At 71.5% G+C, this 54,828-nt stretch carries 58 protein-coding genes and 1 riboswitch (1 of these 59 only partly in view); of the genes, 16 read left to right on the forward strand and 42 right to left on the reverse strand.

Going from position 1 to position 54,828, the window contains the following annotated elements:
* Window positions 1–131 precede the first annotated feature (131 nt).
* Together Q5425_RS43285 and Q5425_RS43290 are read right to left on the reverse strand one after the other, a co-directional pair.
* Window positions 132–422, reverse strand: coding sequence for an iron-sulfur cluster biosynthesis family protein (locus Q5425_RS43285; protein WP_308678261.1), 291 nt, complete (start codon window positions 420–422; stop codon window positions 132–134).
* Between the two features lie 76 nt (window positions 423–498).
* The gene (locus Q5425_RS43290) at window positions 499–909 is read right to left on the reverse strand and encodes a hypothetical protein (RefSeq protein WP_308678262.1); all 411 of its coding nucleotides are present in this window, start codon (window positions 907–909) and stop codon (window positions 499–501) included.
* 156 nt (window positions 910–1,065) lie between these two features.
* Here Q5425_RS43290 and Q5425_RS43295 point away from each other — a divergent pair, with 156 nt between their 5' ends.
* The 4 genes from Q5425_RS43295 to shbA all read left to right on the forward strand — a co-directional run bounded on the left by Q5425_RS43295 (window position 1,066) and on the right by shbA (window position 3,295).
* Window positions 1,066–1,551, forward strand: coding sequence for a GtrA family protein (locus Q5425_RS43295; RefSeq protein WP_308678263.1), 486 nt, complete (start codon window positions 1,066–1,068; stop codon window positions 1,549–1,551).
* A gap of 11 nt (window positions 1,552–1,562) precedes the next feature.
* Window positions 1,563–1,916 carry a DUF202 domain-containing protein gene (locus Q5425_RS43300; protein WP_308678264.1) on the forward strand — a complete coding sequence of 118 codons (354 nt, stop codon included), beginning with the start codon at window positions 1,563–1,565 and terminating at the stop codon, window positions 1,914–1,916.
* 172 nt (window positions 1,917–2,088) lie between these two features.
* Entirely contained in the window at window positions 2,089–2,385 is a 297-nt protein-coding gene (locus Q5425_RS43305; protein ID WP_308678265.1) for a DUF202 domain-containing protein, read from the forward strand.
* A gap of 322 nt (window positions 2,386–2,707) precedes the next feature.
* Complete coding sequence (shbA, locus tag Q5425_RS43310) at window positions 2,708–3,295, forward strand: RNA polymerase sigma factor ShbA (protein WP_308678266.1); 588 nt, start codon at window positions 2,708–2,710, stop codon at window positions 3,293–3,295.
* A gap of 22 nt (window positions 3,296–3,317) precedes the next feature.
* On the opposite strand, the gene Q5425_RS43315 is transcribed toward shbA, so the two are convergent.
* The 3 genes from Q5425_RS43315 to Q5425_RS43325 are packed head-to-tail and all read right to left on the reverse strand — an operon-like array spanning window position 3,318 to window position 5,478.
* Complete coding sequence (locus Q5425_RS43315) at window positions 3,318–4,169, reverse strand: amidohydrolase family protein (protein WP_308678267.1); 852 nt, start codon at window positions 4,167–4,169, stop codon at window positions 3,318–3,320.
* Window positions 4,166–5,134 carry an aldo/keto reductase gene (locus Q5425_RS43320; protein ID WP_308678268.1) on the reverse strand — a complete coding sequence of 323 codons (969 nt, stop codon included), beginning with the start codon at window positions 5,132–5,134 and terminating at the stop codon, window positions 4,166–4,168. Before Q5425_RS43320 ends, Q5425_RS43315 begins: the two co-directional genes overlap by 4 nt.
* A 5-nt stretch (window positions 5,135–5,139) precedes the next feature.
* Complete coding sequence (locus Q5425_RS43325) at window positions 5,140–5,478, reverse strand: L-rhamnose mutarotase (RefSeq protein ID WP_308678269.1); 339 nt, start codon at window positions 5,476–5,478, stop codon at window positions 5,140–5,142.
* Window positions 5,479–5,558: 80 nt separating this feature from the next.
* Between Q5425_RS43325 and Q5425_RS43330 the strand changes: the two genes are divergently transcribed.
* Entirely contained in the window at window positions 5,559–6,296 is a 738-nt protein-coding gene (locus Q5425_RS43330) for a FadR/GntR family transcriptional regulator (protein ID WP_308678270.1), read from the forward strand.
* Window positions 6,297–6,409: 113 nt separating this feature from the next.
* Here the strand turns inward: Q5425_RS43330 and Q5425_RS43335 are convergent, their stop codons facing one another.
* Genes Q5425_RS43335 through Q5425_RS43360 form a run of 6 tightly spaced genes read right to left on the reverse strand, consistent with a single transcriptional unit; the run spans window position 6,410 to window position 12,917 of the window.
* On the reverse strand, window positions 6,410–7,423 hold the full coding sequence (locus tag Q5425_RS43335) for an ABC transporter permease (RefSeq protein ID WP_308678271.1): 1,014 nt from the start codon (window positions 7,421–7,423) through the stop codon (window positions 6,410–6,412).
* Window positions 7,420–8,943, reverse strand: a complete 1,524-nt coding sequence (locus tag Q5425_RS43340) for a sugar ABC transporter ATP-binding protein (protein ID WP_308678272.1) — start codon at window positions 8,941–8,943, stop codon at window positions 7,420–7,422. Before Q5425_RS43340 ends, Q5425_RS43335 begins: the two co-directional genes overlap by 4 nt.
* Complete coding sequence (locus Q5425_RS43345) at window positions 8,940–9,971, reverse strand: sugar ABC transporter substrate-binding protein (protein WP_308678350.1); 1,032 nt, start codon at window positions 9,969–9,971, stop codon at window positions 8,940–8,942. The genes Q5425_RS43340 and Q5425_RS43345 overlap by 4 nt, the downstream gene beginning before the upstream one ends.
* Window positions 9,972–10,019: 48 nt before the next feature.
* Window positions 10,020–10,766 carry an SDR family oxidoreductase gene (locus Q5425_RS43350; protein WP_308678273.1) on the reverse strand — a complete coding sequence of 249 codons (747 nt, stop codon included), beginning with the start codon at window positions 10,764–10,766 and terminating at the stop codon, window positions 10,020–10,022.
* Window positions 10,759–12,063 (reverse strand): enolase C-terminal domain-like protein, encoded by a 1,305-nt coding sequence (locus Q5425_RS43355; protein WP_308678274.1) that lies wholly within the window; start codon window positions 12,061–12,063, stop codon window positions 10,759–10,761. Before Q5425_RS43355 ends, Q5425_RS43350 begins: the two co-directional genes overlap by 8 nt.
* Window positions 12,064–12,065: 2 nt before the next feature.
* Entirely contained in the window at window positions 12,066–12,917 is an 852-nt protein-coding gene (locus Q5425_RS43360; RefSeq protein ID WP_308678275.1) for a fumarylacetoacetate hydrolase family protein, read from the reverse strand.
* Window positions 12,918–13,135: 218 nt separating this feature from the next.
* Here Q5425_RS43360 and Q5425_RS43365 point away from each other — a divergent pair, with 218 nt between their 5' ends.
* The gene (locus Q5425_RS43365; protein WP_308678276.1) at window positions 13,136–14,338 is read left to right on the forward strand and encodes a multidrug effflux MFS transporter; all 1,203 of its coding nucleotides are present in this window, start codon (window positions 13,136–13,138) and stop codon (window positions 14,336–14,338) included.
* A 25-nt stretch (window positions 14,339–14,363) separates the two neighbouring features.
* Here Q5425_RS43365 and Q5425_RS43370 read toward each other — a convergent pair whose 3' ends face one another.
* Window positions 14,364–14,630: a hypothetical protein gene (locus Q5425_RS43370; protein WP_308678277.1), complete on the reverse strand. Its 267-nt coding sequence runs from the start codon at window positions 14,628–14,630 to the stop codon at window positions 14,364–14,366.
* 54 nt (window positions 14,631–14,684) lie between these two features.
* Here Q5425_RS43370 and Q5425_RS43375 point away from each other — a divergent pair, with 54 nt between their 5' ends.
* A complete protein-coding gene (locus Q5425_RS43375; protein ID WP_308678278.1) occupies window positions 14,685–15,476 on the forward strand; it encodes a MerR family transcriptional regulator in 792 nt (263 codons plus the stop codon).
* On the opposite strand, the gene Q5425_RS43380 is transcribed toward Q5425_RS43375, so the two are convergent.
* The gene (locus Q5425_RS43380; RefSeq protein WP_308678279.1) at window positions 15,408–15,986 is read right to left on the reverse strand and encodes a hypothetical protein; all 579 of its coding nucleotides are present in this window, start codon (window positions 15,984–15,986) and stop codon (window positions 15,408–15,410) included. The two genes, Q5425_RS43375 and Q5425_RS43380, sit on opposite strands and share 69 nt — an antisense overlap.
* Window positions 15,987–16,044: 58 nt before the next feature.
* A complete protein-coding gene (locus tag Q5425_RS43385; protein WP_308678281.1) occupies window positions 16,045–17,268 on the reverse strand; it encodes an FAD-dependent oxidoreductase in 1,224 nt (407 codons plus the stop codon).
* A 201-nt stretch (window positions 17,269–17,469) separates the two neighbouring features.
* On the opposite strand from Q5425_RS43385, the gene Q5425_RS43390 reads away from it, so the two are divergent.
* From Q5425_RS43390 to Q5425_RS43400, 3 genes are all read left to right on the forward strand, one after another.
* Window positions 17,470–17,676, forward strand: coding sequence for a hypothetical protein (locus Q5425_RS43390; protein WP_308678282.1), 207 nt, complete (start codon window positions 17,470–17,472; stop codon window positions 17,674–17,676).
* A gap of 58 nt (window positions 17,677–17,734) precedes the next feature.
* Window positions 17,735–19,714: an SDR family oxidoreductase gene (locus Q5425_RS43395; protein ID WP_308678283.1), complete on the forward strand. Its 1,980-nt coding sequence runs from the start codon at window positions 17,735–17,737 to the stop codon at window positions 19,712–19,714.
* A gap of 426 nt (window positions 19,715–20,140) precedes the next feature.
* On the forward strand, window positions 20,141–21,919 hold the full coding sequence (locus Q5425_RS43400; protein WP_308678284.1) for a hypothetical protein: 1,779 nt from the start codon (window positions 20,141–20,143) through the stop codon (window positions 21,917–21,919).
* 130 nt (window positions 21,920–22,049) lie between these two features.
* Here the strand turns inward: Q5425_RS43400 and Q5425_RS43405 are convergent, their stop codons facing one another.
* Window positions 22,050–23,372 (reverse strand): PLP-dependent aminotransferase family protein, encoded by a 1,323-nt coding sequence (locus Q5425_RS43405; protein ID WP_308678351.1) that lies wholly within the window; start codon window positions 23,370–23,372, stop codon window positions 22,050–22,052.
* Window positions 23,373–23,443: 71 nt separating this feature from the next.
* Between Q5425_RS43405 and Q5425_RS43410 the strand changes: the two genes are divergently transcribed.
* The gene (locus Q5425_RS43410) at window positions 23,444–24,100 is read left to right on the forward strand and encodes an O-methyltransferase (protein ID WP_308678285.1); all 657 of its coding nucleotides are present in this window, start codon (window positions 23,444–23,446) and stop codon (window positions 24,098–24,100) included.
* Between the two features lies 1 nt (window position 24,101).
* Here Q5425_RS43410 and Q5425_RS43415 read toward each other — a convergent pair whose 3' ends face one another.
* Both Q5425_RS43415 and Q5425_RS43420 read right to left on the reverse strand, forming a co-directional pair.
* Window positions 24,102–26,012 (reverse strand): transglycosylase domain-containing protein, encoded by a 1,911-nt coding sequence (locus Q5425_RS43415; protein ID WP_308678286.1) that lies wholly within the window; start codon window positions 26,010–26,012, stop codon window positions 24,102–24,104.
* A gap of 70 nt (window positions 26,013–26,082) precedes the next feature.
* A complete protein-coding gene (locus Q5425_RS43420; RefSeq protein WP_308678287.1) occupies window positions 26,083–26,775 on the reverse strand; it encodes an SDR family NAD(P)-dependent oxidoreductase in 693 nt (230 codons plus the stop codon).
* A 115-nt stretch (window positions 26,776–26,890) separates the two neighbouring features.
* On the opposite strand from Q5425_RS43420, the gene Q5425_RS43425 reads away from it, so the two are divergent.
* A complete protein-coding gene (locus Q5425_RS43425) occupies window positions 26,891–27,277 on the forward strand; it encodes a helix-turn-helix domain-containing protein (protein ID WP_308678288.1) in 387 nt (128 codons plus the stop codon).
* A gap of 5 nt (window positions 27,278–27,282) precedes the next feature.
* On the opposite strand, the gene Q5425_RS43430 is transcribed toward Q5425_RS43425, so the two are convergent.
* Window positions 27,283–28,002 (reverse strand): GntR family transcriptional regulator, encoded by a 720-nt coding sequence (locus Q5425_RS43430; protein ID WP_308678289.1) that lies wholly within the window; start codon window positions 28,000–28,002, stop codon window positions 27,283–27,285.
* A 114-nt stretch (window positions 28,003–28,116) separates the two neighbouring features.
* On the opposite strand from Q5425_RS43430, the gene Q5425_RS43435 reads away from it, so the two are divergent.
* A complete protein-coding gene (locus tag Q5425_RS43435; RefSeq protein ID WP_308678290.1) occupies window positions 28,117–28,347 on the forward strand; it encodes a hypothetical protein in 231 nt (76 codons plus the stop codon).
* 108 nt (window positions 28,348–28,455) lie between these two features.
* Here Q5425_RS43435 and Q5425_RS43440 read toward each other — a convergent pair whose 3' ends face one another.
* The 7 genes from Q5425_RS43440 to Q5425_RS43470 all read right to left on the reverse strand — a co-directional run bounded on the left by Q5425_RS43440 (window position 28,456) and on the right by Q5425_RS43470 (window position 38,102).
* A complete protein-coding gene (locus Q5425_RS43440) occupies window positions 28,456–29,823 on the reverse strand; it encodes an L-serine ammonia-lyase (RefSeq protein WP_308678291.1) in 1,368 nt (455 codons plus the stop codon).
* A gap of 14 nt (window positions 29,824–29,837) precedes the next feature.
* A complete protein-coding gene (lipA, locus tag Q5425_RS43445; protein WP_308678292.1) occupies window positions 29,838–30,839 on the reverse strand; it encodes a lipoyl synthase in 1,002 nt (333 codons plus the stop codon).
* Window positions 30,836–32,110: a serine hydroxymethyltransferase gene (gene glyA, locus Q5425_RS43450; RefSeq protein ID WP_308678293.1), complete on the reverse strand. Its 1,275-nt coding sequence runs from the start codon at window positions 32,108–32,110 to the stop codon at window positions 30,836–30,838. The genes lipA and glyA overlap by 4 nt, the downstream gene beginning before the upstream one ends.
* The gene (gene gcvH / locus Q5425_RS43455) at window positions 32,110–32,487 is read right to left on the reverse strand and encodes a glycine cleavage system protein GcvH (RefSeq protein WP_308678294.1); all 378 of its coding nucleotides are present in this window, start codon (window positions 32,485–32,487) and stop codon (window positions 32,110–32,112) included. Before gcvH ends, glyA begins: the two co-directional genes overlap by 1 nt.
* A 14-nt stretch (window positions 32,488–32,501) precedes the next feature.
* Window positions 32,502–33,608: a glycine cleavage system aminomethyltransferase GcvT gene (gene gcvT / locus Q5425_RS43460; protein WP_308678295.1), complete on the reverse strand. Its 1,107-nt coding sequence runs from the start codon at window positions 33,606–33,608 to the stop codon at window positions 32,502–32,504.
* A gap of 4 nt (window positions 33,609–33,612) precedes the next feature.
* Complete coding sequence (gene gcvP / locus Q5425_RS43465; RefSeq protein WP_308678352.1) at window positions 33,613–36,444, reverse strand: aminomethyl-transferring glycine dehydrogenase; 2,832 nt, start codon at window positions 36,442–36,444, stop codon at window positions 33,613–33,615.
* 44 nt (window positions 36,445–36,488) lie between these two features.
* Window positions 36,489–36,587: riboswitch (glycine riboswitch) on the reverse strand.
* 219 nt (window positions 36,588–36,806) lie between these two features.
* Entirely contained in the window at window positions 36,807–38,102 is a 1,296-nt protein-coding gene (locus Q5425_RS43470) for a helix-turn-helix transcriptional regulator (protein WP_308678296.1), read from the reverse strand.
* A 71-nt stretch (window positions 38,103–38,173) separates the two neighbouring features.
* On the opposite strand from Q5425_RS43470, the gene Q5425_RS43475 reads away from it, so the two are divergent.
* Window positions 38,174–38,371, forward strand: a complete 198-nt coding sequence (locus tag Q5425_RS43475) for a hypothetical protein (RefSeq protein WP_285989107.1) — start codon at window positions 38,174–38,176, stop codon at window positions 38,369–38,371.
* Here the strand turns inward: Q5425_RS43475 and Q5425_RS43480 are convergent.
* The 4 genes from Q5425_RS43480 to Q5425_RS43495 are packed head-to-tail and all read right to left on the reverse strand — an operon-like array spanning window position 38,368 to window position 42,560.
* Window positions 38,368–39,135: a 3-oxoacyl-ACP reductase gene (locus tag Q5425_RS43480; protein WP_308678297.1), complete on the reverse strand. Its 768-nt coding sequence runs from the start codon at window positions 39,133–39,135 to the stop codon at window positions 38,368–38,370. The genes Q5425_RS43475 and Q5425_RS43480 overlap by 4 nt on opposite strands.
* On the reverse strand, window positions 39,135–40,502 hold the full coding sequence (locus tag Q5425_RS43485; RefSeq protein ID WP_308678298.1) for an aldehyde dehydrogenase family protein: 1,368 nt from the start codon (window positions 40,500–40,502) through the stop codon (window positions 39,135–39,137). The genes Q5425_RS43480 and Q5425_RS43485 overlap by 1 nt, the downstream gene beginning before the upstream one ends.
* Entirely contained in the window at window positions 40,499–41,215 is a 717-nt protein-coding gene (locus Q5425_RS43490; RefSeq protein ID WP_308678299.1) for a gamma-glutamyl-gamma-aminobutyrate hydrolase family protein, read from the reverse strand. The genes Q5425_RS43485 and Q5425_RS43490 overlap by 4 nt, the downstream gene beginning before the upstream one ends.
* A complete protein-coding gene (locus tag Q5425_RS43495; RefSeq protein WP_396135371.1) occupies window positions 41,196–42,560 on the reverse strand; it encodes a glutamine synthetase family protein in 1,365 nt (454 codons plus the stop codon). The genes Q5425_RS43490 and Q5425_RS43495 overlap by 20 nt, the downstream gene beginning before the upstream one ends.
* 210 nt (window positions 42,561–42,770) lie before the next feature.
* On the opposite strand from Q5425_RS43495, the gene Q5425_RS43500 reads away from it, so the two are divergent.
* Complete coding sequence (locus Q5425_RS43500; protein WP_308678300.1) at window positions 42,771–43,295, forward strand: general stress protein; 525 nt, start codon at window positions 42,771–42,773, stop codon at window positions 43,293–43,295.
* An 87-nt stretch (window positions 43,296–43,382) separates the two neighbouring features.
* On the opposite strand, the gene Q5425_RS43505 is transcribed toward Q5425_RS43500, so the two are convergent.
* On the reverse strand, window positions 43,383–44,603 hold the full coding sequence (locus Q5425_RS43505) for an HAAS signaling domain-containing protein (RefSeq protein WP_308678301.1): 1,221 nt from the start codon (window positions 44,601–44,603) through the stop codon (window positions 43,383–43,385).
* Window positions 44,600–44,923: a PadR family transcriptional regulator gene (locus Q5425_RS43510; RefSeq protein ID WP_308678302.1), complete on the reverse strand. Its 324-nt coding sequence runs from the start codon at window positions 44,921–44,923 to the stop codon at window positions 44,600–44,602. The genes Q5425_RS43505 and Q5425_RS43510 overlap by 4 nt, the downstream gene beginning before the upstream one ends.
* Before the next feature lie 170 nt (window positions 44,924–45,093).
* Here Q5425_RS43510 and Q5425_RS43515 point away from each other — a divergent pair, with 170 nt between their 5' ends.
* Complete coding sequence (locus Q5425_RS43515; RefSeq protein WP_308678303.1) at window positions 45,094–45,996, forward strand: SMP-30/gluconolactonase/LRE family protein; 903 nt, start codon at window positions 45,094–45,096, stop codon at window positions 45,994–45,996.
* Between the two features lie 254 nt (window positions 45,997–46,250).
* Here the strand turns inward: Q5425_RS43515 and Q5425_RS43520 are convergent, their stop codons facing one another.
* The 11 genes from Q5425_RS43520 to Q5425_RS43570 form a co-directional block, all read right to left on the reverse strand.
* Complete coding sequence (locus Q5425_RS43520) at window positions 46,251–47,429, reverse strand: MAB_1171c family putative transporter (RefSeq protein WP_308678304.1); 1,179 nt, start codon at window positions 47,427–47,429, stop codon at window positions 46,251–46,253.
* Window positions 47,426–47,995, reverse strand: coding sequence for a hypothetical protein (locus Q5425_RS43525; RefSeq protein WP_308678305.1), 570 nt, complete (start codon window positions 47,993–47,995; stop codon window positions 47,426–47,428). Before Q5425_RS43525 ends, Q5425_RS43520 begins: the two co-directional genes overlap by 4 nt.
* 171 nt (window positions 47,996–48,166) lie before the next feature.
* Window positions 48,167–48,601, reverse strand: a complete 435-nt coding sequence (locus Q5425_RS43530; RefSeq protein WP_013223693.1) for a helix-turn-helix domain-containing protein — start codon at window positions 48,599–48,601, stop codon at window positions 48,167–48,169.
* 58 nt (window positions 48,602–48,659) lie between these two features.
* Window positions 48,660–49,529: a bifunctional DNA-formamidopyrimidine glycosylase/DNA-(apurinic or apyrimidinic site) lyase gene (gene mutM / locus Q5425_RS43535; RefSeq protein WP_308678306.1), complete on the reverse strand. Its 870-nt coding sequence runs from the start codon at window positions 49,527–49,529 to the stop codon at window positions 48,660–48,662.
* Window positions 49,530–49,573: 44 nt separating this feature from the next.
* Window positions 49,574–50,929: a polysaccharide lyase 6 family protein gene (locus Q5425_RS43540; RefSeq protein ID WP_308678307.1), complete on the reverse strand. Its 1,356-nt coding sequence runs from the start codon at window positions 50,927–50,929 to the stop codon at window positions 49,574–49,576.
* Window positions 50,930–51,017: 88 nt separating this feature from the next.
* Window positions 51,018–51,770 carry a ribonuclease III gene (rnc, locus tag Q5425_RS43545; protein WP_308678308.1) on the reverse strand — a complete coding sequence of 251 codons (753 nt, stop codon included), beginning with the start codon at window positions 51,768–51,770 and terminating at the stop codon, window positions 51,018–51,020.
* A gap of 13 nt (window positions 51,771–51,783) precedes the next feature.
* Window positions 51,784–51,966 (reverse strand): 50S ribosomal protein L32, encoded by a 183-nt coding sequence (rpmF, locus tag Q5425_RS43550; protein ID WP_013223689.1) that lies wholly within the window; start codon window positions 51,964–51,966, stop codon window positions 51,784–51,786.
* Window positions 51,967–52,053: 87 nt separating this feature from the next.
* Window positions 52,054–52,647, reverse strand: a complete 594-nt coding sequence (locus Q5425_RS43555; protein ID WP_308678309.1) for a YceD family protein — start codon at window positions 52,645–52,647, stop codon at window positions 52,054–52,056.
* Between the two features lie 349 nt (window positions 52,648–52,996).
* A complete protein-coding gene (locus tag Q5425_RS43560) occupies window positions 52,997–53,725 on the reverse strand; it encodes a DivIVA domain-containing protein (protein WP_308678310.1) in 729 nt (242 codons plus the stop codon).
* Window positions 53,726–53,837: 112 nt separating this feature from the next.
* Window positions 53,838–54,521: a hypothetical protein gene (locus Q5425_RS43565; RefSeq protein ID WP_308678311.1), complete on the reverse strand. Its 684-nt coding sequence runs from the start codon at window positions 54,519–54,521 to the stop codon at window positions 53,838–53,840.
* On the reverse strand, window positions 54,521–54,828 hold the 3' portion of the coding sequence (locus Q5425_RS43570; protein WP_308678312.1) for a SigE family RNA polymerase sigma factor. The gene runs 193 nt beyond the window's last position; only the last 308 of its 501 coding nucleotides appear in the window; its start codon lies off the right edge, out of view — the gene reads right to left on this strand; the stop codon is at window positions 54,521–54,523. The genes Q5425_RS43565 and Q5425_RS43570 overlap by 1 nt, the downstream gene beginning before the upstream one ends.

The raw sequence follows: 54,828 nt of genomic DNA on the forward strand, positions 1-54,828 counted from the left end.
GCGATACCACCCTCCATCACCACAGCCTGACCAGCACAAACCACGATGAAACAACCCCAATGTGGCGTTCGGTGCGTTGGACGCAACCAACGCCACATTGGGGCGCTTGACGCCTGGGCCATCCGAAGTGGTCAGCTTGTGTGCTGGGGCAGCACGGCGAACGCCACGCCGCCCGCTTCGTCCTCCTGGACGTCCAGGACCTTGTCCTCCAGCAGCGCCGCCGCCTGGGGCTCGAGGAACACCTTCGGGCCCTCCTCCGCTCCCAGCACGCTGTCGCCCTCGGCCGGCTCGGGGGCCACCGACAGCGCCAGCTGGGCGCTCTCGCCGTCGGCGTTCTGGACGGCCAGGCGCAACCCGGCGTCGGCTCCCTGGCTCGTCAGTGCGGTGATCGCCTCGGCGGCGGCTTCGGTCACGGTCAGCATCTTCGGCCTTCCCTTCGTCGCGGTCCGGTGCCGCCCCACGCTAGGGGCGGCCGAACGGGCGTGCAGTCTGAGCGGATCAGCCCTGCCGGGCCGCGCGAATGGCGTCCGCCACCGATTCGCCGGCGTAGTCCGTCGTCTCCCGGCGGCCCTGGTTGGAGTGGCGGCGCGGCACGGTGTCCTCCGGGACCACCGGCTCGAAGTCCGCCGGCGCGTCTTCGATCGTCTCGTCGAGCTCTACCGCCGACGTCGCCGCGAGCGGGCGCTCGGGAACCGGCTCCGGCTCCGCGTCGGGCACCTCTTCGGCCAGGCGCAGGTCCATCGGCTCGCCTTCGCGGACCTCCCGGGGCGTGGTGCCGTAGCGGTTCGCGGCACTCCAGTGCTCGGGCGGCTCGATGCCCTCCTCGAGCGAATCCACGCGCAGCTCGTCCTCGTCCAGCGCCTCGCTGGGGCTCAGGCTCTGCGATTCGGCCGAGTCACGGTCACTCACTGGCTGTCTCCTGGCGTCGGAAAGTTCGGAAAGTGTCGTCTCCGGTGACCTACCCCGGGCGACGGGGCAGCGAAACCCCGGGGTGTCGCCGGAATCACATTTCTTCAACCCGTTTAACACATTCACAAGTTTGTGAATGTCAGCTAGGTTGAGATCATGGCCACCACCAGGTGCGCACCGGAGCACCGGCTGCTCGCCGCCGATCCGGACCGCCACCACGAACTCGGCACCCACGCGGCGTGGTACGTCGTGGCCGGCGTGGTGACGACCGGCCTGCAGGCCGTCCTGTTCCTCCTGCTGCACGACCAGCTCGGCGCCCAGGTGGCGAACCTGGTCGCGATCGCCCTCACCACGGTCGGGAACACCGAGTTCCACCGCCGCGTCACCTTCGCGGGGCGACGCAGCAACGCCGGGAAGCGGCACCTGCAGGACCTGCTCACCTTCGCCTTCTACGCCGGCTACGGCTCGGCCGTGCTGGCCGTCCTCGACGCCGTCGTCGACCGGCCGACGTCGTGGGAAGAAACCGGCACGCTGCTGCTGGCCAGCCTGGTCGGCGGGTTCGTGCGGTTCGCCGTGCTGCGCTGGTGGGTCTTCGCGCACCAGACCGAAACCGGACCGGCCAGGGCCGCGCACACCGGCTAGCGTCTGCGGACGTGGCGTCGGACGACATCAAGCCCCACGCGGGCGGCACCGAACCGGACTACCGCTTCACGCTGGCCAACGAACGCACCTTCCTCGCCTGGCTCCGCACGGCACTGGGCCTGCTCGCGGGCGGCGTGGCCGTGCACCAGCTGGTGCCGTCGCCGGCCGCGGCGAGCGCGGTGCTCGCCGGGCTGTGCGTCCTGCTGGCCGCGGTCCTCGCCGCGACGGCGTACCCGCGGTGGCGGCGCGTGCAGATCGCGATGCGAGCCGGGGAGCCGCTGCCGCGGAGCTGGACGATCGTGGTGCTGACCGGCGGGCTGCTGGTGCTCATCGTCGCCGCGGCCGTGTTGCTGGCGCTCTCGTGAGTGACACCGGAGTTCAGCGGACAGTGACGGCCGGAAAAACCGCCTCGACCACGGGTCCGTCGCGGCCGGGCGGCGGATCCCACCCCCGTGGGCGACGCCTCGAGCCGCGAATACCGGCGGTTCGCGATTATCGTGTCGTCAAAATTACCGTCACACCGCTCGAGATCCGGCCGTGACCACCCCCGCCGGCGCTCAGGCCGAGCGCACGGGGCTCGCGTGGCGGCGGACCGCACTGGCGTCCGCCGCCTGCACGGTACTGCTCCTGCACTCGGCGGCCCAGCGCCATTGGGGTACCGCGCTGGTCCCCGCGGTGCTGGCCGCCGGGACATCCGCCCTGCTCGCGGCCTTCGGGATGCACCGCGAACGGGCCTTGCGGGCCGCCGAACCGCCCCCGCCCGGCCGTGCACTGCCCGCGATCGCGTCGCTGGCCGTGACGGTGACTGCCGCTTCCGTGTTCGTCTTCCACTGACGAGTGAGCTCGGCACATCCTGAAACCGATTAATCGCAATGTGCGCGGGCGGGTCGCGGGAACATCACGGTCCCTACTACTAACGGGGTATTGGTCGTTGAAATCTGGACTGACCCGCCCGGAGGTGCTTACGATTACCCTGCGTCGCACGGACCGCAGATCCGCCTCGATCAACCGGAGCATCTGCGATGGATCAGTTACGGAGTGTTGAACCCCCGGCAGCGACGGTCGAGGGTCGGCCGGGGAGACGACCATGACAGCACCGCCGAGGACCACCGAAGTAACCGCTTCCGCGCTTCGCGATTATCGCACTCCCGAGTCATTGCCCCGCCCGGGCGGACGGCTCACCAAGGAGGACCTCGACCCCCTCGTGAAGGACGCGGGCGAGGGCAACCCGGCGGCGATCCACTCGCTGCTGCAGATGATCGAGCCGGTGGTGGTCCGCTACTGCCGGGCCCGGATGGGCGGCCGCGACCTCTCCTACCTGTCGGCCGACGACGTCGCCCAGGAAGTCTGCCTCGCCGTGCTCAAGGCGCTGCCCGACTACCAGGACCGCGGCGGGTCCTTCCTGTACCTGGTGCACGCGATCGCGGCCAACAAGGTCGCCGACGCCTACCGCGCCGTCGCCCGCGACCGCTCCGAGCCCGTCCCCGAGCTGCCGGAGCGCCCGCTGGTCGCCGGCAACGAGCCCGAGTCCCACGCACTGCACCTCGACCTCGGCGCCCGCCTCGGCCGGCTGCTCGCCACCCTCCCCCGGGTGCAGCAGGAGATCCTGACCCTGCGCATCGCGGTCGGCTTCTCGGCGACCGAAACCGCCGAAGCGCTCGGGATCTCCCCGGGCAACGTCCGCGTGACGCAGCACCGCGCCCTGACCCGGCTGCGCGGCATGATCCGCGACGACGAGTTCTGACCGGCGGGCGGGGAGACCTCTTCTACCCCCGGGGAGAGGTGGCCTCGCCCGCATCCAGCCGGTAGGTCGCGCGGGCGTTGTGCTCGAAGACCGCCAGGCGTTCCGCGTCCGACAGCGAGCCGGTCAGGGCGATCGCCGCGTCCACGACCAGCTCGTAGGACGCCGCCAGTTCGCAGACCGGCCAGTCCGAGCCGAACAGCAGGCGCGCCGGGCCGAACACCTCGAGCACGTGGTCGACGTACCGGCGCAGGTGCCCGACCTCCCACCCGGACCAGTTCGCCTCGGTGACCAGCCCGGACAGCTTGCACACCACGTTCTCGCGCGCCGCCAGCGCGGCCACGCCGGACGCCCACGGCTCCCACTCCCCCGCCGCGATCGGGGGCTTCGCCGCGTGGTCGAGGACCAGGCGCAGGTGGGGCAGGCGCAACGCCACCTCGGTCGCCGCGGGCAGCTGGGCGGGACGGATCAGCAGGTCGAACGCCAAGCCCGCCGCCGCGACGGTGCTCAGCCCGGCCATCACCTCGGGACGCAGCAGCCAGTCGTCGTCCGGTTCGGTCTCCACCTGGTGCCGGATGCCCACCAACGGGCCGTCGAGCGCGGCCAGCCGGTCGGCGACGTCCGTGGCCGTGAGGTCCACCCAGCCGACCACGCCCGCGATCACCGGCTCGGCCGCAGCGGTCGCGAGGAACTCCGCCGTCTCCTCCGCCGACGAGATCGTCTGCACCAGGATCGTCGCGTGCACCCCCGCCGCCTTCGTCACCGCGCGCAGGTCGTCGACGGTGTACGGGCGGCGGATCGGGTCCAGGGCCGCTCCCGCCATCCACGGGTACTCGCGCCGGGACGGGTCCCAGAGGTGGTGGTGCGCGTCGATCATGAGTCTCCTTCGGCGATGACGACGTCGGCGCGCAGCAGTCCCGCGTCGATCAGCTCGGCCCACAGGGCGAGCGGCACGACCGCCCGCGCCCGCCGCGCGTTCACGGCGACCTGGTCCGGATCGTGCGCCCCGACGACCACCGAGACTACGGCGGGGTGCGCCATCGGCAACGCGAGCGCGGCTTCCGGCAGCTCGACGCCGTGCCGCGCGCAGATCTGCGCGATCCGCCCGGCCCGCTCGACCAGTTCCGGCGGCGCTTCGGCGTAGTCGTAGACCCGGCCCGGTTCAGCGGTCGCCAGGATGCCGCCGTTGAACGCGCCCCCGGCCACGACGCGGACGTCCCGCGAAGCGCACAGCGGGAACAGCTCGTCCAGCGCGGGCTGGTCGAGCAGCGTGTAGCGGCCGGCCACCAGCAGGACGTCCAGATCGGTGCGGCGGACGAACTCGGCCAGCATCGGCGCCTGGTTCATCCCGGCGCCGAACGCGCCGATCACGCCCTGCTCCCGCAGTTCCCGCAGCGCCGGGAAGGCGCCGCGCAGCGCGTCCTCGAAGTGGTCGTCGGGGTCGTGGACGTACACGATGTCGACGCGGTCGAGGCCCAGCCTGGTCAGGCTCTCTTCGAGCGACCGCAGGACGCCGTCTCGGCTGAAGTCCCACCGGCGCTTGTACGCGGCCGGGACGGCGAAGCCCTGGTCGTCGCGGGCGCCGGCCCCGTCCGGGTTCGGCTCCAGCACGCGGCCCACCTTGGTCGAGAGCACGTACTCCTCCCGCGGGAACGCGCGCAGCGCCGCGCCCAGCCGGGCCTCCGACAGGCCCAGGCCGTAGTGGGGCGCGGTGTCGAAGTAGCGGACGCCCTCGTCCCACGCGCGCCGGACGGTCGCTTCGGCGGTCTCGTCGCTGATCGCGTGGTAGAGGTTGCCCAGCTGCGCGCAGCCGAGCCCCAGCGGGGACAGGGAGAGTTCCAACGCCGTCACTCCTTCACCGGCAGTTCCCAGACCAGCCCGATGCCGCTGTCGTCGCCGGAGTAGTCGTCTTCGACGGCCAGCAGCCCGGCCATCCTGGCCTGCCACGGGATGTTGGCGGGGTGGTCCCGCAGCGCCGCCCGCATCGCCCGGTAGTCGTCGACTTCGAGGACGTGGAAGAGGTCGAGTCCGTTACGCCAGATCCGCCAGGAGTGGACACCGGCTTCGCGCAGCGCGGTGTCCAGTTCGGGCGGGATGACGGCGTGGACGGACTCGTACTCGGCTTCCTTGCCCGGTTTGAGCCGGGTGTGCAGAGCCACTCTTTGAGGGGTGCGTTGGTGGGTCATCACCACTCCTTCACCGGGACATGGCACGCTGGGGTGTACCACGAAACATCCGAGGTCTGTTGCAGGGAAGGGCGGACACGATGCCCGTCACCGATGTCGCGATCGACAAGATCAAGGACATGATCATCTCCGGCGAGCTGGCGCCGGGCGACCGGCTGCCGAAGGAGGCCGAGCTGGCCCAGCGGCTCGGGCTGTCGCGCAGTTCCCTGCGGGAGGCGGTCAAGGCGTTGTGCCTGATCCGGGTCCTCGACGTCCGCCAGGGCGACGGCACGTACGTCACCAGCCTCGAGCCCAACCTGCTGCTCGACGCCATGACGTTCGTGGTCGACTTCCACCGCGACGACACCGTGCTGGACTTCCTGGCCGTGCGCCGGATCCTCGAGCCCGCCGCGACCGCGCTGGCCGCGCTGCACATGAGCGACGAGGACATCGCGGAGCTGGGCACGCTGCTCAGCGAGCTGGAGGACGCCCCGACCGTCGAGGCGCTGGTCGCCAACGACCTGCAGTTCCACCGCAAGATCGCCGACGGCTCCGGCAACCCCGTGCTCTGCTCGCTGCTCGACAGCCTCTCCGGGCCGACCGCCCGCGCCCGGATCTGGCGCGGCCTCACCCAGGAGGGCGCGGTCGCGAAGACCCGCGAACAGCACACGGCGATCTACGAGGCCATCGCCGCGCGCGAGCCGGAACTGGCCCGGTCGTGGGCGACCGTGCACGTCGCGGGCGTGGAGCAGTGGCTGCGCAACGCCCTGGGCACCGCGGACGACCCGACAGTGCCCGTGCCCGACTCGGACGCCGAGCCGGCCGCGGAAGCCTCGTAGCACCACCCACCCACCTCTCCGCGGTCGTGAGTGGCAAGGCGGGTTCTAACCCGCGTTACCACTCACGACCAGCCGCGGCAGACTCGGAACGTCGGATCTTCACGGCGTGCAGGTCAGGTTTGGGGCTTTCCGCCCGCGTACCGGGCGATGATCAGCGCGACCAGGATGATGGCGCCGTAGATCGCCCCCTGCCACTCCGCGGTGACGTGCGCGTAGTTGAGCAGGCTCGACACCGACGACAGCAGCAGGACGCCGGTGAGGGCGCCGACCAGGGTGCCCTTGCCGCCGTCGAGCGAGACGCCGCCGATCACCGCCGCCGCGAAGACCTGCAGGATCATCCCGGAGCCCTGGTTCGCGCCCAGTGCACCGACGTAACCGGTGTAGGCGAGCCCGCCGATCGCGGCCAGGATCCCGGCGACGACGAACACCGCCCAGGCGATCCGGTCGACGCGCACCCCGGCCGCCCGCGCGGCTTCGCGGTTGCCGCCGATCGCGTACAGCGCGCGGCCGACGCGGTGGTAGCGCAGCACCCAGCCGGCGACCGCGAACAGCAGCGCCGCCAGCCACACCGACATCGGCAGCCCGAGGAACGTCGTCGTCGCCAGGTTGGTGAACGAGTCGGGCAGGTTGAACAGCGTCTTGCCCTTGGTCGAGCCGACCTGCACCCCGCGGAGCACGGTGAGCATGGCCAGGGTGACGATGAAGGCGTTCAGCTTCAGCTTCACGATCAGGAAGCCGTTGACGAACCCGACGAGCGCGCCGCACAGCGGGATCACCAGCAGCCCGACCGCGGCGGGCAGTTCGGCGCCGAAGCCCGCCGACGCCGCCGGGATCACGATCATCGCACCGAGCGCCGGCGCCAGGCCCATCGTGGATTCCAGCGACAGGTCGAACTTGCCGGTGATCAGCACCAGCGACTCGCCCAGCACGACCAGCGACAGCGCGGCCGACGCGGTCAGGATGCTGACGATGTTGCTCCAGCCGACGAAGGTGTCGTCGACCAGACCGCCGATGAGGAACACCACGACCAGCGCGGGCAGCAAGGCGAGTTCACGCAGCCAAACGGCTTTGCGGCGGCGCGGTGGCGCGGGGAGCTTTGTCTGCGGGGAAGTCATCACGTCGGTCACGAAAGCTCGACTCCTTCGATGTCGGCCACGAGGTCGCCGTCGGACCACCCGGCCTGGTGTTCGGCGACCACGGCCCCGGCGCGCAGCACCAGGACCCGGTCGCTCAGGCGCAGGTCGTCGAGCTCGTCGCTGACGATCAGCACCGCCTTGCCCTCGGCGCGCACCCGGTCGACGACCGCGAGCAGCGCCTCCTTCGACTTCACGTCCACCCCCGCGGTCGGGTTGATCAGCACGAGCACCCGCGGATCGCTCAGCAACGCCCGCGCCAGCACGACCTTCTGCTGGTTGCCACCGGACAGGTCCGACACCGGCTGGTCGGCACCCGCGGCCACGATGCCGTAGTCCTCGAGCGCCTGCGACGCCTTCGCGTAGCGCGTCGCCGGGGACGCGATCCCGCCGCGGCCCAGCTTGTCCAAAATGGACATCGTCGTGTTGTCGGCGATCGAGTGCGCCAGCACCAGGCCTTCGTGGTGCCGGTCGCGCGGCACGCAGCCGATGCCCGCCCGGATGGCCGCCGGGATGTCGCCGGGCCGCAGCGGCGAGCCGTCGACGTGGATCGTGCCCGCCGACGGGGTCCGCAGGCCGTAGACCGTCTCGGCGACCTGGTGCTTGCCGCTGGCGTTGCTGCCCGCGAGCCCGACCACCTCACCGCGGCGGAGGCGGAAGGAGACACCGGAGAAGCCGTCGCCGGAGAGCCCGTCGACCGCCAGGATCTCGGCGGCGGCGTCGTCGAGCGATTCCCGCGTGGCCGCGTCACGCACCGACAGGCCGCCCGGCTCGCCGGTCATCGCGTCGACCAGTTCCGCGCGGCCCACTTCGGCGACCGGTGCGGTGAGGACGTGCCTCGCGTCGCGAAGGACCGTGACGGCCTGGCAGACCTCGTACACCTCGTGCAGGTGGTGCGAGATGAACAGGAACGTCACCCCGCCCGCCTGCATCTGGCGCATCCGCTCGAAGAGCCGCTCGATGGCCTGCTTGTCCAGCTGCGCGGTCGGCTCGTCGAGGACGATGAACCGGGCGCCGTAGGACAGCGCGCGGGCGATCTCGACGAACTGCCGGTCCTCGACCGAAAGGTCCCCCGCGGGGGTGTCGACGTCGACGTGGACGTCCCACGAATCGAGCAGCTCACGGGCCTTGCGCCGCAACGACTTCCAGCCGATCGCGAAGCCGCCGCCCGCCTGCCGGTTGAGGAACAGGTTCTCGGCGACGGTGAGCTGCGGGACGACCATCGCGTGCTGGTACACGCAGGCGACGCGGGCCTTCCAGTCCTCTTGCCTGGACAAGGGCGGGGCCGGCTCGCCGGCGAACTCGACGTGCCCGGTGTCCGTGGCGGACAGGCCGGTGAGGATGGAGACGAGCGTCGACTTGCCGGCCCCGTTGCGCCCGACGAGCGCGTGCGACTCGCCGGGGTGCACGGTGAGGCTGACGTCGTGGAGCGCCACGGTCGGGCCGTAGCGCTTTCCGACACCTACGGCGCTGACCACTCCGGCGGCGGGTTCGCCGGCGGGCAGCGCGGTCACAGGTTGTTCCCCCAGAGGGCCTTGTCGTCCACGTTGTCCTTGGTGATGACGGGCGCGGGCAGCTGGTCCTCGAGGATGCCGGGGCTGATCTCCACGATGGTGCTGCCGTGGTCGGTCGGCCCGGCCTTGAACGTCTCGCCGGCCATGGCCTTCTTCAGCCAGTACAGGCCGTACTTCGCGTAGGAGTCGGCCGGCTGGGACACGGTGGCGTCGAGCTCGCCGGCGCGGATCGCGGCCAGCTCCTGCGGGATGCCGTCGTTGGAGACGAGCACGATGTGCTTCGGGTCCCCGACCGGGAAGAACAGGTTCTTGCGCTTGAGGGCCTGCTCGGTCGGGGCCAGGTAGACACCGCCGGCCTGCATGTAGACGCCCTTGATGTCCGGGTTCGCGGTCAGCATGCTGTCCAGCCCGGAGGACGCCTTGTCGGCCTTCCACTCGGCCGGGATCTCCAGCACCTGCACGCCGGGGTACTTCTGCTTCATGCAGTCGCGGAAGGCTTCCGAGCGGTCGCGGCCGTTGACCGAGGCCAGGTCGCCCATGATCTGCACGACTTTGCCCGACTTGACCTTAGCGCCGATCGCGTCGCAGGCCTTGGTGCCGTAGGCCTTGTTGTCGGCCCGCACCACCATGGCGACCTTGCCGCTTTCGGGGGCGACGTCCACGGCGACGACCGGCACGCCCTTGTTCTCCGCCTGCTTGAGCCCGGCGACGATGGCGGCCGAGTCCAGCGGCGTCACGACCAGGCCCTTGACGCCCTGGTTGAGGAAGGTGCCGATGTCGGTGATCAGCTTCGCGGGGTCGCTGTCGGCGTTGACCGTCGGGAGGACGTCGACGCCCTCTTGCTGGGCCATCTTCGGCACGTAGTTGTTGTAGGCCTGCCAGAACGGCGAGGTCAGCAGGGGCAGCGTCGCGCCGACCTTGCCGCCGGCGCCGCCACCCGCCGCGGGTGCCGCGGCATTGTCCTTGGTGGACCCGCAGGCGGCCAGGGCCAGGCCGCAGACGGCGGCCGTGGCGGCCACCTGAATCACCCTTGTACGCACAGCATCCTCCTTGATGACGGCGGGGAATCAAGTCTTCTAGTCGTGGTGCACCGGGCCGCGAGGACGCAGGCCGTACATGCCGCCGTCGACCGCGAGGGCCGTGCCGGTGGTCGAGGCGGAGAGGGGACTGGCGAGGTAGGCGATCGCGTTCGCGACCTCGCCGGCGGTGACCAGCCGGCCCATCGGCTGGCGGGCCGCGAGGGCCGCGCGTTCGGCCGCCGGGTCTTCGGCGGCGTCGAGCAGCCGGCCCACCCAGGGGGTGTCCGCCGTGCCCGGGCACACGCAGTTGACGCGGATGCGGTCGGGCAGGTGGTCGGTCGCCATGGCCAGGGTCAGCGAGAGCACCGCGCCCTTGGTGGCCGAGTAGAGCGCGCGGTTGGGCAGGCCGGCCCAGGCCGCGATGGAGCAGGTGTTCACGATCGCCGCGGACGGCGACTTCTTGAGGTGCGGCAGCGCGGCGCGCGCGAGGCGGACCATGCCGACGACGTTGACGTCGAACACGCGGTGCCACTCGTCGTCGTCGTTGGCCGTGACGTCGCCCTGCGCGCCGATCCCGGCGTTGTTGACGAGGATGTCGAGGCGTCCGAAGCGCTCCACGACGGCGTCGATCGCTTCTCGGACTTCGTCGTCGGAAGAGACGTCGCAACGGAAGCCGTCGTCCTCGGGTTTCAGGTCGAGCACGGCCACCTGCGCGCCGCGTTCGGCCAGCAAGGTCGCGACGGCCTGGCCGATGCCCGAGGCGCCTCCGGTGACGGCGGCCACCAGGCCCTCGAATTCACTCACTTGCGGTCTCCGTCCACTCGGGACCGTCCGGGAAGCGGAACCGGCGCAGCGTGGCGTCGTGCATGCGCGCGGAGAACCCGGGTGCGGTCGGGGCCAGGTACCGGCCGTGCTCGACGACGGCCGGGTCGGTGAAGTGCTCGTGCAGGTGGTCGACCCACTCGATGGACCGGTCCGCGTCGGTGCCGGACACCGCCACGAAGTCGAACATCGACAGGTGCCGGACGAGCTCGCAGAGGCCGACGCCGCCGGCGTGCGGGCACACCGGGACGCCGAACTTCGTGGCCAGCAGCAGGATCGCGAGGTTTTCGTTGAATCCGCCGACGCGGGCGGCGTCCAGCTGCAGCACCGAAATCGCGTTCGCCTGCAGCAGCTGCTTGAACACCACCCGGTTCTGGACGTGCTCGCCGGTGGCGATCTTGATCGGCGCGAGGGCCTTCGCGATCGCCGCGTGGCCGAGGATGTCGTCCGGGGAGGTCGGCTCCTCGATCCAGTACGGGTCGAACGGCGCCAGCGCGGTCATCCAGGTGACCGCGGCGGAGACGTCCCAGCGCTGGTTGGCGTCGACGGCGATCCGGATGTCGTCGCCGACGGTCTCGCGCGCCAGCTTCATCCGGCGGACGTCGTCCTCGAGGTTGCCGCCGACCTTGAGCTTGATCATCCCGAAGCCGTCGGCGACAGCCTGTTCGGCCAGCCGCACCAGCTTCGCGTCCGCGTACCCGAGCCAGCCGGGCGAGGTGCTGTAGGCGCGGTAGCCGTTCGCTTCGAGCTGCTTCGTGCGCTCCGCGCGGCCGGGTTCCGCGCGACGCAGGATGTCGAGGGCTTCGGCTTCGGTGAGGGCGTCGGAGAGGTACCGGAAGTCGACGAGGCTGACGAGCTCCTCGGGGGTCATCCGCGCCGCGAACTGCCAGACCGGCAGGCCGGCGCGGCGCGCGGCGAGGTCCCACGCGGCGTTGACCACCGCCCCGACCGCCATGTGCGCGACCCCCTTTTCCGGGCCCAGCCAGCGGAACTGCGAGTCGCCGACGAGCGTGCGGCTCAGGTCTCCGAGCCCGGCCGCGTCCTCCGGGACCTCCCGGCCGACGACGTGCGGGGCGAGCGCGCGGATCGCGGCGGCCTGGACGTCGTTGCCGCGGCCGATGGTGAACGCGAGGCCGTAGCCGTCCGGGCCGCCGTCGGCGTGCAGCACGACGTAGGCGGCGGAGTAGTCCGGGTCGGGGTTCATCGCGTCCGAGCCGTCCAGCTCCCTCGACGTCGGGAACCGGACGTCGAGGACCTCCATGCCGATGATCTTCGCCATGGTCAGGCCTGCCTCGCGGTCTGGCGCTGCCGCCCGAGACCGTCGATTTCGAGCTCGATGACATCCCCGTCGCGCAGGTACGGCTTCGGGTCGGGCTGCCCGAGCGCGACCCCTTCGGGGGTGCCGGTGTTGATCAGGTCGCCGGGCCGCAGCACCATCACCTGGCTCAGGTGGTGGACGATCTCGGCGACGCCGAAGATCATGTCCTTGGTCGACGAGTCCTGCTTCTTCTCGCCGTTGACCCACAGCCGCAGGCCGAGGTCCTGCGGGTCGGGCACCTCGCCCGCCGGGATCAGCGCGGGGCCGAGCGGGTTGAAGTTCTCGCACGACTTGCCCTTGTCCCACTGGGCGGTGCGGAACTGCAGCGCCCGCTCGGAAACGTCGTTCGAGACGACGTACCCGGCGACGTACTCCAGGGCTTCGTCGACGCTGCCGAGGTAGCGCGCGGTCTTGCCGATGACGACGCCGAGTTCGACCTCCCAGTCGGTGCTGACCGAGCCGCGCGGGATGAGGACGTCGTCGGCCGGGCCGACCACGACGTCCGGCGCCTTCATGAAGACGACGGGCTCGGTCGGCGGCGTCGCGCCGGTCTCTTCGGCGTGGCGGCGGTAGTTCATGCCGATGCAGACGACCTTGCCGGGCTGGGCGATGGGCGAACCGACGCGCAGGCCCTCGACCCCGGCCTCCGGCAGTTCCCCGGCGGCGAGCGCGGCGGCCGCGCGCGCGATCCCGTCCGCGGCGAGGAAGCCGCCGTCGACGTCGGCGGTCAGCCCGCCGAGCTCGTAGGTCGTGCCGTCGCCGGCCCGCACGAACGGACGCTCACTTCCCGGCTCCCCGAGGCGCACAAGCTGCACGGATATTCCCTTCACCCACACCGACCAGACATCCGATGTATATCGCAGTCGTGACCGCCGATCCAGAGCCGTCGCTCAATCCGTCACTGAATCGGTCGCAAAATTGGTCGGATCAGTCTCGGTTCACCACCCGGTCGACCACGGGGTGTCACCGATCACAACCGGAATAGGCCCGGCGCGTTCCCCGCTGGTCCCGTCGAGGGAACGAAAGGAAGCGGATGACCACCACGGCGGAACGTACCGCGCCGGGACGGCGGGCGCAGCTGAAGTTCGTCCTCGTCCTGGGCGGCCTGACGGCGTTCGGGCCCCTGTCGATCGACATGTACCTGCCCGCGCTGCCGCGGATGGCGGCCGACCTGCACGCGGCGGACAGCACGGTGCAGCTGACGCTCAGCGCGTTCATCGTCGGGCTCGCGCTGGGCCAGCTGGTGCTCGGCCCGCTGTCGGACGCGGTGGGCCGTCGCCGTCCGCTGCTCGCGGGGCTCGTGCTGTACATCGTGGGCTCGGTGCTGTGCGCGGTGAGCCCGGACGCGTGGCTGCTGGTCGCGGCGCGCTTCGTGCAGTCCCTCGGCGCCGCGGCGGGCATCGTGATCGCGCGCGCCACCGTGCGGGACCTGTTCTCCGGGACCGCGATGACGAAGTTCTTCTCGACGTTGATGCTGGTCAGCGGGCTGGCCCCGATCCTGGCGCCGCTCATCGGCGGCCAGCTGCTGAACTGGACGTCCTGGCGCGGGGTGTTCGTCGTGCTGACGGCGTTCGGCGCGCTGCTGCTGGCCGTGGTGGTGTTCTTCCTGCCGGAGCCCGCTGCTTCACGGTCTTCTCTGCGGCTCGGCCAGGTGATGCGGACCTACGGGCGGCTGGCGCTGGACCGTTCGTTCGCGGGGTACGCGCTGGCGTCGGGGCTGCTGTTCGCGTCCTTGTTCGCCTACATCTCGGGCTCGTCGTTCGCGCTGCAGGGGGTGTACGGGCTGAGCCCGCAGGCGTACAGCGTGGTGTTCGGGGTGAACGGCATCGGGATCGTGCTGGCGGGCCAGCTCAACGGCCGCCTGGTGGGCCGGGTGCGCGAGCGGGCGCTGCTGCGGTCCGGCCTGCTGCTCGGCGTGGCCGGCGGCGCTTCGGTGCTGGTGTCGGTGTTCTTCCGGGCTCCGCTGGCCGTGCTGCTGGTGTCGCTGTTCCTGCTGGTGTCGAGCCTCGGCCTGGTGATGCCGAACGCGAGTTCGCTGGCGCTGGCGTCGCACGCGCGCTCGGCGGGAGCGGCTTCGGCGTTGCTGGGGGTCCTGCAGTTCGTGGTCGGCGCGGTGGCGACCCCGCTGGTCGGGCTGGGCGGCCCGGGGACCGCGGTGCCGATGGCCGCGACCATGGCGGGGTTCGCGGTGCTGGCGCTGGTGGCCTACCTCGCCTTGGCGCGGGAGCCGTCGTGAGTGTCAAGGCGGGTTAGAACCCGCCTCAACACTCACGAGGGGAGGACAGGAGGCGCTCCAGCTCCTCGCCTGCCGGTTCGTGGCCGGCGTCGGCGATCCGCTGCAGCTCCAGGAGGTCGGCCGCCGCGACCGCGCGCCGGGTGAGCAGTTCGCCGGCGCGTTCGCAGCCTTCGTCCAGCAGCTCGCTCAGCTCTTCGACGTCTCCGCGGGCGTCCGCGAGGTCGGCCAGCCGGTCCAGGGCCGTTTCGTTGCCCTCGTCGGCCAGCGCGCGCAGGGTCTCGTGATCGGTCATGCGGCCAGCTTGCAACCTTGCCCCTGGGGCAAGGTCAAGTGCGAGGATGGCCGGGTGCTCACCATCGGACAGCTCGCCGGGTACGTCGGGGTGACGACCAAGACGATCCGCTTCTACCACGCGAAGGGCCTGCTGCCCGAGCCGGACCGCGACAGCTCCGGCTACCGCCGCTACCGCGCTTCCGACGCGGTCGAGCTGATCAAGATCCGCACCCTCGCCGAGGCCGGCGTCCCGCTGGCCCGCATCCGCGAACTCCGCTCCGGCGACGGGCTCGCTTCGGCGCTCCGGCAGATCGACGACGACCTCACCGCCCGGATCGCCGGGTTGCGGGCCACCCGCTCCCGGCTGCGGCGCCTGGCTTCCGGCCGGTTGTCGCCCCTGCCGGACGAGGTGGTGGCCTCCCTCGCCCGGCTGCCGGACCTCGGGTTCAGCGAACGCTGGGTGACGCTGCAGAACGACCTGTGGACCCTCGTGTTCGCCACCCACCCGGAGACGGCTCGCACCAACTTCCGCGACCAGGCGGCGATGCTCGGCACCCCGGCCCTGCTCGCCGTGGTCCTCGAGTACGACCGGATCCACGACCTCGACCCGCACGACCCCCGCGTCGACGCGCTGGCTTCGAAGCTCGTTTCGGCCACCCGGGCGCGGTACGGCGCGGAACTGCCTTCGTACGAGCGGGGTTCCGCTATCCCGGCACTGGTGCAGGGCGCGGTCAACGCGTCGTCACCCGCTTGGCGGCGGCTCGACGCCTTGCTCCGGGAACGTCTCGCGAAGGCGTCACCCGTGCGTTCCCCGCAAGCCGTCGTCGATCGATCCCAGATCGACTCGCATGGCGTTCGCCAGTGACTCGAATGCGTCCACGGTGGGATCCCACACGTCGTCGAAGTTCCTCCCCTTCAGCTGCGAGTTGGGGCGCGCCAGCCAATCCCTGCTTGCTTGGAGCCGACCACCGAAAGTACGAGCCGTCGAGGTGACTTCCTCGGAAGCGATGACGACGCATGACGTGACGAGATCCTGCAACCGGCGCAAAGCGCCGGCCAGCTCGGTAACGGTTGCCGTCTGGCCACCTGCCGGACCGGCATAAGAGGCGGAGAGAGCCGTCACGGCATCCGCGAACACCTGGGTGATCTTCAGGTAGATCTCCGACCGCAACCCGAAAAGCAGCTTTCTGCGTTCCAGTTCGCGTTGATGCTCGAGCTCCTTGACGAACCTTTCCCGCTGGAGCTCCAGCTCGTTCGCCGATCGCCGGTTCGCGCTCCTCGTCGTCAACCACGTGGTGATCGACGCCGTCAGGACGGCGACGATCGCCGTTGTCCCCGCAACTGCGATGGTCAGCCAAGCGGGCGTGTTGTTCATGCGCCGAGACTACGTCGACACTTTCGCCACCCCGGGCCGGCCGATGCCGGCGAACGCCTCAGGCCAGCGACGCCAGATCCGCCGTCTTGAGCTGCTCCGCCGTCACCTTCGCCCGGCCGTCGACGAGACGCGCGAGTGCGTCCCCGTCATCCCACTGGTTGACGTTCATCGCCGCGGCCACTTCGCCGTCGCGCAGCCAGAACGCCGTGAACTCCCGGGCCGCCAGGTCGCCGCGGACCACCAGCTCGTCCGACGCCGGGTCCGCCAAACCGCGGTACTCGCAGCCCAGGTCGTACTGGTCGGTGAAGAAGTACGGCGAGGCCAGGAAGGGCTCGTTGCCCCCCAGCAGGTTCTGCGCCACGTGCGTGCCCTGGTCCTTCGCGTTCGCCCAGTGCTCCACCCGGATCCGGCGGTCGTAGCGCGGGTGGAAGTGCGCCGCGATGTCGCCGACCGCGTACACGTCCGGGGCCGACGTGCGCAGGGCCGCGTCCACGGCCACCCCGCCGTTGTCGGAGAGCTCCAGGCCCGCCTCGTGGGCCAGCTCCACTCTCGGGGCCGCGCCGACCGCGATCAGGACCACGTCCGCCGTCAGCTCTTCGCCGCCGGCCAGGCGGACGCCGCGGACGCCGTCCGGGCCGCCCGTGATCTCCGCGACCTGCTCGCCCAGGCGGTAGTGCACGCCGTTCGAGACGTGCAGGTCCCGGAACACCCCGCCGACCGTCTCGCCGACCACGTTCGCCAGCGGCACCGGCACCGGATCGACGACCGTCACCTCCGCGTGGTGCGTCCGGGCCGCCGCGGCCGCTTCGGAGCCGATCCAGCCGGCGCCGACGATCACCACGCGCTCGGCCGCGGCGAACGCCGCACGCAGCTTGAGCGAGTCGTCGAGGGTGCGCAGCGTGTACAGCCCGGGCAGGTCGCCGCCCGGCACCGGCAGCCGGCGCGGCGTGGAGCCGGTCGCCAGCACCAGCCGGTCGTAGCCGTGTTCGCCGCCCGCGTCGTCGAGCACCAGCCGGGCGCCCAGCTCGATCCGGGTCGCCGTGACGCCGGCGCTGAAGCGGATGTCCTTTTCGGCGTAGAACTTCTCGTCGTGCACCCAGTCGGGTTCGTCGGCGTTGCCCAGCAGCACGCCCTTCGACAGCGGCGGCAGCTCGTACGGGCGGTGCGGATCCGAGCCCAGCAGCCGGATTTCGCCGGTATAACCGCGTTCTCGCACCGCCGCCGCCGCGGATGCCCCACCGAGGCCCGCACCGACGATGACGATCTTCCGCGGTTCCGGCATCCGTACCTCCCAGAGACGGCTCGTGACCCGGACGCTACTCCCGAACCGGCCGCGCCACGAGCCGTGACGTACGCCGCAAATCCGCGAAGCGCAAGAGAAAACCCGCGAGTAGGCAGATCGGGTGAACCCGCGTCATAGCACCGCCGGGACCCGCTCCCACCCTCGCACGGAGCACAACGAGGAAATCGGAAGGCGGCGACCGTGAGTCGGGGCGAATGGTCGATCGGCTGCCGGGATCTGGCCGGCAGGCGCAGGGACGTGACGGTGTTCGTCAGCCACGACAAAGTGGTGCTGGTCGCGCCACCGGGCGAAGCGGCCGTGCTCGGGCCGCTCGACGTCGGACGGCTGCGGGCCGCTCTGCGCGACGCCGTCGTGGCGACGGCGGACGACGACACCCCCGAAAGCTGACAACTACCGTTCCTACTTTCCAGTAGGTTAGAGTCGGGCCCGACGGAAGGGACCGGCCATGACGACCTACTTCGTGACGGGCGCGACGGGCTTCATCGGGAAACGCCTGGTCGCGCGGCTCCTGCGGCGGCCGGAGACGTCCGCGGTGTACGCGCTGGTGCGGGAGACCTCCCGCGAACGCCTGGCGGCACTGGCCCGGGACTGGGCGGGCGCGGACAAGCTGCACCCGGTGGTCGGCGACCTCGCCGAACCCCGCCTCGGCGCCGATCCCGCCGAGCTGCCCCACCTGGACCACGTCGTCCACCTCGGCGCGCTCTACGACCTCACCGCCGGCGAGGAGGCCAACCGGCGCGCCAACGTCGAGGGCACCCGGCACCTGCTGGCGTTCGCCGCCGCGGCGCGGGCCGGGCTGGTGCACCACGTCTCCTCGATCGCCGTCGCCGGCGACCACGCCGGGCGGTTCACCGAGGCCGACTTCGACCTCGGCCAGCGCTTCGCCTCGCCGTACCACGCGACGAAGTTCCAGGCCGAGAAGCTCGTCCGCGAGCAGTCCCTGCCCTACCGCGTCTACCGGCCCTCGGCCGTCGTCGGCGACTCGCGCACCGGCGAGATGGACAAGGTCGACGGGCCCTACTACTTCCTCCCGGCCATCTCCCGGCTGGCGGCCCTGCCCCGGCGGCTGCCGCTGGCCGCGCCCGGCCTCGGCGCGACGAACCTGGTGCCGGTCGACTACGTCGTCGAAGCGATGGATCACCTGATGCACCGGGAGGCGCCGTCGGGGACGACCTACCACCTGGCCGCCGCGCGTCCGCAGCCGCTGAACTCCGTCTACAACGCCTTCGCGCGCGCCGCGGGCGGGCCGGTGATCCGGGCCGCGCTGCCCGCCGGGCCGTCGAACGCGCTGCGTCGCGCGGGCGGCCGCCTGGCGCACGCGGCCGCGGCCGGGATCGACCGGCTGCCCGGCGGCCGGGGCGCCCGCGCGGCCGTCCTCGAGGAGCTGGGGATCCCCCTGGCGGTGCTGCCGCACCTGACCATGGACGTCGTCTTCGACACCGCCCGCACCACAACGGCGTTGATCGGCAGCGGCATCGAGCTGCCCGAGCTGCGGGACTACGCCGCGCCGCTCTACCGGTACTGGCAGGCCTGCCTCGACCCCGACCGTGCCCGCCGCGGGCGCGGGCTGGCGGGACGCACGGTGCTGATCACCGGCGCGTCGTCGGGGATCGGCCGGGCGTCGGCGCTCGCCGTGGCCGCCAAGGGCGCGAAGGTGATCCTCGTGGCCCGCCGCGCTTCGGAGCTCGAAGAGGTGCGCGAGGAGATCCTCGCGGCCGGCGGCACCGCCGCGACGTACCCGTGCGACCTCACCGACGGCGACGCCGTCGACGCGCTCGTCAAGGACGTCCTCGGCGACCACGGCGCGGTGGACGTGCTGGTGAACAACGCCGGCCGGTCGATCCGGCGCTCGGTCGCGCTGTCCACGCAGCGGTTCCACGACTTCGAGCGCACGATGGCGATCAACTACTTCGGGCCGGTGCGGCTGGTCCTCGGCTTCCTGCCGTCGATGGCCGAGCGCCGGTTCGGCCACGTCGTCAACGTGACGACCCAGGGCCTGCAGACCGACACCCCGCGCTTTTCGGCCTACCTGGCGTCGAAGGCGGCGCTGGAGGAGTTCGGGCTGACGGCCGGGCGCGAGACGCTCTCGGACGGCGTCACCTTCACGTCGGTGCGGATGCCGCTGGTCCGGACGCCGATGATCGCGCCGACCGGCTACCGCGGGATCCCGGCCAGCAGCCCGGAACGCGCCGCGGCGCTGGTGGTGAAGGCGTGCGAGGAGCGGCCGGAGGTCCTCAGCCTCCCTGAAGGCCGAGCCGCCGAGCTGGCAACGCTCGCCGCGCCGCGGCTCGCCCGCTTCGCCGCGCACCTGGCCTACCGCGCGATGCCGGAATCCGCGCCCGAAGCGCGCGACCTCCCCCGCCGGTCCGCACCGGCGTCCGTGGCGGCGGCGGTGACTCGCCTTATCTGGCGCCGTCGTGCCTAGTTCCCGCGAATTCCGCCGAAACGCTGGCACGCACGCGACGGTACTTCTACCCTCGCGCGAGTCCCGTACACCCGTACGGGCCTCTACTGGGGAGTTCGGAATGCCGGAAATCAACGCAGGGCAACGCTGCGCCGTGAGCGACCAGACGGCCGCGATCGGCACCGCGAGGCGCACCCTCGGGTGACACCGGCCGGAGCCGGGCAGGTGCCCGGCTCCGGCTTTCCGGCCCCTTCCGGCGGGTTGGCCCCGGCCGCGCTGCCGCGAATGACTCATTCGGGACCTCCCACGTCCCCAATGACTCATTCGGGACCTTCCGGCACACTCGGCGGCGGACCACCGGGCCCGGTGGTGCTCGTCATGTCCGCCTCGGTCCCGGCCGCTACCATCGCTTCCCGGGTGTGATCGGGAGCGGAAGGCGGGCGAGGCGTGGACGTGGCGAGTCCTGCGCACGTCGCCGAGACGCCCGCGCCGCGGCAGGCCACCCGGCCGCTGCTGCGGTGGAGCGTCCACGCCGGCTGGGTGCTGCTGCTCGCCCTCGCCACCGAATTCCGCGTCGGCCGCTTCGGCTTCCACCCCTCCGACCAGGGGTTCATCCTCGCCCAGGCCTGGCGCGTGCTGCACGGCGAAGTGCCGCACGCCGACATCATCTCCGCCCGGCCGCTCGGGTCCGCGGTGCTGCACGTCGCCGACTACGCGCTGCCGATGCCGCTGTTCTTCGGCTCCAGTTTCCTGTCCATGATCGAGATCATCGTGGCGACGATCGCGTTCGCCACGCTGGTCACGCGGCGCCGGGTGCTCGAGTGGGGCCCGGGGATGACGGCGATGGTCGCGGCCGCGTCGCTGATCAACCTCAACGCCTTCCCTCTGATGGCCTGGCACACCGTGGACGGCATCGCGCTCACCGCGTGCGGTGCCTGGGCGCTGGACACGGGCCTCCGCAGCGGCCGCGCGCTCGCCCGCCGCGGCGGGCTGGTGCTGCTCGGCTGCGCGGTGTTCGTCAAGCAGAGTTTTGCGCTGGCCGCGGTCATCGGGGTGCTGTGGCTGCTGCTGCACCCGGCGACGCGGGCCGGGGCGCGCCGCGCGCTGCGGCTGGTCCTCGACCTCCTCGCGCTCGGTGCGCCCGGGCTCGCGTACGTGGCCTGGGTCAGCCTCGGCGGCGGGTTCGCCGAGATGGTCGAGCAGCTCACCGGCGGCGTGCCCGCGTACGGCGAACGGCTGCTCGGGCTCTGGCTGGACGACCCGGAGGTGCTGACCCGGGCCCCCGTGCGGGAGCTGGGCTTCTTCGCCGCGATCGCCGTGGTGCTCCTGGCCGTCCGGCTGCCCGGTGACCGGCTCGGCGCGGCCGGGCGGGCGGCGTCCTGGGTGCTGGTGCTCGCCGGCGCCGCGGCGGTCGTCTGGACCGTCGTCGACGGCCGGTTCACCGGCTCCTCGCGCTGGGCCGACGTCCTGTGGTGGATCGTCGCGGTCAGTGTGCCGGTGAACGCGGCCGTGCGGCGGAAAGTGCCGTGGGCCGGGCTGCTCGTGCTCGCCACCGGGTTCATGACCAGCCTGTCCTGGGGCAACGACACGCCCACGCTGCTCACCGGCACCCTCGCGCTGACGGCGTTGCTGCTGCTGAGCCACCTGGTCCCGCCCCGGCCCCGGCTCGCGCGCCGCTGGGTCACCGCGACGGCCGGGCTGACCGCGGTGGCGGTCTGCGGCTGGGTCGTCGTCGCGCGGCACGACCAGGCGGCGTACCTGGATCTCGGGCACGACCGGCTGACGGCCGACCTCGGCGCCGTCAGCCCGGCCATGTCCGGCATCCGGACGAACCCCTCGACGTTCCGGTACGTCCGGCAGATCCGCGACTGCGTGGACCGCTTCCCGGCCCGGCGGACGGCGGTCCTGCCGGACAACGCGTTCGCCTACCCCGCGTTCGGCCTGCGCAACCCGTTCCCGCTGGAGTGGCCGCTGCCGCTGGAGATCGTCGGCGACGCCCCCGAACGGATGCTCGCGACCACCGACGCGCTCAACCGCGAAGGCGGTTACCTCGTGCTCTTCCAGACGGTGCCGACCCGGGTGCTGGCCACGGGCGGCCCGGTGCCGGCGGAGGTGCCCGCCGACACGCCGGCGTTCACCTACCTGGGGCTGGAGAAGGCGCTCCAGGCCCGGCTCACGGGCCGCGTCGTGACCTGCGGCAGCTTCGTGGGCAAGTACGCGCCCTGAGCTCGGGGAGCCTGCTCGCGGCCCGGCATCAGGTCGAACAGCTCTCGAGGAGGACCGCCTCGTCGACCGGGCGCGCGCTGCGGGTGAACACGGCGGCGCTCACGCGGCCCTCGACGTCCTGGCACGGCCGTCAGTCGGCCAGCAGGTCGTCCGGGCTGCCGCTCGCCAGCCCCGCCAGGACGTCGAGGGCCGCAGCGAGCGTTTCCACCGGCGGGGCCGAGACCGCGATCCGCACCGCGTCCGGCGCGTGGCCCGGCAGCACCGCGAACGCCGCCGCCGGGGACAGCGCGATCCCGCGCCGTGCCGCCGCCGCGACGAACGTCTCCGCCCGCCACCGCTCCGGCAGCTCCCACCAGCGGTGGTAGGACGCCGGGTCACCGCGCAGCCCCGGCAGCTTCTCCGCCACCACCGACGCCCGCACGGCGGCGTCACGGCGTTTTGCTGCCTCGATCCCGGCCAGGGTGCCCGTCACGATCCACTGCGTCGCCGCCTCGACGGCGAAGCGCGGCGCCGACCAGGCGCCCGACCGCACCGACGTCGCCAGCCGCGCGGTCCAGGACGGCGGCGACACGAGGAAGCCCGCCGTCAGCCCCGGCGCGACGCGCTTGGACAGGCTGTCGACGAACACCGTGCGCTCCGGCGCGTACGCGGCGAAGGGGCGGACGTCGTTCCGCAGGAACGTGTAGATGCCGTCCTCGATCACCGGCAGGTCCAGCCGGGCCGTCACCTCGGCGAGCGCGGCGCGCCGCTGCGGGGGCATGGTCGTGCCGAGCGGGTTGTGCAGGGTCGGCTGGACGTAGAGCGCGCGCACCGGCCCGGCCGCTTCCAGGGCCTCCGGCACCAGCCCGGATTCGTCGGTTTCGACCGGCACGAGCTCCACGCCGAGCCGCGAGGCGAGCGCCTTCACCACCGGGTACGTCAGCGATTCCACCGCGAGCCGCTCCCCCACCGGCACGAACGCGGCGATCGCCGCCGCCAGTGCCTGCCTGCCGTTGCCGGTGAACAGCACCGTCGCGGGGTCCGGCCGCCAGTCGCCGCGGGCCAGCACCCCGGCGACGGCCTCCCGGGCGACCGGGGTGCCCGCGGCGCCGATCGGGTGCAGGGCCGCGGTCAGGACGTCGTCGCGCAGCAACGGCTCCAGCGCGCGGGCCAGCCGCGCGGACTCCCCCGGCAGGACGGCGAAGTTGAGTTCCAGGTCGACACGGGCCCCGCCGGGCTCGGCGAGCGCGGGTTCGGGTGGCGGTTTTGCGGCGCGGACGAACGTGCCGCGGCCGACCTCGCCGACGGCCAGTCCGCGCCGGACGAGCTCGCCGTAGACGCGGGCGGCGGTGGAGCCGGCGATGCCGCGCTGCCGCGCGAAGCGGCGCTGGGGCGGGAGCCGGTCGCCGGGGCGGAGGCGGCCGGCCTCGATGTCGGCGGCGATGGCGTCGGCGACGACGCGGTAGTCGTCCATGGTCACCTTCCCGCCGGAAACGCCGTCGGCGAGCATGATCCCACCCGGGTTAGATTGGCGGTGGAGGTGCCATGACCGACCAGATCTGGACCGAAGTCGACGACTACCTCGCCGGCGCGTTGCTCGCCCCCGACCCGGTGCTCGACGCCGCGCTGGCCGACGCGGACGCCGCCGGGCTGCCGCACATCGCCGTCGCGCCCAACCAGGGCAAGCTGCTCCACCTGCTGGCCCGGATGGCGGGTGCGCGCACGATCCTGGAGATCGGCACGCTCGGCGGGTACAGCACCATCTGGCTCGCCCGCGCGCTGCCGGCCGGGGGCAAGCTGGTGACCTGCGAATACGAGCCCAAGCACGCCGAGGTCGCGCGGGCCAGCCTGGCGCGGGCCGGCTTCGGCGAGGACGTCGCCGACATCCGGGTCGGTGCCGCGCTCGACACGCTGAAGCAGCTGACCGGGCCGTTCGACTTCGTGTTCATCGACGCCGACAAGGTCAACCTCGCGAACTACGTGCGCGCCACGCTGGAGCTTTCCCGGCCGGGCACCACGATCGTGGTCGACAACGTCGTCCGGCAGGGCCGGGTGGCCGACCCGGGCAGCGACGACCCGGACGTCCGCGGCGCGCGCGAGCTGTTCGACCTGCTGGCGGCCGAAGACCGGATCGACGCGACCGCGGTCCAGACCGTGGGTGGCAAGGGGCACGACGGGTTCGTGCTGGCCCTGGTCCGCTGATTCACCGCTGGGGCCGCGGGCGGCCCGGCGGCGGCCGGACCGGCAGCCCTTGGTGCGCGGCCGTCATGAACGCGCGCCAGATGCCGGCCGGGACGACGTCCCCGGACAGCTTCCGGCCGCTCGCGTCCTTGAGGCGGCGCTCGTCGTCGGAGCCCACCCACACCGCCGTCACCAGCTGCGGGGTGTAGCCGACGGCCCAGGCGTCCTGGTTGTCCGGGCTGTTGCCGTGCTCGGCTTCGCCGGTGCGCAGCGCGGCCGGGCGGCCGCCGGGCAGCACCGTGTCCAGCGTGCCGGTGACGTCCTCGGCGACGCGGCGGCTCTCGTCGTCGTCGCCGAACGCCGGGCTCGCGGTGTCCGGGTGTTCCCAGACGACCGCGCCGCCTTCGTCGCGCACCTTCGCCACCAGGTGCGGGGTGGCGCGCCGGCCGTCGGCGGCGAAGGTCGCGTAGGCCCCGGCGACGTCCAGCGGGCGCAGCGGGTACCGGCCGATGGCGATGCCCGGCCCGATGAGGAAGCCGTCCTTCTCGCGCAGGGTCGGGACGCCGTCGACCGCGTCCGGGATGCCGGCCTGCCGCGCGGCCTCGCTCAGCGCGTCCGGGCCGAGCTTCTTGGCCAGCCCGATGAAGGGACCGTCGGCGTGCGTGGCCATCGCCGAGCGCAGGGTGCACTTCGGACCGCAGACGTCCGGGTACTGGAAGTTCTCGCCGAGGAACTCCAGCTTCGACGGCGACGGGACCGGCTGGTCCGGGCCGTAGCCGCGGCGCAGCGCCGCGGCCAGGGTGAACGGGTGGAACGCCGAGCCGAGCGCGTGCGGGGTGGCCGCGTAGTCGCGGACGCCCTGGTCACCGCCGTGGTAGGCGCGCACGGCACCGGTGGCCGGATCGATCGCGACGACGGCGGCGCGGAACTCCGGCGGCTGGCCGTCCAGCCTGTCCCGCAAGGCTTTCTTCGCGGCGTCCTGCCTGCCGCGGTCCAGCGTCGTCTCGACCGTCATGTTCCCCTGCTGGAGCCGCCCGAGCGGGAAGCCGTCCTGTTCCAGCTCGGCCAGCACCTGCTGCTTGATGTGGAACTCGTCGTAGGTGACGCGGCCCGCGCGGGTTTCCGACGGCGGCTGGATCTCGTGGCCGGGGTAGGCCATCTTCTCGTCGCCGTGCACGTACCCGCGGCTCACGAGCTTGTCCCGCACGTACTGCCAGCGCCGGGTGGCGTGCAGGTCGCCCGAGGCGGCCGGGTCGTGCACCGACGGCGACTGGATCATCCCGGCCAGGAAGGCGGCTTCGCTCCACGTGATCGAGTCGTCGAGCTTCCGGCCGAAGTAGGCGTTCATCGCCGCCGCGGGCCCGAACGTGCCGCGGCCGAAGGAGATGATGTTGACGTAGCTTTCGAAGATCTGTTCCTTGCCCTGCTCCTGGGTGATCTTCGTGGACAGCACGAGCTCGGCGAACTTGCGCCCGAGCGTCGCGTCTTCGTCGCCGGTGGACTTCTTGATGTACTGCTGGGTGATCCCGGAGCCGCCGCCGACGCCGGTGAGGAACGCGCGGCCGATGCCGGTCGGGTCGAAGCCCTGGTTGTCCCAGAAGGTCGGGTCCTCGGTGGCGATGATCGCGTCCCGCAGCTTCGCGGGCACCCGGGAGTAGGGGACGAACGTCCGGTCGCCGTCGGCCGGGATCACCTTGAGCAGCTCGGACCCGTCCGCGTACTGCAGGACCACGGTCTTGTCGAGCCCGGCCAGGACTTCCTGCGGGCTGCGGACGTCGAGCACGAGGTAGGCGACCCAGAAGGCGATCAGCGGGCCGCCGATCAAGACACCGGACGTCCAGCCCGCGATCCGCCGGACGCGGCGCCACCGCCGGCGGCGGGGGGTGTCCGGTTTCGCGGGGGTTTCGTCGTCTTCCTCCGTCGGCAAGGTCACGAAAGGATGACGGCCGGACGGGTGAGAAGGTTCTGCGGAGAGTTGTTCGAATCCTGTGAAGACCGGTTTCTCAGTGCCCACCGGCGACGAGCGCGCGGAACGCGGTCAGGTCGCCGATGACTTCCTCGACGCGGTCCGGCTGCCGGTACAGGCGGTGGTAGCGGGCGCCGATGGCATCCGGATCGGCCTCGCCTCCGCCGGGAACGACCCCCGAAGCGATCGTCACCGTGGCCGCGTGAATGCCTTCGGGCCGGAGTTCGGCGTGCAGCGTGTGCGCCCAGTTGCGCAGACCGGCCATGGCGGCCCCCACGTTGGCCAGGAACGGTGCGGGAACCATGGAGGACACGCCGGTGGTCAGCAGCACTGTGCCCGCACCCCGGGCGCGCATGCCCGGCAGGACCTGGCCCACGGCGGCCACCGCACCCAGCAGGTGCAGCTCGAACTGCGCGGTCACCGACTCGGCCGTGGTCTGCACCGCGGTGGTGATCGGCCCCGACGGGCTGGGGCTGTACTCCAGGACATCGACCGGCCCCAGGGCATCCGCGGCCGCCTCGATCGCCGAAGTCAGCGCAGCGCGATCAAGGATGTCCGCGGCGAACGCCGCAGCACTGATGCCCTGCCCGGCCAGGTCCGCGACCAGGGCGTCCAGCCTGCCCTGGGTGCGGGCGATCAACCCGACCCGGAACCCGCGACGCCCGAAGGCGCGGGCCACGCCCATCCCCAGCCCCGGCCCGGCACCGACGATCACCAACGTCTTGCTCATCCCACGTCTCTCCCTGCCCGCAGCTGGTTACTCTTTGTTCGTAAGAGGATGACTTGTCACCACGTGGATGATCAAGACGGCACATTCACGTCCGCTACGCACACCGAGGTAACCGATGGCAGCGCACGACGACGGCGGGGAACCGGCCGAAGAGGTCTGCCGGCAGGTCCTCCGGATCCTGGCGCTCATCGGCGACAAGTGGACCATCCTGGTCGTCGGGCAGCTCCGCGATCGCACCCTCCGCTTCGGCGAGCTCCACCGCGCTGTCACCGGCATCTCGCAGCGCATGCTCACCCGGACGCTGCGGCAGCTCGAACGCGACGGCCTGCTGACCCGCACCGTCCACCCCAGCGTTCCCCCACGCGTCGAATACACGCTCACCGAGGTCGGTGCCACGCTGCTCGGCTCCCTCACCCACCTCGCCGACTGGGCGACCACGCACCGGCGACAGATCACGGCCCACCGTCGCCGCTACGACGCGGCCCACCGGGACAACGGCTGAAGAACTTACGACAGGAAAGCGCGCAGCAGCGACGCCGTGCCCTCGATGTGCTCCGCCATCGCGAGCCGCGCGGCGGGTGCGTCGCCGGCCAGTATCGCGTCGACGATCGCCTCGTGCTGGGCGTTCGAGTGCTCGAGGTTGGGCGGGAGCAGGGGGATCCGGTCGAGCAGCTGGTTGACGCGGGTGCGGGCGTCGGCCATCGCCGTCGTCAGCGAGCCGGACGCGGTCACCTCGGCGATGGCCAGGTGCAGCCGGGAGTCCTTGCGGCGGTAGTCGTCGAGGTCGGCGTGCGCGGCCTCGGCGAGCGTGCCGGTGAGGTGCTGCCGGTCGGCCGGGCTCAGCGACCGCGCGGCGGCCATCTCCGCGGCCCCGGTCTCGAGGACGTACCGCAGGCTCAGCGCGTCTTCCAGCGAAACGGCGTCGACCTTGCCGCCGGGCTCGGGCGGGGCGGGCAGGCTGTCGTTCACGAAGGTGCCGCCGTACCGCCCCCGGCGTGACTCGACGTAACCGGCGTCGGAGAGCGCGCGGATGGCTTCGCGCAGCGTGACGCGGCTGACGCCGAGCCGCTCGGCGAGTTCCCGCTCGGACGGGAGCCGCTCCCCCGCGCCGACCACGCCCAGCCGGATCGCCTGCAGCAGCCGCTCGACGGTCTCCTCGAAGGCGTTACCGGTGCGGACCGGCCGGAACAGCGCTTCGCCGGCATTCACCACCGGGGTCGACTCCATCCCGAGAGTCTAGGCCGCGGCACCTTCGGAGTGGCCAGCCCCGGTCGCTGTCGGTGACACTGGCCGTTCGCCCGCGGAAAAACCGGTGGAAGCGGACGGCCACGGTCGGCGACGATGGAGTCACCGACACCGAACATCGACGCAGGGGGCGATCCGGTGCACTTCCTGATGGCCGAAGATCTGGTCCACGAACGAGAAGGCGAGCTGCGCCGCGGCGTGCGCAACCGCCCACCCGGCCGCGCGGCGCCGAGCCGTGCCCCGGGAACGCGCAAGCAGCAACTGGGCTGGCGCCTGGTCGAAGTGGGCCTGCGGCTGGCCGTGGAGCCGGAGGACCGCCACTCCTGACACCACCGCCGCGTCACTTTCCCTGCGAAAGCTCCGCTTCGCGGGGCGGAGCTTTCACGTGAAAGCTCCTGACGGGGGCGGCACTTTCACGTGAAAGTGCCGCCGGGGTCAGCACTCGATGACGTTCACGGCCAGGCCGCCGCGGGCGGTTTCCTTGTACTTCACGCTCATGTCCGCGCCCGTCTCGCGCATCGTCTTGATCGCCTTGTCCAGCGTCACCACGTGGCTTCCGTCGCCGCGCATCGCCATGCGGGCCGCGTGGATCGCCTTGGACGCGCCCACCGCGTTGCGTTCGATGCACGGGATCTGGACCAAGCCGCCGACCGGGTCGCACGTCAGGCCCAGGTGGTGCTCCACGCCGATCTCGGCCGCGTTCTCCACCTGCGCCGGCGAGCCGCCGAGGACTTCCGTCAGGCCCGCCGCCGCCATGGCCGACGCCGAGCCGACCTCGCCCTGGCAGCCGACCTCCGCACCCGAGATCGAGCCCGTCTGCTTCAAGATCGAGCCGATCGCGCCCGCCGTGAGCATGAACTTCACGATGCCGTCGTCCGTCGAGTGCCGGATGAAGCGCTGGTAGTAGTGCAGCACCGCCGGGATGATGCCCGCCGCGCCGTTGGTCGGCGCCGTCACCACCCGGCCGCCCGCGGCGTTCTCCTCGTTGACGGCGAGGGCGTACAGGCTCACCCAGTCCATCGCGTACAGCGGGTCGTCCGCGCCGTCCTCGGCCAGGAGCTTCTCGTGCAGCGCGCGGGCCCGCCGCGGCACCTTCAGGCCGCCCGGCAGGACACCATCGTGGGTGCAGCCGTTGCGGACGCACTCCGCCATGACCGCCCAGATCGCCAGCAGCCCGTCCCGCACTTCGTCGCGCGTGCGCCAGGACAGCTCGTTCGCCAGCATGATCTCGCTGATCGGCAGGCCGGTCGACGCGCAGTGCGCCAGGAGATCGGCCCCCGTGCGGAACGGGTACGGCACCGGCGTCGAGTCCTCGACGAACACCGCGTCCGTCTCGTACGACTCGTCGCGGACGAACCCGCCGCCCACCGAGTAGTACGTGCGTTCGCGCAGCAGCGAACCCGAAGCGTCGAACGCGCGGAAGACCATGCCGTTCGGGTGGGCGGGCAAGGACTTGCGGCGGTGCATGGTGAGGTCGGTGTCCTCGTCGAACGCGATCTCGTGCGTGCCGGCCAGGACCAGCCGCCCGGATTCGCGGATTTCGGAGACGCGGCCCGGCACGGTGCCGGTGTCGATCTCTTCGGGACGTTCACCCGACAGCCCGAGCAGGACGGCTTTGTCGCTGCCGTGGCCGAACCCGGTCGCGCCCAGGGAGCCGAACAGCTCGGCCTGGACGCGGGACACCGAGGCGAGGTCGTCGCCGAGTCCGTCCACAAAGGTCAGTGCCGCCCGCATCGGCCCGACGGTGTGGGAACTCGACGGGCCGATGCCGATGGAAAACAGGTCGAAGACGCTGATCGCCATTGATCCGCCCCTTCCTATCGGGCCAGCAGCGAGCTGGCCTCTTGCGAGGCCGGGCCCTGGTCGGCGAGGTGCAGCAGGTTCTCCGGCAGCTCTTCTCCACGGTAACGCTTGGTCTGGGCGTAGAGGCGTCCGGCGCGGTAGGACGAGCGCACCAGCGGCCCGGCCATGACCCCCGCGAAACCCATCGCCTCGGCCGCCTTGGAGTGCTCCACGAACTCCTCCGGCTTCACCCAACGATCCACCGGGTGATGCCGCGGCGACGGCCGCAGGTACTGCGTGATCGTCAAAATCTCGCACCCCGCGTCAACCAGGTCCCGCATCGCCGGCGCCACCTCATCCGGAGTCTCACCCATCCCCAGGATCAAGTTCGACTTCGTCACCAACCCGGCCTCACGCGCCGCCGTGATCACCTCCAACGACCGCGCATACCGGAACCCCGGACGAATCCGCTTGAAAATCCGCGGCACCGTCTCCACGTTGTGCGCCAACACCTCCGGCCGCGACCCAAAAACCTCCGCCAGCTGCGCCGGATCCGCATTGAAATCCGGAATCAACAACTCCACACCCGTACCCGGGTTCAAGTCATGAATCTGACGCACAGTCTCCGCGTAAAGCCACGCACCACCGTCAGGAAGGTCATCCCGGGCCACACCGGTCACCGTCGAATACCGCAACCCCATCGCCTGCACCGACTCGGCAACCTTCCGCGGCTCCGTCCGGTCCAGCTCGGCGGGCTTACCCGTATCGATCTGGCAGAAGTCACAACGGCGGGTGCACTGATCCCCACCAATCAAGAAAGTGGCCTCCCGGTCCTCCCAGCACTCATAGATGTTGGGACAACCAGCCTCCTCACACACCGTGTGGAGACCCTCGCGACGCACAAGACCCTTGAGCTCGGTGAACTCCGGCCCCATCCGCACCCGCGTCTTGATCCACGACGGCTTCTTCTCGATCGGCGTCTCACTGTTGCGAACCTCGAGACGCAGCAGCTTCCGGCCGTCGGGCTGGGCGCTCATCGGGACAGGTCCGCGTACAGCGGGTGCTTCTTGGCCAGCGTCTCGACGCGGTCGCGGAGCTTGGCCCGCACCGCGTCGTCGAAGTCCGGCTTGAGGGCTTCCGCGATGACGTCGGCGACCTCGGCGAAGTCGTCGGCGCCGAAGCCGCGGGTGGCCAGCGCCGGCGTGCCGATCCGCAGGCCGGAGGTGATCATCGGCGGGCGCGGGTCGAACGGGACGGCGTTGCGGTTGACCGTGATGCCGACCTCGTGCAGCCGGTCCTCGGCCTGCTGGCCGTCCAGCGCGGACCGGACCAGGTCGACGAGCACCAGGTGGACGTCGGTGCCGCCGGTCAGCACGCGCACGCCCGCCGCCGCGCAGTCGTCCTGTGAAAGCCGCGAAGCGAGGATCCGCGAGCCTTCGAGGGTCCGCTGCTGACGCTCCTTGAACTCCTCGCTCGCGGCGATCTTGAGCGCGACAGCCTTGGCCGCGATGACGTGTTCGAGGGGCCCGCCCTGCTGGCCGGGGAACACCGCCGAGTTGATCTTCTTCGCCAGCTCCTCGCGGCAGAGGATGAGCCCGCCGCGCGGGCCGCCGAGGGTCTTGTGCGTGGTCGTGGTGACGATGTCGGCGTGCGGCACCGGCGACGGGTGCAGCCCGGCCGCGACCAGCCCGGCGAAGTGCGCCATGTCCACCATCAGCCGCGCGCCGACCTTGTCCGCGATCCGGCGGAACTCGGCGAAGTCGAGCTGACGCGGGTAGGCCGACCAGCCGGCGATGATCAGCTTCGGCTCGTGTTCGACGGCCAGGCGCTCGATCTCGGCGAGGTCGACGATCCCGGTTTCCTTGTCGACGTGGTAGGCGACGACGTTGTACAGCTTGCCCGAGAAGTTGATCTTCATTCCGTGCGTCAGGTGACCGCCGTGCGCCAGGTCGAGGCCGAGGATCGTGTCGCCCGGCTTGAGCACGGCGAACATCGCCGCCGCGTTGGCCTGCGCGCCCGAGTGCGGCTGGACGTTGGCGTGCTCGGCGCCGAACAGGGCCTTCGCGCGGTCGATGGCGAGCTGCTCGACGACGTCGACGTGCTCGCAGCCGCCGTAGTAGCGGCGGCCCGGGTAGCCCTCGGCGTACTTGTTGGTCAGCACCGAGCCCTGCGCCTCGAGGACGCCGACCGGGGCGAAGTTCTCGGAGGCGATCATCTCCAGGGTCGACTGCTGGCGGGTCAGCTCGGCCGCGACGGCCGCGGCGACCTCGGGGTCGACTTCGGACAGGGGCGCGTCGAAGGTCGGCATCAGTTCTCCTGGGTGAGCTTGGCGTACGCGGCGGCGTCGAGCAGGTCCGGCACGTCCCCGGTCAGACGCACCTTCAGGAGCCATCCTTCGGTGTACGGGTCGGAGTTGATGACCTCGGGGGTGTCCGATGTGGTGCCGTTCACCTCGACGACCTCGCCGGAGATCGGCGCGTACAGCTCGCTGACCGACTTGGTCGACTCGACCTCGCCGAACACCTCGCCGGCGGTGATGGCCGAGCCCGCGTCGGGCAGCTGGACGAACACGATGTCACCGAGCGACTCGGCGGCGAAGGCGGTGATGCCGACGGTGGCCACGTCGTCTTCGACGGACAGCCACTCGTGTTCCTTGGTGTACTGCAGGTTTTCGGGGATGCTCACGGTTCGTTGAGTCCTTACGCGCGGGAGTAGAAGGGCAGGGCGACGACCTCGACGGGCTCGATCCTGCCCCGGATGTCGACGGAGAGCTCGGTGCCGGGCTCGGCGTACGCCCGATCGACGTACGCCATGGCAATCGGGTAACCGAGCGTCGGCGACAGCGCGCCGCTGGTGACCTCGCCGATCTCGGTGCCGTCGGCCAGCACCGCATAACCGTGCCGCGGAGCACGTCGACCGGCGCCGCGAAGGCCGACCCGCACCCGCGGGACGTCCTCCTTGGACCGTTCTTCCAAAGCCGCGCGGCCGACGAAGTCGCCCGGCTTCTCGAACTTGACGACGCGGCCGAGCCCGGCCTCGAACGGGCTCTGCTCGACCGTGAGCTCGTTGCCGTACAGCGGCATCCCGGCTTCCAGCCGCAGCGTGTCGCGGCAAGCGAGGCCCGCCGGGACCAGGCCGTGCGGCTCGCCGGCCTCGAGCAGCAAGCGCCACAGCGCCGGTGCCTCGTCCGCGTCGACGAACAGCTCGAAGCCGTCCTCGCCGGTGTAGCCGGTGCGGGCGAGCAGGACGTCGTGGCCCTTCACGGACGCCGGGACGCTGGCGTAGTACTTCAGCGCGTCCAGGTCCGCGTCGGTGACCGCGCCGAGGATCGCCGCGGCGTTCGGGCCCTGGACCGCGATCAGCGCAGTGGTCTCGGACCGGTCGTCGACGACCGCGTCGAAGCCCGCGACCCGCTCGGCCAGTGCGTCCGCGACGACCTGCGCGTTGCCCGCGTTCGCCACGACCAGGTAGTGCTCGTCGGCCAGCCGGTAGACGACCAGGTCGTCCAGGACGCCGCCCTCGGCGTTGCAGATCATCGTGTACCGCGCGCGGCCCGGCTTGACCCCGGTGAGGTTGCCGACCAGCGCGAAGTCCAGGACGTCGGCCGCCTGCTTGCCGGTGACGTGGATTTCGGCCATGTGCGAGAGGTCGAACAGCCCGGCCGCCTCGCGGACGGCCTTGTGCTCGGCCAGCTCGCTGGCGTAGCGGACCGGCATGGACCAGCCGGCGAAGTCGGTGAACAGCGCACCGAGTCCCTTGTGGACTCCGTGCAGGGAGGTCTCTTTCGATACTTCAGCGCGAGACACGGGTTCAGCCTTCGTAAGCGTTGAGGGGCGGGCAGGAGCACACGAGGTTACGGTCGCCGCGGGCGCCGTCGATGCGACGCACCGGGGGCCAGTACTTGTTCTTGCGCGAGACACCCGCCGGGTACACGGCCAGCTCGCGGTCGTAGCGCTTGTCCCACTCCCCGACCAGCGTCTCGGCGGTGTGCGGCGCCCCGCGCAGCGGCGACTCCTCCGCGCTCCACTTCCCGGAAGCCACCTCGTCGATCTCGGCGCGGATGGCGATCATCGCGGCGATGAACCGGTCGATCTCGCCCAGGTCCTCGGACTCGGTCGGCTCGACCATCAGCGTGCCCGCGACCGGGAACGACATCGTCGGCGCGTGGAAGCCGTAGTCGATGAGCCGCTTCGCGACGTCGTCGACCGTCACGCCGGTCTCCTTGGTGATCTGGCGCAGGTCCAGGATGCACTCGTGCGCGACCAGGCCGTCCTGGCCCGTGTAGAGCACCGGGTAGTGCGGTGCCAGCCGGGAGGCGACGTAGTTCGCGGCCAGCACGGCGACCTCGGTGGCCGCGGTCAGGCCGGGCGCGCCCATCATCCGGACGTAGGCCCAGGAGATCGGCAGGATCGACGCCGAGCCGTAGGGCGCGCCGCTGATCGGGCCGACGCCGGTTTCCGGGCCGGCGGCATCGAGCAGCGGGTGGTTCGGCAGGTACGGCGCGAGGTGCGCGCGCACCGCGACCGGGCCGACACCGGGGCCGCCACCGCCGTGCGGGATGCAGAAGGTCTTGTGCAGGTTCAGGTGCGAGACGTCGCCGCCGAACTCGCCCGGCTTGGCCAGGCCCAGCAGGGCGTTGAGGTTCGCGCCGTCGACGTACACCTGGCCGCCGCCGTCGTGGACGATCTTCGCCAGCTCGTCGATGCCGTGCTCGTACACGCCGTGCGTGGACGGGTAGGTGACCATGATCGCCGCGAGCGTGTCGCGGTGGGCGTCCACCTTGGACCGCAGGTCGTCGAGGTCGACGTTGCCCTCGTCGGTGCACTTGACGACGACCACGCGCATCCCGGCGAGGACCGCGGACGCGGCGTTGGTGCCGTGCGCGGACGACGGGATCAGGCAGACGTCCCGGCCCTCGTCACCGTTCGCGCGGTGGTACGCGCGGATCGCGAGGAGCCCGGCGAGCTCGCCCTGGCTGCCCGCGTTCGGCTGCAGCGACACCTTGTCGTAGCCGGTGACCTCGGCGAGCCACTCCGCGAGCTGGGCGACGAGGACGTGGTAGCCCTCGGCGTCCTCGGCCGGCGCGAACGGGTGGATGCCGGCGAACTCGCGCCAGCTGATCGGCTCCATCTCCGTGGTGGCGTTGAGCTTCATCGTGCAGGAGCCGAGCGGGATCATGCCGCGGTCGAGCGCGTAGTCCAGGTCGGACAGGCGGCGCAGGTAGCGCAGCATCGCCGTCTCGGAGCGGTGCGTGCCGAAGACCTCGTGGCCCATGAAGCCGCTCTCGCGGGCCAGGCCGTTCGGCAGCGCGACGCCGTCTTCGACGTCCGCCTCGACGCCGAACGCGCGAAGGACCTTCGCGGTGATCGCGGGGGTGCTGACCTCGTCGAAGGCGACGCGGACGTGGTCGGCGTCGACGTGACCGAGGTTGATCCCGGTCTCGCGGGCGGCGGCGTGGACCTCGGCGGCCCGGCCTGGGACGTGCGCGACGACCGTGTCGAAGAAGGACTCGTGGACGACCTCGACGCCGGTCTTGCGGAGGGCGCCGGCGAAGCCCGCGGCGAGGCCGTGGACGCGCTGGGCGATCTTCTTGAGGCCGTCGGGACCGTGGTAGACGGCGTACATCGCGGCCAGCACGGCCGGGAGGACCTGCGCGGTGCAGATGTTCGACGTCGCCTTTTCGCGGCGGATGTGCTGCTCACGGGTCTGCAGCGCGAGCCGGTAGGCCGGGTTGCCGTCGGCGTCGACCGAGACGCCGACCAGGCGCCCGGGCAGCGACCGCTCGAGCCCGGCGCGGACCGACAGGTACCCGGCGTGCGGGCCGCCGTAGCCGAGCGGGACGCCGAAGCGCTGGGTGGAGCCCGCGGCGACATCGGCGCCGAACTCGCCCGGCGCGGTGATCAGCGTCAGCGCGAGGAGGTCGGCGGCCACGGTGAACAGCGCGCCCGCGGCCCTCGCCGACTCGGAAATCGCGTGGTAGAAGCCGCGGCCGCGCAGCACACCGGACGCGCCGGGGTACTGGACGACGACGCCGAAGAAGTCGTCCGGCAGGCCGGTCAGCAGGTCGCGGACCTCGACCTCGATGCCCAGCGCCTCGACGCGGGTGCGCACGACGGCGATCGTCTGCGGCAGGCACTCGGCGTCGAGGACGACCTTGTTCGACTTGGACTTCGACGCGCGGCGCATCAGCGTGACGGCCTCGGCGACGGCGGTCGACTCGTCCAGGAGCGAGGCGTTCGCGGTGGCCAGGCCGGTCAGGTCGGCGACCATGGTCTGGAAGTTGAGGAGCGCTTCGAGGCGGCCCTGCGAGATCTCCGGCTGGTACGGCGTGTACGCGGTGTACCAGGCCGGGTTCTCGAGCACGTTGCGGCGGATCACGCCGGGGGTGACCGTGTCGGAGTAGCCCAGGCCGATCATCTGCGTCATCGGCCGGTTGCGCGCGGCGAGGGCGCGCAGCTCCGCGGTGGCTTCCTCTTCGGACGCGGCGGGCGGGAGGACGAGGTCACGGGTGGCGCGGATGGCGCTCGGGACGGCGGCGGCGGCGAGGGCGTCCAGGCTGCCGTAACCGCACTCGGCCAGCATCTTCGCGCGTTCGGCCTCGGACGGGCCGATGTGGCGGGCGTCGAACTGCGTAGACGTGATGGGGAGCTCCTCGGGCCGGGCACCGGACAGAACGGTGCGCTGGGAACTCCCCCTCTGTCATGGCACCTGAGAGTTTCACCGTGGGCGACACGGCTTTCACCTTGGGTGAGGCGCGGGTGCGCCTGCTTTCCAGAGTGGCCTCGCGCGAAGCGGTAGCAGGTACCTGAGAGATTCCGGGGAGTTTGCTCCTTCGGTGCCCCACCGACTTCGTGAGGGCTCTCCCGCCTCGGCTCTACGGCCCGATCTGCAGTTGTGGCGGTTACGGTACCCGGCGCCGCCGACCATCGTCTACATCACCCGACCAACGCCACAGTGACCCTCGACCCCGCCTCGACGAGCGCCCACGGAAGGTCCCGAATGAGTCATTCGCGACCTCCGGCGACCCGGCGGACCACCCGGCCGGCCAGCGCCGGCGGGCGGCGGACCCGGCCCGAGGGCAGGACCAGGCGTTTCAACGGGCCGCCGAGCGGCACCGGCGGGAGGCCCGCGCCCAAAAGGACCTGCTCGACGATCTGCTCGGCGTGCCACGCCACCGAGTCGTTGAGCCGGTCCAGCGACGGCCGGTCGCCGTCGAAGATGTCCTCGTCGGCGAGCGTCACCTCGAAGTACGCGCAGCACGGCGGGACCGAGATGGCCTCCTCGATCGCCCGCGCTGCGTCGAGGGGATCGGCGAAACCCGCTTCGAGCAGCGCCGACCGGTAGATCCGGGCCGCCCGTGCCCGCATCCTCGGCCCGTACCGGACCACAACCGGGAGCCGTCCGGTCAGGTCGGGCACGGCGAGGCCGTGCAGCAGCATGATCGGCGGTACCGAGTGCACCAGCCGCGGCGCGGGCTCGGCCAGCTCGCGGGCGGTGATCCCGACCCGGTCGGCCATCGTGTCGGGGAGGCCGAAGTAGCGGAAGTCGACGTTGCCGAACCCGAGCCCGTCCGCGACCAGCGACGCCAGCAGCTCGCCGTAGCCCCAGATCGGCGACAGCACGACCACCGGCGGCGCGGCGACGACCGGCGACGGCGCGGGCGGCCGCGTCGCCTCCTGCTCGGGCACCTGGATCACCAGCCGGGGCGGCTCGTGCCAGTCGTGCACCTCCGCGACCCGCCAGTACAGCCCGAGCGGCCGCCACAGCTCGCCGAGGACGTCGTGCTCGAGCACCCGCCGGACCTCGGCGTCGGAGTACGGGAAGTCCCGCGGCGGCACGATCCCGACGTAGTGGTGGTAGGTGACGCGGACCTCGTCGCCGCGAGTGGCCGACCGGATCCGCATCTCCCAGTCGATCGGCGACGCCGCGATCGCGTTCGCCACCTGCGTACCCGGCGAGGAGTAGACGAGCGCCGTGGCCTGCCGCAAGAACTGCGCGGCCTGGTCGATGCCTTCCCGCAGGGCCTTCGCCGCCTGCGCCACGTGGACCGGCGAAGCCAGCGAATCGGGCAACACCCCGGCGACGCGCAGGAGCTCGGCCTCCCCGAGCCCGGTGACCTCGGCGAGCTCGGCCCAGTGGTCGAAGACGGTCACCTTCGGCGCGTGCCGGTGCTCGATCCAGCTGCGCAGCGTCGACGTCGGAACGCCGATGCGCCGCGCGGCCTCGTCGAGGGAGAGCCCCCGCGCGCGGATGCCGGCCCGGACCGCTTCCGCCCACTCGTCGGCGCGCCAGTGCGTCACCTCACAAAACTAACGAAACCCGCTAGCTTTGCGCAGGGACAAACCGCCCACGGCGCTCCGACGCTGGTCACATGACGACCACCATCATCGCCCTGACCCTGATCGTCGGCGTGCTGACCTTCGCCGCCGGCGCCTTCCTGGCCTCCGAAATCGCCGTGCGCGTGCTGCGCCGCCGGGAAAAGCTGGTGTCCGAGGAGCGCAAGAAACTCAACGCCGCCTGGAGCTACCTGCGGGAGGTCTACGGCGTCAAGAAACCGACCAAGCGTTAGATCGGGGTGACGTACGCGCCGGAGATGCCGCCGTCGACCAGGAACTGCGACGCCGTGATGAAGCTGGCGTCGTCGCTGGCCAGGAAGGCGACCGCGCCCGCGATCTCCTCCGGCTCGGCGAACCGGCCGACCGGCACGTGCACCAGGCGCCGCGCCGCGCGTTCCGGGTCCTTCGCGAACAGCTCCTTGAGCAGCGGGGTGTTGACCGGCCCCGGGCACAGCGCGTTGACGCGGATGTTCTCCCGCGCGAACTGCACGCCGAGCTCGCGGCTCATCGCCAGCACGCCGCCCTTGGACGCGGTGTAGGAGATCTGCGAGGTCGCCGCGCCCATCACCGCCACGAACGACGCCGTGTTGATGATCGACCCCTTGCCCTGGCGCTGCATGTGCGGCAGGACGGCCTTGCAGCAGTGGTACACCGACGTCAGGTTGACCCGCTGCACGCGGTCCCACGCCTCGATGCCGGTGGTGAGGATGGAGTCGTCCTCGGGCGGCGAGATGCCGGCGTTGTTGAAGGCGACGTCGACCGAGCCGAACTGCTCCACCGTGCTGTGGAACAGGTTCTCGACCTGCTCGGCGTCGGTGACGTCGGTCTGGATGAACGCGCCGCCGATCTCGTCGGCGGCCGCCTTGCCCTCGGCGGGGGTGAGGTCCGCGATGACGACCTTCGCACCTTCGCTCGCCAGGCGGCGGGCCGAGGCGAGGCCGATGCCGCTCGCCCCGCCGGTGATGACCGCGACGCGGCCTTCGAAACGCTGGACCATTACTCCTCCGTGCTCAGAAAGACGTTCTTGGTTTCGGTGAACGCCGCCGCGGCGTCCGGGCCGAGCTCGCGGCCGAGGCCGGACTGCTTGAAGCCGCCGAACGGCGTCCAGTAGCGCACCGACGAGTGCGAGTTGACCGAGAGGTTGCCGGCTTCGACGCCGCGCGCGACCCGGAACGCGCGGCCGGCGTCGCGGGTCCAGATCGACCCGGACAGGCCGTACTCGGTCGTGTTGGCCATCCGGATCGCGTCGGCCTCCTCCGCGAACGGCACGACGGCGACGACCGGGCCGAAGACTTCCTCCGCCGCGACCGGGTGGTGCAGGTCCGGCGGGGTGAGGACGGTCGGCGGGAACCAGAAGCCGCGGCCGGTGGGCGCGGTGCCGCGGAACGCGACCGGCGCGTCGCCGGGCACGTAGGAAGCGACCTTCTCCCGGTGCGCGGCCGAAATGAGCGGACCCATCTCGGTCTTCTCGTCGGCGGGGTCGCCGACGACGACGCCGTGCACCGCGGGCTCGAGCAGCTCCATGAACCGGTCGTACGCGCTCGTCTGCACCAGGATGAGCGACCGGGCGCAGCAGTCCTGGCCGGCGTTGTCGAAGACGCCGTAGGGCGCGGTCGCCGCGGCCTTCTCCAGGTCGGAGTCGGCGAAGACGATGTTGGCGTTCTTGCCGCCGAGCTCCAGCGTCACGCGCTTCACCTGCGCCGCGCAGCCCGCCATGATCTGCTTGCCGACCTCGGTGGAGCCGGTGAACACGACCTTCCGCACGGCCGGGTGGTCGACGAACCGCTGCCCGACCACGGACCCCTTGCCGGGCAGCACCTGGAAGACGTCCTCCGGGATACCGGCTTCGCGGGCCAGTTCGGCCAGCCGGACGGCCGTCAGCGGCGTCAGCTCGGCGGGCTTGAGGACAACGGTGTTCCCGGCGGCGAGCGCGGGCGCGAACCCCCAGCCGGCGATCGGCATCGGGAAGTTCCACGGCACGATCACGCCCACCACGCCCAGGGGTTCCTGGAAGGTGACGTTGATGCCGCCCGGCACCGGGATCTGCTGGCCGATCAGGCGTTCCGGGGCCGCCGAGTAGTAGTTGAGGACGTCGCGGACGTTGCCCGCCTCCCAGCGGGCGTTGCCGATGGTGTGCCCGGAGTTCTCGACCTCCAGCCGCGCGAGGTGCTCGATGTCGGCCTCGACGGCGTCGGCGAAGCGGCGCAGCAGCCGCGCGCGGTCGCCGGGGGTGACGTCGCGCCAGGCCGGGAACGCCGCGTGGGCGCGGGCGATCGCCGCGTCGGTCTCTTCGGCGCTCGTCAGCGGGACCGTCCGCACCACCTCCTCGGTGGCCGGGTTCAGGACGTCGAAACTGGTGGTCATCGGTTCTCCTTGCTCGCTTCGACGAGAGCCTGGAACAGCCGGACGTCGTCGGTGTCCTGCTCGGGGTGCCACTGGACGCCCAGCGTGAACTCGCCGGGCACCTCCGCGGCCTCGATCGTGCCGTCGGCGGCCCACCCGACGGCCTCCAGGCCGGCGCCGAGCCGGTCGATCGCCTGGTGGTGGTAGCACAGGGTCTTGGTTTCCGAGCCCAGGATCGCCGCCGCTCTGCTGCCCTCGGCCAGGGTGACCGTGCCCCGGCCGAACGTCGCCGGCGCGGGCTGGTGCTCGGTGGTGCCCGCGCTTTCGGGCAGGTGCTGGGCCAGGGTGCCACCGAGGGCGACGCTGATCACCTGCAGGCCGCGGCACACACCGAGCACCGGTTTGCCCGCCTTGCGCGCGGCCGCGAACAGGCCGAACTCGAAGGCGTCGCGCTCCGGCCGGACGTAGGTGGCCGGGTGCGGCTCGTGGCCGTAGCGTTCCGGCTCGACGTCGGCGCCGCCGGTGAGCACCAGCCCGTCCACAGTGGACACCAGCCGGTCGTACGCAGCCGACACCGGCGGCAGCAGCACCGGGACGCCGCCCGCCGCGACGACGCAGTCGACGTAGACCCGGTGCAGCAGCACGGCTTCGGTTTCCCAGACCAGGAACTTCGCGGGTTCCAGGTAGGCGGTGAGGCCGATGACGGGCCGGTCGTCAGAGCCGTTCGAAGCCACGGACGAGCTCCCAGTCGGTGACGGCGGCGTTGTAGGCGTCGATTTCGATCTTCGCCGCGTTCAGGTAGTGGTCGACGACGTCGTCGCCGAAGGCCGCGCGGGCCAGGTCGCTGCCGGCCAGGGCCGCGGCGGCCTCGGGCAGCGTGGTCGGCACGGTGTTCCGGCCGGAGTCGTAGGCGTTGCCGGTGAAGGGCTCTTCGAGCTCCAGCTCGTTCTCGATGCCATGGAGCCCGGCGGCGATGAGCGCGGCGACGGCGAGGTACGGGTTGACGTCCCCGCCCGGCACCCGGTTCTCGACGCGCAGCGACTCGCCGTGCCCGACGACGCGCAGGGCGCAGGTGCGGTTGTCGGTGCCCCAGGCGATCGCGGTCGGCGCGAAGCTGCCGGGCACGAACCGCTTGTAGGAGTTGACGTTCGGCGCGAGGAAGTACGTCAGCTCGTGCAGCGCGGCGAGCTGGCCGGCGAGGAAGTGCTCCATCAGCTTCGAGAAGCCGTGCTCGCCGTCCCCGGCCAGCACGGCGCGGCCCTCGGCCGAGCGCAAGCTGATGTGGATGTGGCAGGAGTTGCCTTCGCGCTCGTTGTACTTCGCCATGAAGGTGAGGCTCTTGCCCTCCTGCGCGGCGATCTCCTTGGCGCCGTTCTTGTAGACGCTGTGGTTGTCGCAGGTGCTCAGCGCGTCCGTGTAGCGGAAGGCGATCTCCTGCTGGCCCGGGTTGCACTCGCCCTTGACGGACTCCGGGTAGAGCCCGGCACCGGCCATGTCGTTGCGGATGCGGCGCAGCAGCGGCTCCAGCCGCGCGGTGCCGAGCATCGAGTAGTCGACGTTGTACTGGTTGGCGGGCTTGAGGCCGTGGTAGCGCTTGTCCCAGGCGGCTTCGTAGGTGTCGTCGAAGACGATGAACTCGAGTTCGGTGCCGACGAAGGCGGCGAGCCCCCGCTCGGCGAGCCGGTCGAGCTGGCGGCGCAGGACCTGGCGCGGCGACACCGCGACCGGACCGCCCTGCACGCGCTCGACGTCGGCCAGCACCAGCGCGGTGCCCTCGTGCCAGGGGATCTCCCGCAGCGTCTCGAGGTCGGGGCGCAGCACAAAGTCGCCGTACCCGCTGTCCCACGAGGAAAGGGCGTACCCGCCGACGGTGTTCATGTCGACGTCGACGGCGAGCAGGTAGTTGCAGGCCTCCGTGGCGTGGCCGACGACCTCGTCCAGGAAGTACTCCGCCGAGCAGCGCTTGCCCTGCAGCCTGCCCTGCATGTCGGTGAGCGCGACGAGCACCGTGTCGATCGTGCCCGCGTCCACGCGCGCCCGGAGTTCGTCGAGCGTGAGCATGCCTCGCCTGCGTGCCATCGTCGCCCCAAAGGTTTGATCTGAATCCTTTGCGGGTTCTTCCTACCCGGTGACTTAGGCTGGGTCAACTCCCGAAAAGGTATTATTTTGAACCTTTGGGGTGACGGCCGGATTGTCCGGGTTGCCCGGCTGAGAAGAGTCTGTGAATCCGCTCGATCGGGAGGAAACCGGGGCACTCGCACGTTGAACCGGGCAAGAGAGGTGAGATCGATGACCACAGCATTCACGCAGCAGACCACGATCGGACAGCAGCAGGCCCGGCCCCAGCTGCCGACCCTGCCCACCGGCTGGCCGATCGGTTCGTACGAGTCCTACGAGCAGGCACAGCGGGCGGTCGACCACCTCGCGGGCGCGGACTTCCCCGTCACCGACGTCACGATCGTGGGCGTGGAGCCGCTGCTCGTCGAGCGGGTGGCGGGCCGGATGACGTGGGGCAAGGTCCTCGGCAGCGCGGCGACGTCCGGTGCGCTGTTCGGCCTGTTCCTCGGCCTCATGCTCAGCCTGCTCAACCCGGGCGCCGGCCTGGTCCCGATCGTGATCGGCCTGGTCGCCGGGCTCGGGTTCAACCTGCTGTTCGGCGCACTGGGCTACGCGGTGAACCGGAACAAGCGCGGGTTCATCTCGCAGAGCCAGCTGGTGGCCCGCCGCTACGACGTCCTGTCCCAGCCGCGCAACGCCGAAAAGGGCCGCGCGCTGCTGGCCGACCTGGCGGCGCGCAGCGCGTTCGGCCACTGACCGGCACCGGAAGATCGAAGGCCGCCCCCGGGAGTCCCGGAGGCGGCCTTCGCCGCATCGGGAGCGGCCCCGACCGCTCCCGTCCCCCTACCTGGTCGGTGTCGCCGAGGCCGGCGGCGGGGTGGTGGTCGTGGGCGACGGCGTGGCGGACGGCACCGTCACCTTGGGGATCGCGGCACTGAACGGCACGCCCGCGAGCTCGCGGCAGGCGCCGCGGTAGCCGTTGTAGCCGTTGTAGTTGCCCTGGTCGTCGACCACGCCCTCCTCGATCTTCGGCCGGGGGAACCGGTTGTCCTCGCCGATCTTCTGCCGGCTGCCGCTCGAGCGCTCGCAGCCGTAGCGGGTCATCGTGATCGGCCTGCCCTCTTCGTCGTAGAGGTAGACCTCGGTCAGCGGCTTGCCCTCGGCGTCGAAGGCGTAGACGTTTTCGACATCGCGGCCGCCGTAGGTCAGCTGGTCGTTGCCGTAGCGGTCGGCCGAAGACGGGTAGTACGAGGACGGGTTCGAGTAGGAGCTCCCGCGTGAGAAGAGGTCGACCGCGGCACCGAAGCCGCCCAGCGCGCCGCCGATGACGAACGCCGAGATCGGCACGGCCACCCACAGCAGCCGCCGGTCGGCGCGCACCCGCGGCCCCGCCCAAAGGGCCGCGACGGCCGCGAGGATCAGGAACGGCAGCAGCAGCACCGCGTCCCGGTGCCGCAGCATGAACAGCAGCCCGAACGCGACCAGCGCGACGGCGCACAGCACCCACCACGCCGGCTTGAGCGAACCGAGGTAGCGCAGGACCTTGCCGGTGTCCTCCTGCTCGCGCCCCTTGGCCATCGTGGCGCGCAGCCACGCCACTTCCGGCAGGGCCAGCACCGGCTCGACCCCGCCGCGCAGCAGCAGCACCAGGCTGACGAGGAACACCGGCGCGAACAGCAGCAGGCCGATGAGGACGTCGGGGTCGACGGTGACGGCGGCACCGAACGCGAGCAGCGCGAACCCCAGCGCGGAGAACACGAGGCCCCACAACGCGATCCGCGGTTTCACCAGGCTGGGGGCGGTGCGGGCGAGCACCTGGGTGGCGCCTTCCCCGGCCGCCGGGTACCCGCCCGACGCGCGCAGCTCGGCGGCGTAGCTCTCGGGCGAGCCGAGCCGTTCGATCAGGGCCTCGACGCGGGCACCCTGCCCCAGCTCGGCTTCCAGTTCCGCCAGGTGCGGGCGGACGTCCTCGAGGATTTCCTCGACCTCGCTCGCGGGCAGGTCGGCGAGCGCGGTGCGGACCCGCGCCAGGTACACCCGCACGGCGGTCGGCTTGTCGCTCATGCTGCCTCTCCCAAAAGCACGTTCATCGTCGATGCGAAGCTCTGCCAGGTCTTGCCCGACTCCGCGAGGCGCACCCGGCCCGGCTCGTTCAGGCTGTAGTACTTGCGGTGGGGCCCTTCTTCGCTGGGCACCACGTACGAGGTCAGCAGGCCGGCCTTGTACAGCCTGCGCAACGTCCCGTACACCGACGCGTCCCCCACCTCGTCCAGGCCGGCGGCCCGGAGTCTTCTCAGGACGTCGTACCCGTAGCCGTCCTCTTCGCGGAGCACCGCGAGGACGGCGAGGTCGAGCACGCCCTTGAGCAGCTGACTGATCTCCACTGCACCCCTCCAGTCTTACGCTTGGAAAGGTACCACGCAATGCACAGTAGTGCGCACGGCGGAGGGCCCGCCGGCCTTGCCGAGGGCGGCGTGGATCAGGTTCGGTGGTCCATGATCTCCGCAGAATTCCACAGCAGAATTCCACAGCAGGATTCGACAAGGGGTGAGAGATGGATCCGGTCAAGACGGACTTCGAGGTCCTCGACGAGCGGTTCAAGCGCGTCAACGGCGACGAGTGGATGCAGCGCCTGCACACCGGCTGCCGCTGGACGGAAGGACCGGCGTACTTCCCGGCCGGCCGCTACCTGGTGTTCAGCGACATCCCGAACGACCGCACGCTGCGCTGGGACGAGACGACCGGGCAGGTCGGTGTGTTCCGGCAGCCGTCGAACTACGCCAACGGGCACACGGTGGACCGCCGGGGACGGCTGATCAGCTGCGAGCAGGGCCTCCGCCGCGTGACGCGCACCGAGCCCGACGGGTCGATCACGGTGCTGGCGTCGGAGTACCGGGGCAAAAGGCTGAACAGCCCGAACGACGTCGTCGAGCACTCGGACGGGTCGATCTGGTTCACCGACCCGAGTTACGGCATCGACAGCGACTACGAGGGCTACCGGGCGGAGAGCGAGATCGGCGCGTGCCACGTGTACCGCGTCGCACCGGACGGCTCGGTGACGATCGCCGCCGACGACTTTTCCCGGCCGAACGGGCTGGCGTTTTCGGCGGACGAATCCCGGCTGTACATCGCCGACACGCGCCAGGACCCCAGCCACCTCCGCGTGTTCGAGGTGGGTGAGAACGGCAAGCTGACGGGCGGCGACATCTTCGCGACGAGCGACAGCGGCGGCTTCGACGGAGTCCGCGTGGACAGCGAAAACCAGGTGTGGGCGGCCGCCCACGACGGCCTGCACTGCTTCGCCACGGACGGAACGCGCATCGGCAAGCTGCGGATGCCGGAGATCTGCTCGAACTTCACGTTCGGCGGAGCACGCGGGAACGAGCTGTTCATCACGGCTTCGAGTTCGCTGTACACGCTCCGGGTGACGGTGAACGGGGCCCGCTACCCGCGCTGATCCTCAGGTCGCCGCACGCGCCCCAATGTGGCGTTGGGTGCGTTGAATCGACACTGCGGCGCGAAGCGCCTCCGTTGAGGGCGGCGGCGGGGGCATGGATGGAGCACCGAACGCCACATTCGGTGCGCTCAACGCACCGAACGCCACATTGGGTGCGTCCAACGCACCGAACGCCACATTGGGTGCGTCCAACGCACCGAACGCCACATTGGGCGCGTCCAACGCACCGAACGCCACATTGGGGCGCTTGGGGCTCAGCCGGGCGTGGCCGCCTCGACCCGCTCCGCCACTGCGTCGCGGTGGCGCCAGGCTCGGCTCACCTGGATCAGCCAGGCCGCCTCGGCCGCCACGTCCGCGTCCGCGTCCGGTTCGGGGGCGGGGTCGGGGGCCTGGTCGAAACGTCGTCCCGCGCGGCCCGCCTCGATCGCCGCCGCCAGGGTGACCGCTTCCACCGTGGCCGCCACCTCGGCTTCGCGGACTCCCGCGCGGCGGGCCGCCGCCTCGGCGCGGGCCGGGAGGTCCGGGTCGAAGTGGGCTCGCAGGGCCAAGTGGCCGTCGCGGATTTCGATGACCCGGCGGTACAACGCGAACTCGGCGCCGCCCGCCAGTTCGCGGCCCGGGTCGAGGGCGATGCCCGGCACCGCCGTGCGCAGCGCCGTCCACAGCGGCTCGATGCGGCGGTAGGCGCGGTACGCGCGGACGCGGCCGATCACCGACGACACCGCCGGCGACCACGCGCTCAACGTCGCCCCGGCCGCGACGAACCCGACCGTCGCCGCGGCCAGCACCGACGACGGCAGGTCCTCGCGGGCGCCGATCCGAGCCGTCCGCGCGAGCTGGATGACGTCGTCGACGTCCCAGAACGTCCACGCGGACGCCGAGCCCACGCCGGCGACCAGCAGCCACAGCCCGGCGCGCAGCGGGCCCGGCTCCGCGTGCCACGCGCTGCGGACGAACACCGCGAGCAGCAGGCCGAGGCTGACCAGGCTGTAGAGCAGGAACACCACCTTGTCGGCCACCGCGAACGGCAGGCCGGCAGCGGAGAACACCGTGTCGTCGCCGACGCGCCGCGGCTGCGAGAGCGCGAAGGACACCGCGAGCAGCACCATCGTCGCGCCGGTGCACCACGCGTGCGGTGCGAGCCGGGCCCCTTCGCCGCGCCACACCGACTGCGTGAAGGCGACGGCGAACCCGATCGCGCCCAGCTTCAGCTCGTCGCCGGCCAGGCTCAGGACCCACTCGGCCACCGGGCCCGGGCCGGCGAGGGCGGACATCGCCGGTGTCAGCACGATGATGCCGGCGGCGATGCAGATGCCGAACCCGGCGAGGAACCACATCGTGCGCACCGGCTGGCTGCGGCGCGCCTCGATCAGCTTGTACCCGAACCCGGCGAAGCCCGCCACGCAGAGGTAGTAGGCGAGGGTTTCGGTCACGGCGTACGACGGCGGGACCGTCCGCCGAACACGGAGTCGAAGCGCCGCACGCCCTCCGGGACGCCGGGCGCGGGTTCGCGCGGCTCCGCGGGCCGGACGACGCGCTGCGCGAGCAGGCTCGCGACGAGTTCGGCTTCGCGCTCTTCGACCTCCGAGTAGGTGGTGCGGCCGAGCACGCGCCGGACCAGCTCGGGCGAGAGGTTCGGCATGAGCTGCCGTCCCGCCGCGGCGTCGATGGCCACGCCGTCGGCGCCGGCGTCCCCGCCGACGTGGCCGCACAGCAGGTGCCCGACCTCGTGCAGCAGGATGTGCCGCCGGTGCAGGGCGGTCGTGTTGGTCGGGTAGAGGATGTAGTCGGCCCGTTCGGTGCTCATCAGCAACCCGCACGGCGCGCCTTCGGGCGCGCTGACCGGCATCAGCTCGATGGGACGGCCGCGCTCGGCGGCCAGCCGCGCGACGAAGTCTTCGGCGTCGAACGGTTCCGGCAGGCTGACGGCATCGGCGACCTCGCGGGCCCGCTTCCAGAGTGACCGGGCCGGTCGCCGCCGCAAGCATGGTCGCGCCACTGTCAGGCCTCCCTCACGACGCCGCGGCGGAACGGCTTCGGCGGGTTCAACGCGGCGGAACCGGTGAAGTTACGCGCCCGGACCGAAACCGGCGGAAACGGTGCCGCCTACGCTATCGGGCCGCCGGGATCCCCTGCGGCGAGGCCACAAGCCGATCCACCCCCGCCACCCTCAGCTCTCTTTCTTCGGGCCGCCGCGACCCGCCTCCCTCCGGGCGATCGCGTCGATCATGTCGCTGATCGTGTCCAGCCCGTCCGACGACAACGTCACCGCGCGCAACGCCAGGTCGCGGACTCCGGCGTCGCGCAGTGCGCCCAGCAGGGCCAGTTCTTCGGCGATCTTGCGGCTTTGCTCGTCGTCGAAGAAGTACGCCGGCGGAACTCCGAAGAACTGCGCCAGTGCTTCGAGGTGCCGCTTGGTCGGGTTGTCGCGGCGGCCGGTGCGCAGCTGCCACAGGTACGTCGTCGAGAAGCTTTCGCCGGTGGCCTCGCGGCACGCCTTGGCGACCTCTTCGTTGCTGTACGGCTCCCGATCGGGCCTGCGGACCACGTGGAACAGCCGGTCGATCTTGTCGGCCAGCGTCGACTTTCCGGGCTCCTTGACCACGATGCACTCCCTCAGCTACCAGGCGTATTCATCCTAGCTGAAAGGCGGCCACCCATTATCAACCCGAGTTCGCCCTCGGCCGGGGCTGGCACCGGGGACACGAGAACGACGAACGGTTCATGAACGGTTCCCGCCGGATCGCCGTGCCGCACCGGTGGCACGGCATCCCTTCCTGGCCGTACGCGTCGAGCGACCGGTCGAAGTAGCCCGACTGCCCGTTGACGTTCACGTACAGCGCGTCGAACGACGTGCCGCCCGCGCCCAGCGCCGCGTTCATCACGTCCGACGCCGCCGAGAGCAGCTCGCGGCCCTTCGCCATGGTCAGCTTGCCGGTCGGTTTCGACCAGTGCAGCCGCGCCCGCCACAACGCCTCGTCCGCGTAGATGTTGCCGATGCCCGACACCAGCGTCTGGTCGAGCAGCGCCCGCTTGACCTCGGTGCGCCGCGACCGCAGCGCGCGCACGGCCGCGTCGAGGTCGAACTCCGGGTCCATCGGGTCGCGCGCGATGTGCGCGATCGTGTCCGGGAGCAGGACCTCGCTCCCGATGTCGCTGAGGTCGTCCAGCGCCAGGCCGCCGAAGGTCCGCTGGTCGACGAAGCGCAGCTCCGGCCCGTCGTCCTCGAAGCGCAGCCGCACCCGCAGGTGCTTCTCGTCCGGCGCGCCCTCGGGCTGGACGAGCATCTGCCCGCTCATGCCGAGGTGGGCCAGCAGCGCCTCCTTGTCGGACAGCTCCAGCCACAGGTACTTGCCGCGGCGCCGCGCCGCCTCGACGCGGGTGCCGGTGAGCCGCTGGGCGAAGTCCGCCGCGCCCATGGCGTGCCGGCGGATGGCGCGCGGGTGCAGGACCTCCGCCTCGCGGATGGTCCGCCCGGCGACGTGCGCCTGCAGGCCCAGGCGGACCACTTCGACCTCGGGGAGTTCGGGCATGCCGCCATTGTGCCCGGCGGGTACGACAGTTTTCGAAAGGGCACTCAGGGCGCGGTGGGTCCGACGTCCGCCTTCGCCAGCGGAACCCGGGTGGTGCCGGAGGCGAAGTACTCGTCCGCGCCGACGTCGAAGGTGCCCGAGCGGGCCTGCAGGTCGAAGTCCTTCCCCGCGTACGGGTAGGACCCGGCACCCGTGTTGATCGCCGGGCTCGCCGAGGACAGCCGGTAGAGCCCGGCGGCGCCCTTGACCAGCCGGGGATCGACGTTCCGCGACGGGATCCCCGCCGTGCCGCCGAAGGTGATGTTGCCCTCGTACTTGACCGCCGACCCGCTGGGCAGCGTCACCAGCGTCCCCGAGGTGCCCTTGACGATGTTGTCCGCGACCACGCAGTCCTTCGGCTTGAAGTCCCCGCCGTCGCCGTCGATCACCGACGAACTGCCCAGCACCGTGTTGTACGCGACCGTCACGCGGTCGGGCCGGTCGTGCAGCTTGCTGGCCGGGCCGCTGTCGGCCTCGTCGCCGGAACCGAAGACGATCGCGCGGTCGCCGGAGTTCGCCACGTAGTTGTTCACGATCTTGTGGTCGTTGCCGTGGAACCGGATGCCCGAGCCGAAGAGCACGTTGCCCTCGACGGTGCTGCGGTTGCCGTGGCGCAGCACGATGTAGCCCAAGCTGTCGCGGATCGTGTTGTACCGCACCACGTTGTCGGACGACTTGACGGAGATCGCCTCGCTGTCGCCGTCGGCCTTCTCGAAGAGGTTGTTCTCGATCAGCGCGTGCGCGGAGTACGACTGGTGGTTGCTCAGCCCCAGCCGGATCGACTCACCGCCGTTCGAACCCGCGAACTGGTGGTTGAAGAAGTGGTTGTGGTGCACGTGGACGTGCTGCGCCATCGCACTGGCGGGCCCGAGGACCTGCAGGAACACGCCCTGGCTGGTGCGGTTCTGGAAGACGTTGCGGTCGACGACGGTGTCGTCGCCGCTGACCGTCACCCAGTTGCCGTCGCTCGTGAGCTGGAAGTCGTTGCGGGTCAGGCGGTTGCCCGACGCGCCGGCGGGGACGGTCAGCGAAGCGCCGCCCCGGAACTTGAACCCCCGCAGCACGACGTTCGAGACGCCGCTCGCGAAGGCGAACGTCTTCGAGCCGGTGATGGTGGCCTGGCCGGTGTGCTCGGCGGCGATCGTCACGGGCGCCGAGGCGGTGCCGGACCGTTTGATCAACAGCGCCGAGCCCGCGGAGTAGCTCCCGTCGGCCAGCGCGATCGTGTCGCCGGGGCTCGCCTTGTCCATGGCGGACTGCAGCGCCGCGAGCGAGGTGACGCGGATCTGCGCGGCCGAGGCCGAAGGGCCGGGCACGACGACGAGGGCGGCCGCGAGCAGGGGAACGAAGAACAGACGCATCCGCCAAACCTCTCAGTGGGACCAGCGCGGCGGATGATCATCACGCTACTGAGCGGCAGGCGGCATCGTCAACGGGGGTTCCCGCTGATCAGGACTCCGGTTCGGCGGCCTGCTTCTGGGCTTCGAGTTCGGCGGACAGCGAACGCCAGGCCGTCTCGGCGGCCTTCTGCTCGGCTTCCTTCTTCGTCGACCCGGTGCCGTGACCGAGGGGACGGCCGGCGATCAGCACCGTGGCCGTGAACTCCTTGCGGTGGTCCGGCCCGGTGTCCTCGACCTTGTACTCGGGCACGCCGAGACCGGACGACGCGGTCAGCTCCTGCAGGCTCGTCTTCCAGTCGAGCCCGGCCCCGCGCAGCGGCGCTTCGGCGAGCAGGCCGTCGAAGAGGTGGTGCACGAGCTTGCGCGCGATCTCGATGCCGTGCTCGATGTACGCGGCACCGATCACCGCCTCCAGCCCGTCGGCGAGGATGCTCGCCTTGTCCCGGCCGCCGGTGAGCTCTTCGCCCTTGCCGAGCAACAGGTGCGCCCCGAGCCCGCCGTCGCCGAGCCCGCGCGCCACCCGCGCCAGGGCGTGCATGTTGACGACGCTGGCGCGGAGCTTCGCGAGCTGACCCTCGGGCAGGTCGGGATGCGTGTTGTACAGGTGATCGGTGACGACGAGGCTGAGCACGGCATCACCGAGGAACTCCAGCCGCTCGTTCGGCGGCAGCCCCCCGTTTTCGTACGCGTACGAACGGTGGGTCAGCGACAGCCGGAGCAGCTCGGGGTCGAGAGCGACCCCGAGCGCTTCGAGCAACGGCGCCGGATCGGCTGCGGGTCCCCTGGGCGTCTTGCCCCCCATATCGGCTAGCCGATCAGGCGGGCTCGACGACCTGGCGGCCGTTGTGCTGGCCGCACGACGGGCACGCGATGTGCTGGAGCTTCGGCTGCTTGCAGGCGCGGTTGGAGCAGGGCACCAGCTGCACCGGAGCCGCCTTCCACTGGCTGCGGCGGGAGCGCGTGTTGGATCGCGACATCTTCCGCTTCGGGACGGCCACGAGTAGATCTCCTTATGACGGTCTGCTCGCGGTGCGAGCGAACTTTCTCACCGGATCGAGCTGGACGCTCGTCAGGCTTGCCCTTGTTCAGCTGGACCCTTGCGCAGGCTTTTCGCCCGCGTTCTCGTCGAATCGCTCCACGAGTGCGGCCCACCGAGGGTCTATCTTCTCATGCCCGTGTCCGGGCTCGAGATCGGCCCACTTGACGCCGCATTCGATGCAGAGCCCGGCGCAGTCTTCGGTGCACAGCGGCGCCAGCGGCAGGGCCAGCACAATGGCGTCGCGCACGGTGGGTTCGAGGTCGATCCGGTCGTCGATCAGCCGGGGGATCTCGTCCTCGTCGGTGGTCTCCTCGGTGACCGACCCCGGGTAGGCGAACAGCTCCTGGACCTCGACCTCGATCTCCTCGGTCAGCGGGTCGAGGCAGCGGGCGCAGGTGCCCTTCGCGGTGGCGTGCGCGGTCCCGCTGACGAGGACGCCTTCGACGACGGACTCGAGCAGCAGGTCGAGTTCCAGCGCGGAGCCGGCCTCGATGGTGATGACATCGGGGACGCCGAGCGGCGTCTCCACCGGCACGCTGCGCTTGATCGCGCGGCTGAGGCCGGCGTGACGGCCGAGCTCACGGGTGTCGATCACCCACGGGCTGCGGCCGTCGAGCTGGGGGGTCTTGTTCTCGGACATCCTGTCCAGGGTACGCACGCTGTGCCGGCTCTTTTGCGCTGGGACGGTGTGCGGGGCGGAGTGAGGCCCGGAGGGCGTACCAGGGCGGATGAGCGAGGCCGCAGGAGCCGCGGCGAGCGGGCCACCCGTCACCAAGCAGAGCCCGCCCTCCCTGGGGGCCACCCCGCGTCCAGCCTATCGAGGCTGCCCGACAATAAACCGCGAAGCCGCAGCTCAGGGACTCGTTGTCCACAACCCGGCCCGGCTGTGGACAGCCCGTCGATCCCCCTCCCGCGAAGGCCCGGGGTCGCCGGAAGCCGGAACCGGAGCGAGCCCGGCGAAGCGGCTCACCCAGTCGCCGAGAGACTCGTCACACCTGGTAGTCGTACAGCGTCGGCCGCCCGCCCGAGCTGGGCAGGTTCGCCGGCGAGCGCAGGTGGTTGCGGCCCGAATCGACCGTCCGCAGCGTGGTCGCCAGCAGCTCCGAGAACTCCGCCAGCTTCCCGTCCACGTAGGCGTCGCAGTCCGCACGCTGGCGGTCGGCCTCGGCGTGGGCTTCGTCGACGATGCGGGCCGACTCCGCGTGCGCCGCCTGGACCACTTCCGTCTGGGCGACCAGGCGGGCCTGCTCGGCCCGGCCGTCCTCGATGGCGCGGTCGTAGGCGTCGCGGCCGGCCTGGACCATGCGCTCGGACTCGGCCCGGGAGCGGTCGGTGAGGTTCTGGTACTCGGCCTGGCCCGCCGCCACCGTGCGATCGGCCTGGTCGTGCGCGTCGGCGAGCATCTGCTCCGCGCGGGCGCGGGCGTCGGCGAGGATGCGCTCGGCCTCGTCCGTCGCCTCGGCGATCGTGCCCTCGGCCTCGGCGTTCGCGCCGGCGACCGTGTCCCCCGCCTCCTTGCGGGCGGCGTGGATCAGGTCGTCGCGCTTGTCGAGGACGTCCTGGGCGTCGTCGATCTCCGCGGGCAGTGCGTCGCGGACGTCGTCGAGAAGTTCGAGCACGTCTCCCCGGGGCACGACGCAGCTGGCCGTCATGGGGACGCCCCGCGCCTCCTCGACGATGGTGACGAGCTCGTCGAGCGCCTCGAAAACCCGGTACACGGCAACTCCAATCCCCTGTCGCTGGGACCAGTCTGCCCTCATCCGGCGCCGAAGCGGTGAACGCCACCGGCGCCGGGCGTGTCCCCCTGGACCACGCCCGGCGCCGGCGTTCCTAGGGCAGCACGAAGGCCGGATCGGTGATCACCTTCGTGAGCTGCTCCTGGGTCAGGGGGTAGCCGGGCCCGCCGGTCACGATCACCGTCGAGCCGTCGGGGCGGTACAGGAATCCGTTGCTGCCCTCGCGCACGGGTTCGCCGGTTTGGTCCTGGTAGACGAGTTCGGAGAGCACGAGGACGCCGCCGCCGGGCTGCGGGAGCCGCACGCACTGCGGCGCCGAGCCGGCCGTGGTGCAGAGCCGGTCGGCCGGGACGACCTGGTGGGCGGCCCGCGGCCCGCGCACCGTCAGCTGGAAGTTGCCGGGCCGGCCGGTCACGTCGACGAATTCGGCCGTGACGCTCATCCGGTCCGGCCCGACGCTGTCGGCCGCCGACCGGCCCAGGACCAGGTCGTGGACACCGGGCAGCGCCCGCACGACGGCTTCGCTGAGCGCGAGGCGGACCCGGGACTGCTCGGCGACCGGCGGCGGCGTCGCGGGCGTCGCGGCGGGCCGCACCGGCTCCGGGCCCGCAACGGTGGACAGCACCACCGCGACGGCCACGGCCAGCACCGCGACGACGATCCCCGCCCCGCGTTTCCGGGCCTGCCGCGCCGCCCGGTCGGCGACCTCGTCCGTGTCGAACCCCAGCGGCGGTTCCGGGAGGTCCAGCTCGCGCAGGCGGGTTTCGAGATCGGTCATCACGCACTCCTCTCCGCGCTGTGCTCGAGCACGCCCCGGAGGGTCTCGAGCCCGCGGGCGGCCTGGCTCCGGACGGTCCCTTCCGAGCAGCGCAGCACCTCCGCGACCTCCGCGGCCGGCAGGTCGGCGCAGTAGCGGAGGACGACGGCGGCGCGCTGCTTCGGCGGGACTTCGGCGAGTGCGCGCAGGAGCGGCCCCGAAATACCGGTCACGGACTCGGGGGACGGCACGTCCGGCACAACACCGTCACGGCGTTCGCGACGCCGCCACGGCCGCCGGGACTCGTCGAGCCAGCAACGCAGCAGGA

Source organism: Amycolatopsis sp. A133 (genome assembly GCF_031082405.1).
Classification (GTDB): Bacteria; Actinomycetota; Actinomycetes; order Mycobacteriales; family Pseudonocardiaceae; genus Amycolatopsis.

Excerpts from the sequence above, each read along its gene's own strand:
- Q5425_RS43495 (WP_396135371.1), bottom strand. The coding sequence starts at position 42,560 with ATGGCACGCAGGCGAGGCATGCTCACGCTCGACGAACTCCGGGCGCGC.
- Q5425_RS43425 (WP_308678288.1), top strand. The coding sequence starts at position 26,891 with ATGGCAGCGCACGACGACGGCGGGGAACCGGCCGAAGAGGTCTGCCGG.
- rnc (WP_308678308.1), bottom strand. The coding sequence starts at position 51,770 with ATGGGGGGCAAGACGCCCAGGGGACCCGCAGCCGATCCGGCGCCGTTG.
- Q5425_RS43410 (WP_308678285.1), top strand. The coding sequence starts at position 23,444 with ATGACCGACCAGATCTGGACCGAAGTCGACGACTACCTCGCCGGCGCG.
- Q5425_RS43315 (WP_308678267.1), bottom strand. The coding sequence starts at position 4,169 with ATGATCGACGCGCACCACCACCTCTGGGACCCGTCCCGGCGCGAGTAC.
- Q5425_RS43395 (WP_308678283.1), top strand. The coding sequence starts at position 17,735 with ATGACGACCTACTTCGTGACGGGCGCGACGGGCTTCATCGGGAAACGC.
- mutM (WP_308678306.1), bottom strand. The coding sequence starts at position 49,529 with ATGCCCGAACTCCCCGAGGTCGAAGTGGTCCGCCTGGGCCTGCAGGCG.
- Q5425_RS43370 (WP_308678277.1), bottom strand. The coding sequence starts at position 14,630 with ATGACCGATCACGAGACCCTGCGCGCGCTGGCCGACGAGGGCAACGAA.
- Q5425_RS43420 (WP_308678287.1), bottom strand. The coding sequence starts at position 26,775 with ATGAGCAAGACGTTGGTGATCGTCGGTGCCGGGCCGGGGCTGGGGATG.
- Q5425_RS43285 (WP_308678261.1), bottom strand. The coding sequence starts at position 422 with ATGCTGACCGTGACCGAAGCCGCCGCCGAGGCGATCACCGCACTGACG.
- Q5425_RS43355 (WP_308678274.1), bottom strand. The coding sequence starts at position 12,063 with ATGGCGAAGATCATCGGCATGGAGGTCCTCGACGTCCGGTTCCCGACG.
- Q5425_RS43385 (WP_308678281.1), bottom strand. The coding sequence starts at position 17,268 with ATGCCGGAACCGCGGAAGATCGTCATCGTCGGTGCGGGCCTCGGTGGG.
- glyA (WP_308678293.1), bottom strand. The coding sequence starts at position 32,110 with ATGCCGACCTTCGACGCGCCCCTGTCCGAAGTCGACCCCGAGGTCGCC.
- Q5425_RS43435 (WP_308678290.1), top strand. The coding sequence starts at position 28,117 with ATGGAGTCACCGACACCGAACATCGACGCAGGGGGCGATCCGGTGCAC.
- Q5425_RS43565 (WP_308678311.1), bottom strand. The coding sequence starts at position 54,521 with ATGACCGATCTCGAAACCCGCCTGCGCGAGCTGGACCTCCCGGAACCG.
- Q5425_RS43480 (WP_308678297.1), bottom strand. The coding sequence starts at position 39,135 with ATGGTCCAGCGTTTCGAAGGCCGCGTCGCGGTCATCACCGGCGGGGCG.
- Q5425_RS43475 (WP_285989107.1), top strand. The coding sequence starts at position 38,174 with ATGACGACCACCATCATCGCCCTGACCCTGATCGTCGGCGTGCTGACC.
- Q5425_RS43500 (WP_308678300.1), top strand. The coding sequence starts at position 42,771 with ATGACCACAGCATTCACGCAGCAGACCACGATCGGACAGCAGCAGGCC.
- Q5425_RS43540 (WP_308678307.1), bottom strand. The coding sequence starts at position 50,929 with ATGCGTCTGTTCTTCGTTCCCCTGCTCGCGGCCGCCCTCGTCGTCGTG.
- Q5425_RS43515 (WP_308678303.1), top strand. The coding sequence starts at position 45,094 with ATGGATCCGGTCAAGACGGACTTCGAGGTCCTCGACGAGCGGTTCAAG.
- Q5425_RS43325 (WP_308678269.1), bottom strand. The coding sequence starts at position 5,478 with ATGACCCACCAACGCACCCCTCAAAGAGTGGCTCTGCACACCCGGCTC.
- Q5425_RS43505 (WP_308678301.1), bottom strand. The coding sequence starts at position 44,603 with ATGAGCGACAAGCCGACCGCCGTGCGGGTGTACCTGGCGCGGGTCCGC.
- Q5425_RS43330 (WP_308678270.1), top strand. The coding sequence starts at position 5,559 with ATGCCCGTCACCGATGTCGCGATCGACAAGATCAAGGACATGATCATC.
- Q5425_RS43485 (WP_308678298.1), bottom strand. The coding sequence starts at position 40,502 with ATGACCACCAGTTTCGACGTCCTGAACCCGGCCACCGAGGAGGTGGTG.
- Q5425_RS43440 (WP_308678291.1), bottom strand. The coding sequence starts at position 29,823 with ATGGCGATCAGCGTCTTCGACCTGTTTTCCATCGGCATCGGCCCGTCG.
- lipA (WP_308678292.1), bottom strand. The coding sequence starts at position 30,839 with ATGAGCGCCCAGCCCGACGGCCGGAAGCTGCTGCGTCTCGAGGTTCGC.
- Q5425_RS43555 (WP_308678309.1), bottom strand. The coding sequence starts at position 52,647 with ATGTCCGAGAACAAGACCCCCCAGCTCGACGGCCGCAGCCCGTGGGTG.
- Q5425_RS43430 (WP_308678289.1), bottom strand. The coding sequence starts at position 28,002 with ATGGAGTCGACCCCGGTGGTGAATGCCGGCGAAGCGCTGTTCCGGCCG.
- Q5425_RS43405 (WP_308678351.1), bottom strand. The coding sequence starts at position 23,372 with ATGGACGACTACCGCGTCGTCGCCGACGCCATCGCCGCCGACATCGAG.
- Q5425_RS43295 (WP_308678263.1), top strand. The coding sequence starts at position 1,066 with ATGGCCACCACCAGGTGCGCACCGGAGCACCGGCTGCTCGCCGCCGAT.
- Q5425_RS43365 (WP_308678276.1), top strand. The coding sequence starts at position 13,136 with ATGACCACCACGGCGGAACGTACCGCGCCGGGACGGCGGGCGCAGCTG.
- Q5425_RS43380 (WP_308678279.1), bottom strand. The coding sequence starts at position 15,986 with ATGAACAACACGCCCGCTTGGCTGACCATCGCAGTTGCGGGGACAACG.